Source organism: Pseudomonas putida, from assembly GCF_025905425.1.
GTDB lineage: Bacteria > Pseudomonadota > Gammaproteobacteria > Pseudomonadales > Pseudomonadaceae > Aquipseudomonas > Aquipseudomonas putida_AF.
Genome location: NZ_CP109603.1, coordinates 4837461 through 4895131, shown reverse-complemented (window position 1 = coordinate 4895131; position 57671 = coordinate 4837461). Strand labels below are relative to the sequence as shown.

The 57671-nt window shown below is 62.1% G+C and carries 46 protein-coding genes (2 of these 46 cut by a window edge); 23 read left to right on the top strand and 23 right to left on the bottom strand.

Features of this window, described 5'->3' with window-relative positions; genetic code table 11:
* Window positions 1-1120, top strand: the 3' portion of a protein-coding gene (gene fdhA, locus OGV19_RS22085; protein WP_027594311.1) for a formaldehyde dehydrogenase, glutathione-independent. It extends 80 nt beyond the left edge of the window; the window shows 1120 of its 1200 coding nt (coding positions 81-1200); its start codon lies off the left edge, out of view; the stop codon is at window positions 1118-1120.
* Between the two features lie 156 nt (window positions 1121-1276).
* Here the strand turns inward: fdhA and OGV19_RS27895 are convergent, their stop codons facing one another.
* The gene (locus OGV19_RS27895) at window positions 1277-2017 is read right to left on the bottom strand and encodes an RHS repeat-associated core domain-containing protein (protein WP_413470147.1); all 741 of its coding nucleotides are present in this window, start codon (window positions 2015-2017) and stop codon (window positions 1277-1279) included.
* A gap of 402 nt (window positions 2018-2419) precedes the next feature.
* On the opposite strand from OGV19_RS27895, the gene OGV19_RS22080 reads away from it, so the two are divergent.
* The gene (locus OGV19_RS22080) at window positions 2420-2995 is read left to right on the top strand and encodes a DUF2780 domain-containing protein (protein WP_264310638.1); all 576 of its coding nucleotides are present in this window, start codon (window positions 2420-2422) and stop codon (window positions 2993-2995) included.
* A 213-nt stretch (window positions 2996-3208) separates the two neighbouring features.
* Here the strand turns inward: OGV19_RS22080 and OGV19_RS22075 are convergent, their stop codons facing one another.
* The 3 genes from OGV19_RS22075 to OGV19_RS22065 all read right to left on the bottom strand — a co-directional run bounded on the left by OGV19_RS22075 (window position 3209) and on the right by OGV19_RS22065 (window position 6443).
* A complete protein-coding gene (locus OGV19_RS22075; protein WP_264310637.1) occupies window positions 3209-3868 on the bottom strand; it encodes an RHS repeat-associated core domain-containing protein in 660 nt (219 codons plus the stop codon).
* A gap of 93 nt (window positions 3869-3961) precedes the next feature.
* Window positions 3962-5311, bottom strand: coding sequence for an APC family permease (locus OGV19_RS22070; RefSeq protein WP_264310636.1), 1350 nt, complete (start codon window positions 5309-5311; stop codon window positions 3962-3964).
* Between the two features lie 244 nt (window positions 5312-5555).
* On the bottom strand, window positions 5556-6443 hold the full coding sequence (locus OGV19_RS22065; RefSeq protein ID WP_264310635.1) for a 1-acylglycerol-3-phosphate O-acyltransferase, YihG family: 888 nt from the start codon (window positions 6441-6443) through the stop codon (window positions 5556-5558).
* A 182-nt stretch (window positions 6444-6625) separates the two neighbouring features.
* On the opposite strand from OGV19_RS22065, the gene OGV19_RS22060 reads away from it, so the two are divergent.
* The 4 genes from OGV19_RS22060 (at window position 6626) to creD (ending at window position 10842) form a co-directional block, all read left to right on the top strand.
* On the top strand, window positions 6626-7126 hold the full coding sequence (locus tag OGV19_RS22060; RefSeq protein ID WP_264310634.1) for a retropepsin-like aspartic peptidase RloA2: 501 nt from the start codon (window positions 6626-6628) through the stop codon (window positions 7124-7126).
* Window positions 7127-7319: 193 nt separating this feature from the next.
* A complete protein-coding gene (gene creB / locus OGV19_RS22055) occupies window positions 7320-8000 on the top strand; it encodes a two-component system response regulator CreB (protein ID WP_264310633.1) in 681 nt (226 codons plus the stop codon).
* Window positions 8000-9433: a two-component system sensor histidine kinase CreC gene (gene creC, locus OGV19_RS22050; RefSeq protein ID WP_264310632.1), complete on the top strand. Its 1434-nt coding sequence runs from the start codon at window positions 8000-8002 to the stop codon at window positions 9431-9433. The genes creB and creC overlap by 1 nt, the downstream gene beginning before the upstream one ends.
* An 80-nt stretch (window positions 9434-9513) precedes the next feature.
* On the top strand, window positions 9514-10842 hold the full coding sequence (gene creD, locus OGV19_RS22045; RefSeq protein WP_264310631.1) for a cell envelope integrity protein CreD: 1329 nt from the start codon (window positions 9514-9516) through the stop codon (window positions 10840-10842).
* A 175-nt stretch (window positions 10843-11017) separates the two neighbouring features.
* Here creD and OGV19_RS22040 read toward each other — a convergent pair whose 3' ends face one another.
* The 5 genes from OGV19_RS22040 to aceE form a co-directional block, all read right to left on the bottom strand.
* The gene (locus OGV19_RS22040) at window positions 11018-11641 is read right to left on the bottom strand and encodes a glutathione S-transferase (RefSeq protein ID WP_264310630.1); all 624 of its coding nucleotides are present in this window, start codon (window positions 11639-11641) and stop codon (window positions 11018-11020) included.
* A 3-nt stretch (window positions 11642-11644) separates the two neighbouring features.
* Window positions 11645-12313 carry a peptide-methionine (S)-S-oxide reductase MsrA gene (gene msrA, locus OGV19_RS22035; protein ID WP_264310629.1) on the bottom strand — a complete coding sequence of 223 codons (669 nt, stop codon included), beginning with the start codon at window positions 12311-12313 and terminating at the stop codon, window positions 11645-11647.
* Window positions 12314-12479: 166 nt separating this feature from the next.
* Window positions 12480-15170, bottom strand: a complete 2691-nt coding sequence (locus OGV19_RS22030) for a putative bifunctional diguanylate cyclase/phosphodiesterase (protein ID WP_264310628.1) — start codon at window positions 15168-15170, stop codon at window positions 12480-12482.
* A gap of 284 nt (window positions 15171-15454) precedes the next feature.
* The gene (gene aceF / locus OGV19_RS22025) at window positions 15455-17080 is read right to left on the bottom strand and encodes a dihydrolipoyllysine-residue acetyltransferase (RefSeq protein ID WP_264310627.1); all 1626 of its coding nucleotides are present in this window, start codon (window positions 17078-17080) and stop codon (window positions 15455-15457) included.
* A 13-nt stretch (window positions 17081-17093) separates the two neighbouring features.
* Window positions 17094-19739, bottom strand: coding sequence for a pyruvate dehydrogenase (acetyl-transferring), homodimeric type (gene aceE, locus OGV19_RS22020; protein ID WP_033703119.1), 2646 nt, complete (start codon window positions 19737-19739; stop codon window positions 17094-17096).
* A gap of 384 nt (window positions 19740-20123) precedes the next feature.
* Between aceE and glnE the strand changes: the two genes are divergently transcribed.
* From glnE to OGV19_RS21980, 8 genes are all read left to right on the top strand, one after another.
* Window positions 20124-23057, top strand: a complete 2934-nt coding sequence (glnE, locus tag OGV19_RS22015; RefSeq protein WP_264310626.1) for a bifunctional [glutamate--ammonia ligase]-adenylyl-L-tyrosine phosphorylase/[glutamate--ammonia-ligase] adenylyltransferase — start codon at window positions 20124-20126, stop codon at window positions 23055-23057.
* 162 nt (window positions 23058-23219) lie between these two features.
* On the top strand, window positions 23220-24269 hold the full coding sequence (gene waaF / locus OGV19_RS22010) for a lipopolysaccharide heptosyltransferase II (protein WP_264310625.1): 1050 nt from the start codon (window positions 23220-23222) through the stop codon (window positions 24267-24269).
* The gene (waaC, locus tag OGV19_RS22005) at window positions 24270-25328 is read left to right on the top strand and encodes a lipopolysaccharide heptosyltransferase I (protein ID WP_264310624.1); all 1059 of its coding nucleotides are present in this window, start codon (window positions 24270-24272) and stop codon (window positions 25326-25328) included.
* A complete protein-coding gene (locus tag OGV19_RS22000) occupies window positions 25328-26452 on the top strand; it encodes a glycosyltransferase family 4 protein (RefSeq protein ID WP_264310623.1) in 1125 nt (374 codons plus the stop codon). The genes waaC and OGV19_RS22000 overlap by 1 nt, the downstream gene beginning before the upstream one ends.
* Entirely contained in the window at window positions 26449-27255 is an 807-nt protein-coding gene (gene rfaP, locus OGV19_RS21995) for a lipopolysaccharide core heptose(I) kinase RfaP (RefSeq protein WP_264310622.1), read from the top strand. Before OGV19_RS22000 ends, rfaP begins: the two co-directional genes overlap by 4 nt.
* A complete protein-coding gene (locus tag OGV19_RS21990; RefSeq protein WP_264310621.1) occupies window positions 27255-27989 on the top strand; it encodes a lipopolysaccharide kinase InaA family protein in 735 nt (244 codons plus the stop codon). The genes rfaP and OGV19_RS21990 overlap by 1 nt, the downstream gene beginning before the upstream one ends.
* Window positions 27986-28738, top strand: coding sequence for a lipopolysaccharide kinase InaA family protein (locus tag OGV19_RS21985; protein ID WP_264310620.1), 753 nt, complete (start codon window positions 27986-27988; stop codon window positions 28736-28738). The genes OGV19_RS21990 and OGV19_RS21985 overlap by 4 nt, the downstream gene beginning before the upstream one ends.
* Window positions 28738-30180: a lipopolysaccharide kinase InaA family protein gene (locus OGV19_RS21980; protein ID WP_264310619.1), complete on the top strand. Its 1443-nt coding sequence runs from the start codon at window positions 28738-28740 to the stop codon at window positions 30178-30180. The genes OGV19_RS21985 and OGV19_RS21980 overlap by 1 nt, the downstream gene beginning before the upstream one ends.
* On the opposite strand, the gene OGV19_RS21975 is transcribed toward OGV19_RS21980, so the two are convergent.
* The 8 genes from OGV19_RS21975 to OGV19_RS21940 all read right to left on the bottom strand — a co-directional run bounded on the left by OGV19_RS21975 (window position 30141) and on the right by OGV19_RS21940 (window position 41481).
* A complete protein-coding gene (locus OGV19_RS21975; protein ID WP_264310618.1) occupies window positions 30141-33158 on the bottom strand; it encodes a dermonecrotic toxin domain-containing protein in 3018 nt (1005 codons plus the stop codon). The two genes, OGV19_RS21980 and OGV19_RS21975, sit on opposite strands and share 40 nt — an antisense overlap.
* A gap of 70 nt (window positions 33159-33228) precedes the next feature.
* A complete protein-coding gene (locus OGV19_RS21970) occupies window positions 33229-33405 on the bottom strand; it encodes a DUF4175 domain-containing protein (protein WP_264310617.1) in 177 nt (58 codons plus the stop codon).
* On the bottom strand, window positions 33402-34514 hold the full coding sequence (locus OGV19_RS21965; protein WP_264310616.1) for a PepSY-associated TM helix domain-containing protein: 1113 nt from the start codon (window positions 34512-34514) through the stop codon (window positions 33402-33404). Before OGV19_RS21965 ends, OGV19_RS21970 begins: the two co-directional genes overlap by 4 nt.
* Window positions 34515-34572: 58 nt before the next feature.
* Window positions 34573-37008: a TonB-dependent siderophore receptor gene (locus OGV19_RS21960; RefSeq protein ID WP_264310615.1), complete on the bottom strand. Its 2436-nt coding sequence runs from the start codon at window positions 37006-37008 to the stop codon at window positions 34573-34575.
* 121 nt (window positions 37009-37129) lie between these two features.
* Window positions 37130-38086: a FecR domain-containing protein gene (locus OGV19_RS21955; RefSeq protein ID WP_264310614.1), complete on the bottom strand. Its 957-nt coding sequence runs from the start codon at window positions 38084-38086 to the stop codon at window positions 37130-37132.
* Complete coding sequence (locus tag OGV19_RS21950; RefSeq protein ID WP_264310613.1) at window positions 38083-38601, bottom strand: RNA polymerase sigma factor; 519 nt, start codon at window positions 38599-38601, stop codon at window positions 38083-38085. The genes OGV19_RS21955 and OGV19_RS21950 overlap by 4 nt, the downstream gene beginning before the upstream one ends.
* A gap of 235 nt (window positions 38602-38836) precedes the next feature.
* The gene (locus OGV19_RS21945) at window positions 38837-39547 is read right to left on the bottom strand and encodes a 3'-5' exonuclease (RefSeq protein ID WP_264310612.1); all 711 of its coding nucleotides are present in this window, start codon (window positions 39545-39547) and stop codon (window positions 38837-38839) included.
* The gene (locus OGV19_RS21940) at window positions 39544-41481 is read right to left on the bottom strand and encodes a putative nucleotidyltransferase substrate binding domain-containing protein (RefSeq protein ID WP_264310611.1); all 1938 of its coding nucleotides are present in this window, start codon (window positions 41479-41481) and stop codon (window positions 39544-39546) included. The genes OGV19_RS21945 and OGV19_RS21940 overlap by 4 nt, the downstream gene beginning before the upstream one ends.
* 179 nt (window positions 41482-41660) lie before the next feature.
* On the opposite strand from OGV19_RS21940, the gene OGV19_RS21935 reads away from it, so the two are divergent.
* Window positions 41661-42110, top strand: a complete 450-nt coding sequence (locus tag OGV19_RS21935; RefSeq protein WP_264310610.1) for a response regulator — start codon at window positions 41661-41663, stop codon at window positions 42108-42110.
* A gap of 130 nt (window positions 42111-42240) precedes the next feature.
* Here the strand turns inward: OGV19_RS21935 and OGV19_RS21930 are convergent, their stop codons facing one another.
* Window positions 42241-44418, bottom strand: coding sequence for a malate synthase G (locus OGV19_RS21930; protein ID WP_264310609.1), 2178 nt, complete (start codon window positions 44416-44418; stop codon window positions 42241-42243).
* 452 nt (window positions 44419-44870) lie between these two features.
* Between OGV19_RS21930 and OGV19_RS21925 the strand changes: the two genes are divergently transcribed.
* Complete coding sequence (locus tag OGV19_RS21925) at window positions 44871-45389, top strand: glycine cleavage system transcriptional repressor (protein WP_264310608.1); 519 nt, start codon at window positions 44871-44873, stop codon at window positions 45387-45389.
* A gap of 333 nt (window positions 45390-45722) precedes the next feature.
* Here OGV19_RS21925 and rarD read toward each other — a convergent pair whose 3' ends face one another.
* The 5 genes from rarD to OGV19_RS21900 form a co-directional block, all read right to left on the bottom strand.
* A complete protein-coding gene (gene rarD / locus OGV19_RS21920) occupies window positions 45723-46610 on the bottom strand; it encodes an EamA family transporter RarD (RefSeq protein ID WP_264310607.1) in 888 nt (295 codons plus the stop codon).
* A gap of 242 nt (window positions 46611-46852) precedes the next feature.
* On the bottom strand, window positions 46853-49303 hold the full coding sequence (locus tag OGV19_RS21915; protein WP_264310606.1) for a hypothetical protein: 2451 nt from the start codon (window positions 49301-49303) through the stop codon (window positions 46853-46855).
* 300 nt (window positions 49304-49603) lie between these two features.
* On the bottom strand, window positions 49604-50578 hold the full coding sequence (locus OGV19_RS21910; RefSeq protein WP_264310605.1) for an SrkA family protein kinase: 975 nt from the start codon (window positions 50576-50578) through the stop codon (window positions 49604-49606).
* A 62-nt stretch (window positions 50579-50640) separates the two neighbouring features.
* Complete coding sequence (locus tag OGV19_RS21905) at window positions 50641-51405, bottom strand: molybdenum-dependent transcriptional regulator ModE (protein ID WP_264313987.1); 765 nt, start codon at window positions 51403-51405, stop codon at window positions 50641-50643.
* A 78-nt stretch (window positions 51406-51483) separates the two neighbouring features.
* Window positions 51484-52221 (bottom strand): ComF family protein, encoded by a 738-nt coding sequence (locus OGV19_RS21900; protein WP_264310604.1) that lies wholly within the window; start codon window positions 52219-52221, stop codon window positions 51484-51486.
* Between the two features lie 89 nt (window positions 52222-52310).
* Between OGV19_RS21900 and bioB the strand changes: the two genes are divergently transcribed.
* The 7 genes from bioB to OGV19_RS21865 all read left to right on the top strand — a co-directional run.
* Window positions 52311-53369, top strand: a complete 1059-nt coding sequence (gene bioB, locus OGV19_RS21895; RefSeq protein WP_264310603.1) for a biotin synthase BioB — start codon at window positions 52311-52313, stop codon at window positions 53367-53369.
* A 1-nt stretch (window position 53370) separates the two neighbouring features.
* The gene (bioF, locus tag OGV19_RS21890; protein ID WP_264310602.1) at window positions 53371-54543 is read left to right on the top strand and encodes an 8-amino-7-oxononanoate synthase; all 1173 of its coding nucleotides are present in this window, start codon (window positions 53371-53373) and stop codon (window positions 54541-54543) included.
* Window positions 54536-55267, top strand: coding sequence for an alpha/beta fold hydrolase (locus OGV19_RS21885; RefSeq protein ID WP_264310601.1), 732 nt, complete (start codon window positions 54536-54538; stop codon window positions 55265-55267). The genes bioF and OGV19_RS21885 overlap by 8 nt, the downstream gene beginning before the upstream one ends.
* Window positions 55260-56078 carry a malonyl-ACP O-methyltransferase BioC gene (bioC, locus tag OGV19_RS21880; RefSeq protein ID WP_264310600.1) on the top strand — a complete coding sequence of 273 codons (819 nt, stop codon included), beginning with the start codon at window positions 55260-55262 and terminating at the stop codon, window positions 56076-56078. The genes OGV19_RS21885 and bioC overlap by 8 nt, the downstream gene beginning before the upstream one ends.
* Before the next feature lie 10 nt (window positions 56079-56088).
* Complete coding sequence (bioD, locus tag OGV19_RS21875; RefSeq protein ID WP_264310599.1) at window positions 56089-56769, top strand: dethiobiotin synthase; 681 nt, start codon at window positions 56089-56091, stop codon at window positions 56767-56769.
* A gap of 112 nt (window positions 56770-56881) precedes the next feature.
* Window positions 56882-57178: a pyrroloquinoline quinone biosynthesis protein PqqE gene (locus OGV19_RS21870; RefSeq protein ID WP_264310598.1), complete on the top strand. Its 297-nt coding sequence runs from the start codon at window positions 56882-56884 to the stop codon at window positions 57176-57178.
* A 311-nt stretch (window positions 57179-57489) separates the two neighbouring features.
* Window positions 57490-57671 carry the start of a phenylacyl-CoA dehydrogenase gene (locus tag OGV19_RS21865; protein WP_264310597.1) on the top strand. It continues 1624 nt past the right edge of the window, so 182 of the gene's 1806 nt are visible here — the first part of the coding sequence; the start codon lies at window positions 57490-57492; its stop codon lies off the right edge, out of view.

Here is a 57671-nt window from a genome sequence, read left to right as displayed (position 1 = left end):
CCCGCGCGGCAAGAAGATCGAACACGGCGTCATTCTCAAGGTGGTCTCCACCAACATCTGCGGCTCCGACCAGCACATGGTCCGCGGTCGCACCACTGCCCAGGTCGGCCTGGTTCTGGGCCACGAAATCACCGGTGAAATCGTCGAGTTGGGGCGTGATGTCGAACGCCTGAAAAAAGGCGACCTGGTGTCGGTACCGTTCAACGTGGCGTGCGGCCGATGCCGCTCGTGCAAAGAGATGCACACCGGTGTCTGCCTCACCGTCAACCCGGCCCGCGCTGGCGGCGCCTACGGCTACGTCGACATGGGCGACTGGACCGGTGGCCAGGCTGAATACGTGCTGGTGCCGTACGCTGACTTCAACCTGCTGAAACTGCCGGATCGCGACAAGGCCATGGAGAAGATCCGTGACCTGACCTGCCTGTCCGACATTCTGCCGACTGGCTACCACGGCGCCGTGACTGCGGGCGTTGGCCCAGGCAGCACCGTTTACGTCGCGGGTGCTGGCCCGGTTGGTCTGGCCGCTGCTGCCTCGGCGCGTCTGCTGGGCGCCGCCTGCGTGATCGTGGGTGACCTCAACCAGGCCCGCCTGGCCCACGCCAAGTCCCAGGGCTTTGAAGTGGTCGACCTGTCCAAGGACACCCCGCTGCACGAGCAGATCATCGACATCCTCGGTGAGCCAGAAGTGGATTGCGCGGTGGATGCTGTCGGTTTCGAGGCCCGCGGCCACGGCCACGAAGGCGCCAAGCATGAAGCCCCGGCCACCGTGCTGAACTCGCTGATGCAGGTTACCCGCGTCGCCGGCAGTATCGGTATCCCGGGCCTGTACGTGACTGAAGACCCGGGCGCCTCCGACGCCGCCGCCAAGATCGGCGCACTGAGCATCCGCTTTGGCCTGGGCTGGGCGAAGTCGCACAGCTTCCACACCGGCCAGACCCCGACCATGAAATACAACCGCCAGCTGATGCAGGCGATCATGTGGGACCGGATCAACATTGCAGAAGTGGTAGGCGTGCAGGTGATCAACCTGGATCAGGCGCCGGAAGGGTATGGCGAGTTTGATGCGGGTGTGCCGAAGAAATTTGTGATCGACCCGCATAAGATGTGGGGTGCTGCGTAAATAACGTCGAATTAGAAGAGCCCCTCTGTTCGAGGGGCTTTTTCATAAAGGTTCCGGCCCAATAGCAGCCTCGAGCCAGAGTCATGCCCGCGAAAATATTGGCTCTAGTAGCTCAGGAAATCGATCCGCTCAACCCTTTGCCGTGCTTTTTATATGTTAGATTTGTCCAGATCTTAGTCTCGTAATTCGGTCGTTCATTTGATTGTATTCATTGGTCTTAGAATGAATTTCTCTATCGACTTGTGAGAGTAATCTTTTTTCACCTGCAGGCTTATTGCCGATTCTAGTTTGCCTGCTTATTGCCGCTTTAAGCCTGGATCTTTCCCCACCTAAAGCCAATAGATTACTTTCAATGTCGTTCAATTTGGAATTTAGATAACTCGCTTGATCTGCGTCGTTTGGAGAGGAGTATCCAATGCCTGATTGGTTGTTGCTGCGCGATTCTGCTATCCGCCCTCCCACGGGGGGCTCTGGCAGTGGTCTACCCTCATTGGGTCGGCGTACGGGACCTGATGAATAGTCGTTGTTTGCCGTTCTTGCGGGGCGGTTGGGCATATTAGGACGATTGCGAGATGGGGTTCTGAAACCCAGCGCGTTTCCCAGTCCCTTCAGACCACTGATAAGCCACATTGACGCTTGCCCAGATGAGTCTGTTTTGTTAATTGGATCATTTTCGCAGTAAGCGTATGAGTTTGCTCCACCATCGCCAAATGGGCTCTGAAGTACGTCTGGAGCGCAAAAGCGTCTGATTGCAGTATTAAATGGACGGTATCCATTACCCAGAATGTCCATTTGGCTTAAAGGGTCGCGCCATTGTCCGTTGAATATGATTAATGTCCTGATGTCTTGGGGCGGGAGATATCCATAAGGTGGTAGTGAGACAGCCTCAAACGGCATTCCGAGAATTGAGTTGGCACGGTCGACCGGCAGCAAGCTTATTTGTTTGGACTGTCCGAGCTGTGCAATAGGTGTTTCTTGCGCCCATAGTATCTGTCGATTGCCCTGAATTGATATTTCGGTTGCTATGTGCCCGTTCTGGTAAAAGTGAATTATATCTGAGGCTGCCAATTTCTCGGGCGCCCGCGTTGCCATCTCAGTGTTCCGCAGAACCCGAGATACTGGACTTTTGGTCATGGATTGCTGCCTTTGAAAAGGTATCGAGAGTGCTTACTTTGCATGCCCCAATTTGCCAGTACAACTAGCAGATTTATCAGGTGCTGAGGCATTTGGAACAAACCCCCAAACCTAGAGTCAAATCCTCGTTTCCCCCTGCCATCCCGGCCCACGAGGTCCCTCCCGATGAAAGCCTTCACCCTTGCAACCCTGATGACCCTGGCCGCAAGCCCGGTGTTCGCCTTCAACCTTAGCGATGCCGCCAACGCCGTATCCGCCATGCAGAACCAGAAACAGCAGGGCCAGGTGCAGGCGCCCGAGGCGCAGGCCAATTTGCTCAATACCCTGGGCAGTGAACTGAAGATCACCCCGGAACAGGCCGTGGGCGGGGCAGGGGCGATGTTGGGGTTGGCGCGCAATAACCTGAGCTCTGACGATTATGGTCAGCTGACCAAAGCCGTGCCTGGGCTGGACCTGCTGTCGGGTGCCAATGCGCTCGGCGGGTTGAGCGGGCTGGGCGATTTGCTGGGCAAGAACAGCGAAAGCCAGTCGGCGCTGAGCAATGCCCTGGGCAACAACGTCGAGAACCGCAACGACCTGGACACTGCGTTCAAGGCGCTGGGGATGGACACCGGGATGATCGGCCAGTTTGCCCCTCTGATTCTGCAGTACCTGGGCCAGCAGGGCATCGCCGGGTCGTTGCTGCAGAACCTGGGGAGCCTGTGGACCACGCCGGCGCCAGTGAATACGCCATCGGTTTGATTGGGCTGGACATGGGGTTGGTCAGGAGTGGAACCACCTGACCATCGCCACGTTCAATCAATCTTGCTGTTTTGGCACTTCACTACGGATGCTGGCGAGTTTCGCAAGGTAATTGGCACGCATTTTCGGGTCATGCACGTATGTCAGAAACTCTGGAGCATCTGCAAGGGACCGCTTCGCCCCCGCCAATCAGATATTCCTCATGCTTGACCATTAGACTGGATAGCTTCTGAGTGTGGAGTTAAGGTTTTTCAACCGATCTTGCGCGTCGTCAAGCCATGTGGCGAGTGCCTCCAGCGAAGTCTGGTATCTTTTCTCACTGATGCCAAAACTTTTCGCGAGGTCAGGCGTCGACGGCTCCATGAGAAAATTGAAGTCTTCTGTTTTTCGTTTTACGCGCTGAGTGAGCTTGTGAATGTAAACTTGTAATGACTGTTTTTCTTCAATAAGCCTGCCTGTCTGTACGTCGTGTTCGCCCGGATAGATACGGCCAGTTATCTTTCTGTTAAATCTCACTTTCTTTGTTGGCGCTCGTTTTAAAGGGGTAGTTGAGGATTGGGCCGACTGGATAAGATCAACCCAGAACTGCCGTCGCTGAGCAATTGTTCGCGCATGACCTGTATCATCCCGGAAATTGATCGGATCACAGTTGCAGTATGCGTAAGTGTTATATCCGCCCTGCCCAAAGGGGCTCAGGTTATCGGGCTTATGGAAGCGCATCAGGGTTGGACTGTAGCTACGGTAACCTTGTCCTAATGGGTAGATGCTGGTGAGGGGGTCGTTCTTTTCGCCATTGAAGCCAAGCAGGGTGGCCAACCAAGCTTGACTGTCGATGTATCCGTATGGGGTGTAGGCCAGGGCGGCTGTTCTCAATGGCGGGTACCTCGCAAAAGACGGTGTTACGTAAGTCTTTGTCTTCGCGAGGCCACGCACAACTGGCAGAATTGTCAGTACTTGCGGCGGACCTCAGCCCGCCTCGGAGAAGTCCGTCAGTAGAACCGGACGACGGAAGCCGGCAGTCAGAACGGCAAGATACGCCAGCCCCAGCGCAAACCAGCACAACCCAATCACCAACGTCAGCGCCGACAGGCTGGTCCACAGCCACAGTGTCAGCCCCAACCCCACCAGCGGCACCACGCCATAACTCAACAGCCCCTTGGCATTGCGCTGGCTGGCATCGTCCATCAGGTGGGTCTTCACCACTGCTAGGTTCACCGCCGAGAACGCCACCAGCGCGCCAAAGCTGATCAGCGAAGCGAGGGTGGACAGGTCGATCACCAACGCCAGCAGCGAGAACGCCGACACCAGCAAAATGGCGAACACCGGCGTACCAAAGCGCGGCGACAGGTAAGCGAAGCTACGGCGTGGCAGCACCTTGTCCCGGCCCATGGTGAACAGAATGCGCGACACTGCCGCCTGCGAGGCCAGTGCTGAACCCAGGCTGCCGGCAACGAACGCTGCGGTGAAGAAGTTGGCCAGGAATTGCCCGCCTGCCTTGAACATCACCTCGTTGGCTGCCGCATCGGCATTGGCAAAGGTGCTGCCTGGCAGCACCAGTTGGCTGACGTAGGCCAGCGCGGTGAACAGCACTCCGGCAAACAGCGTGGTGAGGATGATTGCCCGTGGCACATCGCGGCGGGCATCGCGGCATTCCTCGGCCAGGGTCGAGACGGCATCGAAGCCAAGGAAGGACAGGCACAGCACTGCAGCACCGGCCATCAGCGGGCCGAAGCCAGGTTGTGTGCCGTCACCCATCAGCGGCGAGAGCAGGTCTACCGGTTGGCCGGCCAGGGTCTGGCAGGACAACGCCACGAACACACCGATGAACACGATTTGCGCGCCGACGATCAGGTTGCTGGTCTTAGCCACCGAGTTGATGCCGACCACGTTGAGCACGGTCACCAGGGCGATGGAGGCGAGCACGAAGGCCCAGGCGGGCACCGCTGGGAAGGCGATGTTGAGAAACAGGCCGATCAGCAGGTAGTTGATCATTGGCAGGAACAAGTAATCGAGCAGCAGCGACCAGCCCGCCAGGAAACCAACGTTCTGGCCAAAGGCCATGTTGGTATAGGAATACGCCGAACCCGCGACCGGGAAGCGTTTGACCATGACGCTGTAGGACGCGGCGGTGAACAACATGGCCACCAGGGTGACCAGGTAGGCGCCTGCGGTGCGGCCACCGGTGAGTTCGGTGACGATGCCGTAAGTGGTGAAGATGGTCAGCGGGACCATGTACACCAGGCCGAAGAACACCAGGGCGGGCAGGCCCAGGACGCGACGAAGTTGGGCGGGGTTGGAGCTGGTTTGGTTGGCCATCGATCGATCCAGGCAATTTTTTGTAATTGTGCTTTGGTCGATTTTTATCCACTTAGGTGGAAGGTGACAAAGAAGTAATCCTTATGCTGATTATTAGCCAGGGTTTTAATCGGGCTTTGGCAGGGGATTAATTGGCCTCTTCGCGGGGCAAGCCCGCTCCCACAGGTTCACTACAGGTCTTAGAGCGGTGGTAGAACTGTGGGAGCGGGCTTGCCCCGCGAAGAGGCCGGACCAGGCAAATGACCTAGCGCAATTCTTCGCGCAACTGCTCAATCCGCTGATCCTTCTCCAACCACAGCTGGTTCACCCAAGCCTGCACGGTCTGCCGGAAGGCCGGGTCATTCTCGTAATCCCCCTCCCACAATGCCGGGTCCAGCTCACGCACCTGAATGTCGATAATCACCCGACTGATGCTGCCATTGAGCAAGTCCCAGAACCCAGGCGCTTGGTTGCCGGGGTAGACGATGGTCACGTCCAACAGCGCATCCAGCTGCTCACCCAACGCCGCCAGCACAAAGGCGACGCCGCCGGCTTTGGGCTTCAGCAGGTAGCGGTAAGGCGACTGCTGCTCCTGGCGCTTGGCCTCGGTGAAGCGTGTACCTTCAAGGTAATTGACCACAGTCACCGGCTGGCGCTTGAACAGCTCACAGGCGGCCTTGGTGATTTCCAGGTCCTTGCCCTTGAGCTCGGGGTGCTTGTCCAGAAACGCCTTGCTGTAGCGCTTCATGAACGGGTAATCCAGCCCCCACCAGGCCAGGCCCAGCAGCGGCACCCAGATCAGCTCCTTCTTGAGGAAGAACTTGAAGAACGGCGTGCGGCGGTTGAGGCTTTCGATCAGCGCGGGGATGTCGACCCAGGTCTGGTGGTTGCTCACGGCCAGGTACGAGGTGTCCTTGCGCAGGCGCTCGACGCCGCGGATGTCCCACTGGGTGGGGATGCACAGGGCGAAGATCGCCTTGTCGATCTCCGACCAGGTTTCGGCAAACCACATCACCGCAGCGGAGGCGTAGTCACGGCCACGGCCTGGCAGCACCAGTTTGAGCAGGGCGAAGACCATCAGCGGGCAGATCATCACCACAGTGTTGAGCAGCAGCAGCAGGGTTGTGAGAATGCCGGTCAGCAGGCGACGCATAAAAAAACTCTTGTTGTCAGATAAAAACGGCCGGCAATGATAAGCAGCGATGCGGCCCACGCCAAATGTCCAATGCCCAGCGGCGAGGACAAATGTTTCACATTGTGTTGATTACCGTGTGACGACGAACCTATTCAACTCGTGCAGTCTAAGCACTGTCTGCAATCAAGGAAGCGTAACCCGTGAAATCACTGCTTGCCCTGTTGTCGCTGTTCGCCTTGCCGGTCATGGCCGCCGAGCCGACGATTTATGGCCGTTACGAAAACATTAGCCTGCCGGAAATTGGCGAGACCCTGAAGGCCAAGATGGACACCGGCGCCTTCACCGCATCGCTGTCGGCCAAGGACATCGAGCTGTTCACCCGCGATGGCGATGAGTGGGTGCGCTTCCGCCTGGCGACCAAAGAGTCCGACGGCAAGGTCTACGAGCACAAGGTGTCGCGCATCAGCAAAATCAAAGGCCGTGCCGACGAAGAGGAAGAGGGCGATGCGCCGGAAATCTCCAAGCGCCCGGTGGTGGACCTTGAGCTGTGCCTGGGTGACGTGAAGCGCACTGTAGAAGTGAACCTGGTGGACCGCAGCAGCTTCAACTACCCGCTGTTGATCGGCTCCAAGGCGCTGCGTGAATTCAAGGCGGCGGTCAACCCGGCCAAGAAGTTCACCGCTGGTAAGCCAGACTGCTGACCTGGAACCTGACTGGCCCCTTGTAGGAGCGGCCTTGCCGGGGCGCCGGACCGGTCGGAAAGGGCCGCAAAGCGGCCCCACGATTTCAGCGTTGCTGCAGATTTTGCCGGGGCCGCTCTGCGGCCCTTTCGCGACACAAGGCCGCTCCTACACAATAGTGCGTCGCCATTGATCTCTGCACAGGCCGCGCACCATGCCCCATATCCTCATCGTCGAAGACGAAGCCGCCATCGCCGACACCTTGGTCTACGCCCTGCAGGCCGATGGCCACAGCACCGAATGGGTGACCCTGGGCAGCGCCGCCCTCGACCAGCAGCGCCAGCGCCCGGCCGACCTGATCATCCTCGACATCGGCCTGCCCGATATCAGTGGTTTCGAAACCTGCCGCCAACTGCGCCGCTTCAGCGAAGTGCCGGTGATGTTCCTCAGCGCTCGTGATGGCGAAATTGACCGGGTGGTGGGCCTGGAGATCGGTGCCGACGACTACGTGGTCAAACCCTTCAGCCCGCGCGAGGTGGCTGCACGGGTGCGGGCGATCCTCAAACGCATGGCGCCACGTGTTGAGCCCGCCGCAGCGGCAATGCTGTTCCAACTCGACACCCTGCGCATGCAGATCAGCTACCGTAACCAGCCGCTGAGCCTGACCCGCCATGAATTTCGCCTGCTGCAATGCCTGCTGGAACAGCCCCAGCGGGTCTTCAGCCGCGAGCAGCTGCTTGATGCCTTAGGCGTGGCCTCGGACGTGGGCTACGAGCGCACCATCGACAGCCACATCAAGAGCCTGCGCGCCAAGTTGCGCCTGATCGCCAGCGAGGCAGAGCCGATCCAGACCCACCGCGGCCTCGGCTACAGCTACAGCCCGGATCACGCCTGATGCGCCTGGGCATCCGCATCTTCCTGGTGTACTTCCTGTTCGTCGGGCTGGCGGGGTATTTTCTGCTCAACACGGTGCGCGAACAGATCCGCCCGGTGGTGCGCCAATCGTCCGAAGAAACCCTGGTAGACACCGCCAACCTGCTGGCAGAAATCCTGCACGATGACGTCAAGGCCGGCACCCTCGGGCAAAGCCGTTTGCCTGAAGTGCTCAAGGCTTATGGCTCGCGTAGCCCGGGCGCGCAGATCTGGGGCTTGGCGAAAAACCAGGTCAGCCACCGCATCTACGTGACCGACGCCAAAGGCATAGTCCTGCTCGACTCCAGCGGTGAGGGCCTGGGCAAGGATTACTCGAAGTGGAATGACGTTTACCTCACCCTGCGCGGCGAGTACGGCGCCCGCTCCACGCGCAGTGTCGCCGATGACGAAAGCACCTCGGTGATGCACGTGGCCGCGCCGATCATCGATGACGGCCAGATCATCGGCGTGGTTACCGTGGCCAAGCCCAACAGTTCGCTGCAACCCTACATCGACCGCTCCGAGCAGCGTTTGCTCACGTTGGGCCTGGGCTTGATTGGCCTGGGCTTGTTGATTGGCGCAGCGCTGTCGTGGTGGCTGGCGCGTTCGCTGCGCAGGCTGGCCCGTTACGCTCAGGCGGTCAGCGAAGGTGAGCGGGCGGCATTGCCGCATTACAAGGGCGGTGAGCTGGCGCACCTGGCCAATGCAGTGGAGCGCATGCGCACGCAACTGGAAGGCAAGGCCTACGTCGAGCGCTACGTGCACACCTTGACCCACGAGCTGAAAAGCCCGCTGGCGGCCATTCGCGGGGCCTCCGAGCTGCTGCAGGGCGACATGCCGGCCGAGCAGCGGGCGCGTTTTACCAGCAACATCGAGCGCGAGAGTGAGCGCTTGCAGCAGATGATTGAGCGCCTGCTCAACCTGGCCCGAGTCGAGCAGATGCAGGCGCTGGAAGATGAGCAGCAAGTGGCGTTGGCGGCGCTGGTCGACGAGTTGTTGCTGGCCCATGCGGCACGCATCGAAGGGGCGGGCCTGCAAGTGCGACAGCGGGTGCCGGCAGGGCTGCGGTTGTTGTGCGACCCGTTCCTGATGCGCCAGGCATTGGCCAACCTGCTCGACAATGCGCTGGACTTTACTCCGGCCGGTGGCGCGCTGTTGTTCGAGCTGGAGCGCGATGGTGGGCGGGTGGCCTTGAGCCTGTTCAACCAGGGGCAGGCGATACCGGCGTATGCCATCGGGCGGGTGAGTGAGCGGTTTTACTCGCTGCCGCGGCCGGGGAGTGGGCGCAAGAGTACTGGGCTGGGGCTGAATTTTGTGGCCGAGGTGATGCAACTGCATGGCGGTTCGCTGGCAGTGGATAACGTCGATGGCGGGGTGCGGGTACGGTTGTGGCTGCCGGTGCGGCGTATCAGCTGAAAAACACTCAATCTCCACACAGTCTCCCCAAGGCCTCCACGCAAGGCGCAGACACTGCGCCCACTGCCAAAGGAGGCCCCATGAACAAGACCCTTGGATTCAAGCTCGGCATGATTGCCTTGCTGATGTTGTTGTTGCTGATCCCCCTGCTGCTGATCAATGGGCTCATCGACGAGCGCCAGAACCTGCGTGACAGCGTGGTGCGGGACATCGCCCAGAGCGCCAGTTTCGAGCAGCAGCTCAGTGGGCCATTGCTGGTGGTGCCCTATCGCAAGTACCAGCGCCGCTGGATCGACAAGGACGGCGAGCGTACCCAGGAGACCAGCACCATTGCCGGCCATCTGTACTTCCTGCCGGAAACCTTCGACGCCGACCTGGGTGTCGATACCGAGCTACGATCTCGCGGCATCTACCAGGCCAGGCTGTTTCACGCCAAAGGCCGTATCAGTGGCCGTTTCAAACTCCCTGAGCGTTGGGGTATCGACAAGGATTACGAAGACTACCGGTTCGACACGCCCTTTCTGGTGGTGGGTATCAGCGACATTCGCGGCATCGAGAATGGCCTGGAGCTGACGCTTGACGAACGTAAGTTGCCGTTCGAAGCCGGGACCGGGCTCGACTGGATGCGCGGTGGCGTGCATGCCAGCCTGCCAGGGCTGGATGGTTTGCAGGCGCGTGCGTTCAGCTACGGCTTCGACCTGGCGCTGCAAGGCACTGGCCAGCTGCATGTATTGCCGGTTGGCCGTACCAGCAGTGTCGATCTGCGCGCCAACTGGCCGCACCCAAGCTTTATCGGCAGCTATCTGCCCAGCCGCCGCGACATCGATGCCCAAGGCTTCACTGCGCACTGGCAGACGTCGTTCTTCGCCACCAACCTTGAAGATGCCCTGCGCCAGTGCGCCACTGCCGGGCAATGCGAGGACTTCAGCGGTCGCACCTTCGGCGTCAGTTTTGTCGATCCGGTGGACCAGTACCTGAAGAGCGAACGGGCGATCAAGTATGCCTTGCTGTTCATTGCCCTGACCTTTGCCGGGTTCTTCCTGTTCGAGGTGCTGAAGAACCTGAGTGTGCACCCGGTGCAGTACATCCTGGTCGGTGTGGCGCTGGCGTTTTTCTACCTACTGTTGCTGTCGTTGTCCGAGCACATTGGCTTCGGCCCGGCATACGGGCTATCGGCTTCGGCGTGTGTGCTGCTGATCGGCTTCTACCTCAGCCATGTGTTGCACAGCCTGGGGCGTGGGGTTGGGTTTGCGGCGGGGCTGGCAGCGTTGTACGCGATGCTTTATGGGCTGCTCAGTGCAGAAGACTATGCGCTGTTGATGGGGTCGTTGCTGTGCTTTGGTTTGCTGGGTGTATTCATGGTGCTGACCCGGCGGCTGGATTGGGCGCGGGTGGGGAGGGCGGCATGAGGGAGGACAGAGAGATCGGGCGGTGGTTGGCCCGCAGGATTGGGCAGTTGTTTCCTGTGATACCGAGGTGGGGCCTGGGGCTGCTGTGCAGCCCATTCGCGGGGCAAGCCCGCTCCCACAGTGCCGGCGGCGCTGCATGGTTTGTGGGAGCGGGCTTGCCCCGCGAAGAGGCCGGTCAGGCCACTGGAGCTGTAGCCACCATCGACGGCCGCTTGATCACCTCGGCATACCAGGCCGCCAACCCAGGCTGGCGCTCACGCCAGCCAAACTCAGGCTGACGCAAATCCAGGTACCCCAGCGCGCACGCCACGCCAATCGCCGCCAGATCAAAGCCCGAGATCAGCTCCGCCAGGTGCTCCTGCTCCAGGTTGGCCAGGCTGCGGCGGATCTTGTCACCTTGCGCCTCAAGCCAACCTTGCCAGCGCTTGTCTTCAGGCCGCAGGAAGCTCTCATAGCGGCTCAACACTGCCGCATCCATGATCGCATCGGCCTGCGACGCCAAGGTCATGCGCCGCCAGCGCGCCGAGCCTTCACGCGGCAGCAATGGCAGGCCGACGTGTTGCAGGTCGAGGTATTCGCAGATCACCCGGCTGTCGTGCAGCACCGTGCCGTCGTCCAGGCGCAGGGCCGGGATCTTGCCGATCGGGTTGTCCTGGTTGAGCTGCTCATCGCCGCTCACCGGGCTGATGTTCACCGGCTGCAGGGTGACGCGGTCAAGCTGGCCGGTCTCGTGCAGCACCACCATGACCTTGCGCACGAAGGGCGACAGCGGCGAGTGGAACAGGGTCATCGTGGCCATGGTTCAGTTGCCCTGCAGGCTGGGTGGCAGGCATACACCGGTACCGCCGATACCGCAGTAGCCGTCCGGGTTCTTGGCCAGGTACTGCTGGTGGTAGGCCTCGGCGAAGTAAACGGTTGGTGCCTGGTCGATCTCGGTGGTAATCGCGCCGAAACCGGCCTTGTTCAGTTCGGCCTGGAAGGCATCGCGGCTGGTCTTGGCTTGTTCAAGCTGCTCGGGGCTGGTGCAGTAGATGGCCGAGCGGTACTGGGTGCCGACGTCGTTGCCCTGGCGCATGCCCTGGGTCGGGTTGTGCAGTTCCCAGAACATCGCCAGCAGCTCGCGGTAGCTGACCTTGTCTTTGTCGAACACCACCAGCACCACTTCGGTGTGGCCGGTCAGGCCCGAGCAGACTTCTTCGTAAGTGGGGTTGGGGGTGGAGCCGCCGGCATAGCCGACCACGGTGCTGACCACGCCCTCACGCTGCCAGAAACGGCGCTCGGCGCCCCAGAAGCAGCCCAGGCCGAAGATGGCGAAGTCGATGGCACCTTCGAAGAACGGGCCGAGCAGGGGCGTGTCTTTGAAGACGTAGTGAAATTCAGGCAGAGACATTGGCGTTTCGCGGCCAGGCAGGGCCTGTTCCGCGGTTGGCAGGACGTTTTTGTTCACCAGGATTTCCGAACGCAGGACCATGGCCGTTCCTCTGTATGTCAGGTAGATAGGTGCTGGGGCATTCGCGGGCAAGCCCGCTCCCACAGGTACAGCACAGGTTTCAAAGGCTGTGATGACCCTGTGGGAGCGGGCTTGCCCGCGAAGAGGCCCTTATGGGCTCTTATAGTGCCCGAGGTTAACGCTGCTGTCAGGCCATTGGACCGCGCGGATAACGCTTCAATCGTTCGGCCAGCTCACGCCCGGGAATCGGCCGATCAAACAGATACCCCTGGCCCACATCGCACCGGTGCCTGCGCAGAAACGCCAGCTGCGCCGGGGTCTCGATCCCTTCAGCCACAACCTTGAGCTTGAGGTTGTGGGCCATGGCCACCACCGCCGAGGTGATTTCCATGTCGTCCTGGTTGTCCGGGATTTCGTTGATGAAGCTGCGGTCGATCTTGATGATGTCGATCGGAAACTTCTTCAGGTAGCTCAACGACGAATAGCCCGTGCCGAAATCGTCCATCGCCAGGGTCAGGCCCAGGGCCTTGAGTTCGTCGAGTTGGCGGTGGGTGTCTTCGGTCGCTTCCAGCAGCAGGCCTTCGGTCAGCTCCAGTTCCAGCAGGTGCGGCGGCAGCGCCTCTTCCTTGAGGATCGAGCTGATCGAGGCCACAAGGTCTGGGTCGGAAAACTGCTTGGGCGACAGGTTGATGGCCACGTGCAGGTTGCCCATGCCGGCCTCGCGCAACTGCTGGCTCATGCGGCACGACTGGCGCACCACCCACTTGCCGATGGGGATGATCAGGCCGGTTTCCTCGGCCACGCTGATGAACTGGTCCGGGCGGATCATGCCGCGCTCGGGGTGGTTCCAGCGCAGCAGCGCTTCCAGCCCCAGCAGGCGGCCGCTGCGCAGGCACAGCTTGGGCTGGTAGAACACCTCCAACTCGTTCTGGGTCAGGGCGCGGCGCAGGTTGTTTTCAACGAACAGCTTGTAACTGGCTTCGGCATTGAGCACTTCGGTAAACACCTGCACCTGGTGCTTGCCGTTGGCCTTGGCCTTGTGCAGGGCAAGGCCTGCGTTTTTCATCAGGCTCGCCGGGTCGATGCCGTGCAGCGGCGCGCAGGCAAGGCCCACCGAGGCGGTGACGTTGATCAGCTGGTTGTCGACGAACATCGGTTTGTCGAGGGTGCGCAGCAATTGCAAGGCGACGCCCTGGCCGTCTTCCAGGCGGGTATCGTCGAGCAGCACGGCAAACTCGTTGCTGGCAAAACGCGCCAGGATGCCACCGGCGCTCAGGCTGTTGCGCAGGCGGCGGGCCAGGCTCACCAGCAGCTTGTCGCCGGTCTGGTGGCCGAGGCTGTCGTTGATGCGTTTGAAATTGTCGATGTCCACCAGCAGCAGGCACATCGAGTTTTCGTCGTTGCGGGCAAAGCGTTCGTCGAGGCTGCGGATGAACGCCGGGCGGTTGCCCAGGTTGGTCAGGTTGTCGGTGTAGGCCAGGCGCTCGATGCGCTGCTGGGCCAGCTTGGTCTGGGTGACATCCTCGTAGATACCGATGTAGTGGGTCAGCTCACGGTTATCGCCGTACACCTTGGAAATCGACAGCTGGCCCCAGTAAGGCTCGAGGTTTTTGCGTCGGCTCTTGAATTCGCCCTGCCAGCTGTTGCCCATGGCCAGGCTCGAAGGCGAATCGAACAGCAGCTCGCTGAGGTTTTCCAGCGCCGGCAGTTCGGCCAGTTGGCGGCCTTGGACTTCGTCGGTGCTGTACTGGGTGATCGCCGTAAAGCTTGGGTTGACGTATTCCACCACGCCATCGCGGTTGACCAGCAGGAAGGCACTGGCACTCTGTTCTACCGCGCGCTGGAACAGGTGCAGGGCGCTGGCCGCGGTGCGCCGGTTGTGGTTGGTGATGACCTGGGCGAACTGGTCGGCCAGCTCACCGGCAAACGCGATTTCGTCGGACTGCCAGGCCCGCGGCTGGCCGCTCTGTTCCAGGCACAACACGCCGATGACCTGGCCATCGACACGCACGCTGGCATCGAGCATGGCTTTGTTGTCGGGGCGCAGGCTTTGGGTCAGGGCGCGGGTGCGCGGGTCGTGGCTGGCGTTATGCGCGTCGATGGCGCGGCTGGCGTGCAGGGCGTCGAGGTAATCGGGAAAGCGGCTGGCATCGATGGCTTCGGGCAGGCGGTGTTCCTGTTCGTGCCGGTACCAGGCGCTGATCGGCTCCAGGCGCTGGTCTTCCAGGTGCCAGATGCTGGCGCTGTCGACCTTGTAGATTTCGCAGGCGCTCTGGGTAATCAGTTCGGCGGCTTCGAGCAGCGAGTTCTCCGCGCTGTAGCGCTGGCGGGCCAGGCGCAGGATCAGGTCTTGCTGGCCACGCACCCGCTCCAGGTGTTCAAGTTGTTCTTGCTGGGCACGCTGGTTGAGCTTCAGAGCCAGTTGCAGGCGGCTGTTGCGTGATTCCAGGTCGCTGGCATCTGCGTCGCTAGCGTCTTCGGGCGGGTCGTCGAGCACGCTCAGGTAGCCGCGCAGCAGTTGGCGATTGTGTTGCCTGTAGGCTTCCCCGGCCTCCAGCAGGCGTAGCGAAGCGCCAGGGGCATGCAAGGTGTAGCGCACCCGGTAATAGCCGCGCCGGGCCAGCTGCGACTGGATTTCATCGTGCAGCCTGTAACGGGCTTCGGGCTCCATCAGGCTGGCATAGGGTGAATCGATCAGCGCGCAGAGTTCGCCTGCCTGCAGGCCGAACTGGCGCTCGCAGGCAGGGTCCAGGTAGAGCATTGCCCACGTGGCTTCGTTGAGCCTTTCGAAACGCAGCATGCCGAGCCGCGAGGGCACGGGTAGCTGCGTGACGACCTCGGCCGCCACACGGCTGGCGGCATCGGGTTGGCTTTTCATCGAAGACTCGCTTGAAGAGGGTGACACGGCCTGGTCGGCGGTGTATCTGGCAAGGTTGCATCATGTCCCGAGGGCTGGCAAGCGGCCATGTGTGATGCTGTGTACGGGTTATCGGCGGGTGGGCGGGAAATCTTAGATCGCCTTGATATTTTCGGCGCTCGATCTCACAGGCGCCAGAACCGTATCGGCGAACAAAAAAAAGCCCCGCCAAATGGCGGGGTTGAGGTACGAGCGTGGCAGCTCGAAAAGGGTACTGCCCCTCTTGCGAGGGGCAGCGTGCCGCCTTACAGCAGCAGGGTGCGGATATCCGCCAGCACGTCGCCCAGGCGCTTGGTGAAGCGCGCGGCGGCAGCGCCGTTGATCACACGGTGATCGTAGGACAGCGACAGCGGCAGCATCAGCTTCGGCTGGAAGGCCTTGCCATCCCAGACCGGCTGCATGGTTGCCTTCGAAACGCCGAGGATCGCCACTTCAGGCGCGTTGACGATCGGCGTGAAGCCGGTGCCGCCAATGTGACCGAGGCTGGAGATGGTGAAGCAGGCGCCTTGCATGTCGTCGGCCGACAGCTTTTTGGTGCGCGCCTTCTCGGCCAGTGCAGCGGCTTCGGCAGCCAGTTGCAGCAGGCTCTTCTGGTCGACGTTCTTGATCACAGGGACCAGCAGGCCATCCGGGGTGTCCACGGCAAAGCCGATGTTCACGTACTTCTTGCGGATGATGGCCTTGCCGCTTGGCGCCAGCGAGCTGTTGAAGTCAGGCATTTCCTTGAGCAGGAAGGCGCTGGCCTTGAGCAGCAGCGGCAGCACGGTCAGCTTGACCCCAGCCTTCTCGGCCACGGCTTTCTGCGCTACGCGGAAGGCCTCCAGCTCGGTGATGTCGGCGTTGTCGAACTGGGTTACGTGCGGCACGTTCAGCCAGCTGCGGTGCAGGTTGGCGGCACCAACCTGCATCAGGCGGGTCAGGGCCACTTCTTCCACTTCACCGAACTTGCTGAAGTCCACGGCAGGGATTGGCGGAATGCCAGCGCCGCCGGTTGCGCCAGCGGCTGCTGGCGCGCCCGATGCCTTCTGCATCATGGCCTTGACGTAAACCTGCACGTCTTCTTTCAGGATGCGGCCGTGCGGGCCGGTGGCCGCGACAGCGCCCAGCTCGACACCGAATTCACGGGCCAGCTGACGAACGGCTGGGCCTGCGTGAACCTTGGCGTTGTTGCCGGCAGCCGGTGCGGTAGCGACCGGAGCAGGGGCAGCGGCTGGGGCGGCAGCGGCAGGCGCGGCAGCTTCAGCCTTGGCCGGTGCAGCAGCGGCAGGAGCCGGAGCGGCAGCCGGAGCGGCGCCAGCCACTTTCAGCTTGAAGATCAGGTCGCCAGTGCCGACTTCATCTTCCAGCTTGCACAGGACTTCTTCGACCACGCCAGCAGCAGGCGATGGAATCTCCATGGAGGCCTTGTCGGACTCCAGGGTGATCAGCGACTGGTCGGCTTCGACGGTGTCGCCGACCTTGACCAGCACTTCGATGATCTTGGCCTTGCCCGACGAGCCGATGTCCGGCACGTGGATGTCCTGCACGCTGGCGGCAGCAGGGGCTGCAGCCGGCGCAGGGGCCGCTTCGGCAGCCGGCTTTTCAGCGGCAGCCGGAGCAGCGGCAGGGGCGGCCGGAGCCTCAGGCGCCGCAGCGGCGCCCTCGACTTCCAGCACCAGCAGCTCGTCGCCTTCTTTCAGGCGATCGCCCAGCTTGACCTTCAGTTCCTTGACGATGCCGGCCTTGGGGGCCGGGATCTCCATGGAGGCCTTGTCGGACTCCAGGGTCAGCAGGCTCTGGTCAGCCTCGATACGGTCACCGACCTTGACGAACAGCTCGATGATTTCACCTTCACCGCTGCCGATGTCAGGTACGCGAATGAGTTCGCTCACTTAAAAATACTCCTCAGCAGTCCAGTGGGTTGCGCTTGTCCGGATCGATGCCGAACTTGACGATAGCGTCAGCCACCACTTTCGGTTCGATCTCGCCACGGTCAGCCAAGGCTTCCAGGGCAGCCAGCACCACGAAGTGACGGTCGACTTCGAAGAAGTGACGCAGCTTCTTGCGGCTGTCGCTGCGACCGTAACCATCGGTACCCAGGACTTTGAACTCTTTGCTCGGTACCCACTGGCGAATCTGTTCGGCGAACAGCTTCATGTAGTCGGTGGAAGCGATTACCGGGCCTTTGCGACCGTTCAGGCACTCTTCGACGTAAGTCAGCTGAGGCTTCTGGCCAGGCTTGAGGCGGTTGGCGCGTTCCACGGCCAGGCCGTCGCGGCGCAGTTCGTTGAAGCTGGTGACGCTCCACACGTCGGCACCGACGTTGAACTCTTCACGCAGGATCTTCGCCGCTTCGCGGACTTCGCGCAGGATGGTGCCGGAGCCCATCAGCTGAACGTGGTGCGCGGCTTCGCGGGTGTCTTCTTCGAGCAGGTACATGCCCTTGATGATGCCTTCCTCGACACCGGCCGGCATGGCTGGCTGCTGGTAGGATTCGTTCATCACGGTGATGTAGTAGAAGATGTCCTGTTGCTCTTCGGTCATCTTCTTCATGCCGTCCTGGATGATCACCGCCAGCTCGTAGCCGTAGGTTGGATCATAGGTACGGCAGTTCGGGATGGTGCCCGCCATCATGTGGCTGTGACCGTCTTCGTGCTGCAGGCCTTCACCGTTGAGGGTGGTACGGCCGGCGGTACCGCCGATCAGGAAGCCACGGGTGCGGCTGTCGCCAGCGGCCCAGGCCAGGTCGCCGATACGCTGGAAGCCGAACATCGAGTAGAAGATGTAGAACGGCAGCATCGGCTGGTTGTGGCAGCTGTACGAGGTACCGGCAGCGATGAACGACGACATGGCGCCGGCTTCGTTGATGCCTTCCTCGAGGATCTGGCCCTTCTTGTCTTCGCGGTAGAACATCACCTGGTCTTTATCGACTGGCTCGTAGAGCTGGCCGACCGACGAGTAGATGCCCAACTGGCGGAACATGCCTTCCATACCGAAGGTACGGGCTTCGTCCGGGATGATCGGGACGATGCGCTGGCCGATTTCCTTGTCCTTGACCAGCTGCGCCAGGATGCGCACGAAGGCCATGGTGGTGGAGATTTCGCGGTCGCCCGAGCCGTCCAGGATCGCTTTCAGCGTTTCCAGGGATGGAGTCGGTACGCTGAAGCTCTTGGCACGGCGCTGCGGCACGAAGCCACCCAGGGCTGCGCGGCGCTCGGCCAGGTACTTGGCTTCGGCAGAACCTTCTTCTGGCTTGAAGAACGGCAGGTTCTCGAGGTCGGCATCCTTGACCGGGATGTCGAAGCGGTCACGGAAGTGACGCAGGCTGTCGACGTCGACCTTCTTGGTGTTGTGCGCGGTGTTCTTGGCTTCGCCTGCACCGGTGCCGTAACCCTTGATGGTCTTGGCCAGGATGACAGTCGGCTGCTCTTTGTGGTTCACCGCCTGGTGATAAGCCGCGTAGACCTTGTACGGGTCGTGGCCGCCACGGTTGAGCTTCCAGATCTCTTCGTCGGACAGGTCTTCGACCATGGCCTTGAGCTCTGGGGTGTTGAAGAAGTTCTCACGCACGTACGCGCCGTCTTTGGCTTTGTAGTTCTGGTACTCGCCGTCGATGACTTCGTCCATGCGGCGCTGCAGGGCACCGTTGGTGTCCTTGGCCAGCAGTGGGTCCCAGAAACGGCCCCAGACGACTTTGTTGACGTTCCAGCCACCGCCACGGAACACGCCTTCGAGTTCCTGGATGATCTTGCCGTTGCCGCGAACCGGGCCGTCGAGGCGCTGCAGGTTGCAGTTGATGACGAAGATCAGGTTGTCCAGCTTCTCGCGGCCGGCCAGGGCGATTGCACCCAGGGATTCCGGCTCGTCGCACTCGCCGTCGCCCATGAAGCACCAGACCTTCTGCTTGCCGGCCGGGATGAAGCCACGGGCTTCGAGGTACTTCATGAAGCGCGCCTGGTAGATCGCCTGGATCGGGCCCAGACCCATCGAAACGGTCGGGAACTGCCAGAAGTCAGGCATCAGCCATGGGTGTGGGTACGAAGACAGGCCTTTGCCGTCGACTTCCTGACGGAAGTTGTTCATCTGGTCTTCGCTGATGCGGCCTTCCATGAAGGCACGGGCGTAGACGCCTGGCGAAGCGTGGCCCTGGAAGAACACCAGGTCGCCGCCGTGTTCTTCGGTCGGGGCCTGGAAGAAGTAGTTGAAGCCGATGTCGTACAGGGTGGCGCTGGAGGCGAAGCTGGAGATGTGGCCGCCCAGGTCCGAATCCTTCAGGTTGGTGCGCATGACCATGGCCAGGGCGTTCCAACGCACCAACGAGCGAATGCGGCGTTCCATGAACAGGTCGCCAGGCATGCGTGCTTCGTGGGTGACAGGGATGGTGTTGCGGTATGGCGTGGTGATCGCATACGGCAGCTGGGAGCCACTACGGGTGGCCAGCTCGCCCATACGGGTCATCAGGTAATGAGCGCGGTCTTCGCCTTCTTTGTCGAGGACCGACTCCAGGGCATCCAGCCATTCCTGGGTTTCGATTGGATCGAGGTCTTGCATGGCTTGCTCCAGGGCGGAAAGGCAACCAGAATCGATTTGCCTGAGTTTGCGACTGGCCTTATGGGCAGACGTCGTGAATTCTTGGATTACCGGAGTGTGATCCGGCGCCGTGTAGTTTTACTACAAATGCATTCGTATTTCATGCTTTTAGACAGCCGGGGTAGTAGTAAAACTACACAAATGCGGCTTTTGGTCGCACCCCGGCTTGTGGGGAAAAACGTTCATGTTGGTTGGCGGTGTGTCGCGAACGGGTGATTCTTGATGTTTTTTGCCAGTGATTCGTTTTTTTTAGCTATTTCCAACTTTTGTATGACAGTCCAACCGTGGTCCGCCTTCCATTTGGCCGCCTCTACCCCTCTCTTTCACGCCGATCAAGGATAGTCCATGCGCCTGCCTTTGCCGCTCGATCTGCCCGCCACCCTGCAACCGCTGGTCGCTCGTAATCAGCAGTGCCTCAGCGATGCCGTGGCTGGCCACCCCGAACTTGACCTGAACGCCTGGAGCCCGGCCCATCGGCAACAGTTCGATCAGGTTGCCGCCGCCAGCGACTTCGTCCTCGGCCAGGCCCAGCGCGAACCGGCCATGCTGTTCGCGCTGATGGCCAGTGGTGAGCTGGAGCGCCGCTATGCACCCGGTGAGTTGCGCGGGCAGATCGCCGCCGTGGCCCAGGCAGCGCAGAGCGAGGACGAGTTGGCGCGTAACCTGCGCCGCGAGCGCAATCGCCAGCAGGTGCGCATCATCTGGCGCGACATCACCCGCCAGGCCGAACTGGGCGAAACCTGCCGCGACCTGTCCGACCTTGCCGACGCCGCCATAGATGAAGCCTACCAATGGCTGTACCCGCGTCATTGCCAGCAATTCGGCACGCCCGTCGGCCACCGCAGCGGCCAGCCGCAGCACATGGTGGTGCTGGGCATGGGCAAGCTGGGCGCCGTGGAGCTGAACCTGTCGTCGGACATCGACCTGATCTTCGCCTTCCCCGAGGGCGGCGAGACCGAAGGGGTCAAGCGCTCGCTGGACAACCAGGAATTCTTCACCCGCCTGGGCCAGCGCCTGATCAAGGCCCTGGACCCGGTCACCGTCGACGGTTTCGTGTTCCGCGTCGACATGCGCTTGCGCCCCTACGGTTCGGCAGGTTCCCTCGTGCTGAGCTTCAATGCCCTGGAGCAGTACTACCAGGACCAGGGCCGCGATTGGGAGCGCTACGCCATGATCAAGGCCCGGGTGGTGGCCGGTGACCAGGCGGCAGGGGCCCAGTTGCAACAGATGCTGCGTCCGTTCGTGTATCGCCGTTACCTGGACTTCTCGGCCATCGAAGCCCTGCGCACCATGAAGCAGCTGATTCAGCAGGAAGTGCGGCGCAAGGGCATGTCCGAAAACATCAAGCTGGGCGTCGGCGGCATCCGCGAGGTGGAGTTCATTGCCCAGGCCTTCCAGCTGATCCACGGCGGACGTGACCTGAGCCTGCAGCAACGGCCCTTGCTCAAGGTGCTGGCGACCCTCGAAGGCCAAGGTTACCTGCCGCCCGCGGTGGTGGCCGAGCTGCGTGAAGGCTACGAGTTTCTGCGGTACACCGAGCACGCCATCCAGGCCATCGCCGACCGCCAGACCCAGATGCTGCCGGACAACGAAACCGACCAGGCGCGTGTGGCCTACATCCTGGGCTTTGCCGACTGGCAGGGCTTCCATGACCAGTTGATGTACTGGCGTGGTCGGGTCGACTGGCACTTCCGCCAAGTCATCGCCGACCCAGATGAAGAAGACGGCGAGGGCGAATTGGTGGTCGGTGGCGAATGGTCGCCGCTGTGGGAACAGGCGCAGGATGAAGACGCCGCCTGCAGGCAGCTTGAAGAAGCCGGTTTCAAACAACCCGCCGATGCCCTGCGTCGCCTTGCCGGGTTGCGTGGCAGCCCGCAGTTGCGCTCGATGCAGCGCATTGGCCGCGAGCGCCTGGATGCCTTCATCCCTCGGTTGCTGGCCCAGGCCGTGGAACATGAAAACCCTGACTTGGTGCTTGAACGTGTGCTGCCACTGGTCGAGGCCGTTGCTCGGCGTTCGGCCTACCTGGTGCTGCTCACCGAAAACCCAGGCGCCTTGCGCCGCCTGCTGACGTTGTGCGCGGCCAGCCCCTGGATTGCCGAGCAGATTGCCCGCTACCCGTTGCTGCTCGACGAACTGCTCAACGAAGGCCGGCTGTTCAGCCCGCCACTGGCGCCGGAGCTGGCCAGCGAGTTGCGTGAGCGTTTGACGCGCATCCCCGAGGACGACCTTGAGCAACAGATGGAGGCGCTGCGCCACTTCAAGCTGGCCCACAGCCTGCGCGTGGCCGCCTCGGAAATCAGCGGCAACCTGCCATTGATGAAAGTCAGCGATTACCTGACCTGGCTGGCCGAAGCCATCCTCGACCAGGTGCTGGCGCTGGCCTGGCGCCAGACCGTGGCTCGCCATGGCCAGCCCAAGCGCAGTGACGGCAGCCTGTGCGACCCGGGCTTCATCATCATTGGCTACGGCAAGGTCGGTGGTCTGGAGCTGGGCCATGGCTCGGACCTGGACCTGGTGTTCATCCATGACGGTGACCCGCAGGCCGAAACCGATGGCGACAAGCCCATCGACAGCGCGCAGTTCTTCACTCGCCTGGGCCAGCGCATCATCCACCTGCTGACCACCCAGACCAACTCCGGGCAGCTGTATGACGTGGACATGCGCTTGCGCCCGTCTGGCGCTTCGGGCCTGCTGGTGAGCTCGCTCGGTGCCTTCGAGCGCTATCAGCAGAATGAGGCCTGGACCTGGGAGCACCAAGCCCTGGTGCGGGCCCGCGTGCTGGTCGGCTGCAAGCAGGTGGGCGCGGCGTTCGAAGGTGTGCGCGCCAAGGTCCTGGGCCAGGCCCGTGACCTTGAGAAGTTGCGCACCGAAGTCAGTGAGATGCGCGCCAAGATGCGTGGCAATCTCGGCACCAAGGCCACTGCCGCCGGCACTGCGGCCAATGCGTTCGAAGCGGGTGTACCGTTCGATATCAAGCAGGATGCCGGCGGTATCGTCGATATCGAATTTATGGTGCAATACGCGGCTTTGGCCTGGTCCCACGACCATCCGGCCATACTCCGATGGACCGATAACATCCGCATTCTGGAAGAGCTGGAGCAGGCGGGTTTGATGCCGGCCAGTGACGCGGTGCTGTTGCGTGAAGTGTACAAGGCGTTCCGCTCTGCCTCGCACCGCCAGGCCCTGCAGAAGCAGGCCGGGGTGATCGATGCGGCGCAGTTTGCCGATGAACGCCGTGAGGTGCGGCGGATCTGGGGTGAGCTCGGTTTGACTTGAGAGGGCTGGGGCCGCGTGGCGGCCCTTCGCGGCACAGGGCCGCTCCCACAGGTACCGCGCTGGCTCCCGGTGTTACACTGTCCGCCACATAGCCTGAATATAAAGAGGGGAGGCCAGGCTGTACTGCAGTCTGCAGCCTCCCCGAGCGTTTCTGGACTAAGCATGAGAATACTGATCATTGGCCCCAGCTGGGTCGGCGACATGGTGATGGCGCAGACCCTGTTCCAGAGCCTGAAACAGCAGCACCCCGACTGCGTGATCGACGTGTTGGCGCCCGAGTGGAGCCGGCCGATCCTCGAGCGCATGCCCGAAGTGCGTCAAGCCTTGAGCTTCCCGCTCGGCCACGGCGCGCTGGAGCTGGCCACGCGTCGGCGCATCGGCAAGTCCCTGGCCGGCCAGTACGACCAGGCGATCCTGCTGCCCAACTCGCTGAAATCGGCGTTGGTGCCGTTCTTTGCCGGTATTCCCAAACGCACCGGCTGGCGCGGCGAGCTGCGTTTCGGCCTGCTCAACGACGTGCGCAAGCTGGACAAGGCCCGCTACCCGCTGATGATCGAGCGCTTCATGGCCCTGGCCTATGCGCCGGGCACCGAGCTGCCACAACCTTACCCACGCCCCAGCCTGCAGATCGAAACGCAAAGCCGTGACACCGCCCTGGCCAAATTCGGCCTGGCGCTGGACCGCCCCGTGCTGGCGCTGTGCCCCGGTGCCGAGTTTGGCGAGGCCAAACGCTGGCCGGCCGAGCACTACGCTGCCGTAGCGGAGGCGATGATTCGCCAGGGCTGGCAGGTGTGGTTGTTCGGCTCGAAGAGCGATCATCCGGTCGGTGAGCAGATCCGCGACCGGCTGATCCCCGGCTTGCGTGAAGAATCGTACAACCTGGCGGGGGAAACCTCGTTGGCCGAGGCCATCGACCTGATGTCCTGCGCCGATGCGGTGGTGTCCAACGACTCTGGCCTGATGCACGTGGCCGCCGCGCTGAATCGCCCGCTGGTCGCCGTCTATGGCTCGACCTCGCCGGGCTTCACGCCGCCGCTGGCCGAGCAGGTGGAAGTGGTACGCACCGGCATCGAATGCAGCCCCTGCTTCGACCGCACCTGCCGCTTCGGCCACTACAACTGCCTGCGCCTGCTCGACCCGCAAAAAGTCATCGCCGCCTTGCACAGCCTGGGTGGCCCGAACCTGATCGATACCGTGGCTGAGGTCGACTAAGTGCGGGTACTGATCATCAAGACCTCGTCGCTGGGTGATGTGATTCACACCTTGCCGGCGCTTACCGATGCGGCCCACGCGATCCCGGGCATCCGCTTCGACTGGGTGGTGGAAGAAGGCTTCGCCGAAATCCCCAGCTGGCACCCAGCGGTCGACCAGGTGATCCCGGTGGCCATCCGGCGCTGGCGCAAGAATATCTGGCAGACCCTCAAGAGCGGCGAGTGGAAGGCGTTCAAGCAGCGCGTTCGCGCGCGCAAATATGACCTGGTGATCGATGCCCAGGGCCTGGTCAAGTCGGCCTGGCTGACCCGCTACGTCAAGGCACCGGTGGCCGGGTTGGACCGTTACTCGGCGCGCGAAGGGTTGGCCAGCCGCTTCTATGACCGCCCGCTGTCGGTCGCTGTTGGCCAGCACGCCGTTGAGCGCGTGCGGCAACTGTTCGCCATGGCCTTGGCCTACGACCTGCCGGAAGGCATCGGCAACTACGGCCTGGACCTGGACCGCCTGCAACTGCCGCCGGCCGCACCTTACGTGGTGTTCCTGCACGGCACCACCTGGGCCACCAAACACTGGCCCGAAGCCTACTGGCGCGAGCTGGCCGAGCGCATGGGCCGGCGCAAACTTGAGGTGCGCCTGCCGTGGGGCAACCCGGCCGAGAAGGCACGCGCCGAGCGCATCGCCCAGGGCTTGAACAATTGCCAGGTGCTCCCCAAATTGAACCTTGTCGGTGTCGCCCGTGTGCTGGCGGCGGCCAAGGCCTGCGTGGCAGTCGATACTGGCCTGGGCCACCTGGCCGCAGCCCTGGACGTGCCGACCATTTCACTGTTTGGCCCGACCAACCCTGGCCTGACCGGCGCCTATGGCCGCGCCCAGGTTCACCAGGCCAGCGATTTCCCCTGCGCACCCTGCTTGCAGAAAAAGTGCACCTACAAACCGAGCGCCGATGACCTGCGCCGGTTCGATCTCAAACGCGAGTGGCCGCTGTGCTTCACTCGCCTGAATCCCGAGCATGTGGCGAGCCGCTTGAGCGCGTTGCTGCTGGCTGAGGATGTTCGTTGATGCAACTGGCTTTCGTGCTTTACAAATATTTCCCCTTCGGCGGGCTGCAGCGCGACTTTATGCGCATTGCCCTGGAATGCCAGAAGCGGGGCCACCAGATCCGTGTGTACACGCTGATCTGGGAAGGTGACATTCCGCCTGGCTTCGAAGTGCTGGTGGCGCCGGTCAAGGCGCTGTTCAACCACCGCCGCAACGAGAAACTCAGCGCCTGGATGGAAGCCGACCTGGCCAAGCGCCCGGTTGACCGCCTGATCGGCTTCAACAAGATGCCGGGGCTGGACGTGTACTACGCCGCCGACGGCTGCTTCGAGGACAAGGCCCAGACCCTGCGTGGCGGCCTCTACAAACGCTGGGGCCGCTACCGGCACTTTGCCGAGTACGAGCGGGCGGTGTTCGCCAAGGACTCGAAAACCGAGGTGCTAATGATCTCGGAGGTGCAGCAACCGCTGTTCGTCAAACACTACGGCACCCCGGCAGAACGCTTCCACCTGCTGCCGCCGGGCATCTCCCAGGACCGCCGGGCCCCGGCCAATGCTGCCGAGATCCGCGCCGAGTTCCGCAAGGAATTCAACCTGGGCGGCGATGACCTGCTGCTGGTGCAGATCGGTTCGGGCTTCAAGACCAAGGGTGTCGACCGTAGCCTCAAGGCGCTGGCCGCGCTGCCATCGGCCCTGCGCAAGCGTACCCGGTTGATGGTCATCGGCCAGGACGACCCCAAGGTGTTCCAGCTGCAAAGCGCCACCCTCGGTCTGGGCGACCAGGTGCAGTTCCTCAAGGGGCGTAGCGATATCCCGCGCTTCCTGCTGGGCGCCGATCTGCTGATCCACCCGGCTTACAACGAGAACACAGGTACCGTGCTGCTCGAAGCCCTGGTGGCAGGCTTGCCGGTGCTGGTTTCCAAGGTGTGTGGCTATGCCCACTACATCGCCGAAGCCGACAGTGGCCTGGTGCTGGACGAGCCGTTCGAGCAGGAACAGCTCAACGGCTACCTGCAACGCATGCTCGAAGACCCGCAGGCCCGTGCCGACTGGTCGCGCAATGGCCTGGCCTTTGCCGATACGGCCGACCTGTACAGCATGCCGCAGCATGCTGCCGACGTGATCCTGGGGCAGGAGACCGCATGAAGCTGATATTGGCCGAACCCTTCAAGCGCCTGTGGGCCGGGCGCGATGCCTTCGAGGCCGTGGAGGCGCTGCAAGGCGAGGTGTACCGCGAGCTGGAAGGGCGCCGCACGTTGCGCACCGAAGTCGAGGGCGAGGGCTTTTTCGTCAAGATCCACCGCGGCATCGGCTGGGGCGAGATCTTCAAGAACCTGTTCAGCGCCAAGCTGCCGGTGCTGGGTGCCGGCCAGGAATGGCAGGCCATCCAGCGCCTGCACGAAGTCGGCGTGCCGACCATGACCGCAGTCGCCTATGGTGAGCGCGGCAGCAACCCGGCCACCCAGCATTCGTTCATCGTCACCCAAGAGCTGGCGCCGACCGTCAGCCTGGAAGACTTCAGCATCAACTGGCTCAAGCAGCCGCCCGCGCCACGCCTCAAGCGCGCGCTGATCGCCGAAGTGGCGAAGATGACCGGCGGCATGCACCGCGCCGGGGTCAACCACCGCGACTGCTACATCTGCCACTTCCTGCTGCACACCGACCGGCCGGTGACGCCCGATGACTTCAGGCTGTCGGTCATTGACCTGCACCGCGCCCAGACCCGGGCGAAAATCAGCCGCCGCTGGCGTGACAAGGACCTGGCCGCGCTGTACTTCTCGGCGCTGGACATTGGCCTGACCCGGCGTGACAAACTGCGCTTCTTGCGTGGCTACTTCCAGCGCCCGTTGCGCCAGGTGCTTGCCGACGAAGCTGCGCTGCTCGCTTGGCTCGAACGCAAGGCGCAGAAACTGTATGACCGCAAACAACGCTATGGGGATGCACTCTGATGGCGGGTTGGACACTGGCGCCGGGCTATGAACACCTGGCGGCGGATTTCGGCAGCCTTGACGCAGTCTTTGCCCTTGAGGGCGAACGCCTGACCCGCGACCCGCTCAGCGAGGTCGTGCGTATCGAGCGTGCGGGTGTCAATTACTACGTCAAGCGTTACACCGGCGCCGGCAAACACATGCGCCGTTACCTCGGCCGCCCGCGCATCAAGGCCGAATGGCAAAACCTCAAGCAGTTCGACAAGTGGGGCATCCCCACTGCTGAAGTGGTCGCCTGGGGCCTGGAGCGCAATGGCCTGGCGTTCGGCCGCGGGGCGATGATCACCCGTGAGCTGCCGCGCACCGAAGACCTCTCGGCCTTGGCCGAACGCAAAGACCCTCGCCTGGCTGACCGGGCATGGGTCGACCATGTCAGCCGCCAACTGGCGCGTCACACCCGGGTCATGCACGAGCACCGTTTTGCCCACAACGACCTGAAGTGGCGCAACCTGCTGGTCGATGACCAGGGCACGCTATTCTTCATCGATTGCCCAACCGGCGACTTCTGGCGCGGCTTCATGTGGCGGCACCGGATGATCAAGGACTTGGCGTGCCTGGACAAGGTCGCCAAATACCACCTGTCGGCGACCCAGCGCCTGCGTTTTTACCTGCAATACCGCGGTCGCGACAGGCTCAATGCCCGCGACAAGAAGCGGATTCGCCAGGTGCTGAGCTTTTTCGAGGGAAGGGAATGACCGATTACCTGGCCGGCGCGGACCTCGCGCTGCTCAAACGCCATGGCTTGAACGACTTCGAGGCGCTGTGGGCACTTCAGCTCGATGCCGTGGACGAGCCCAACACGGGGCGTGGTGGCTGGAGCAGCGTGTTCCGCCTGGAGCTCGAAGGCAAAGGCTATTACCTCAAGCGCCAGAGCGACTACCTCACCCGTACCTTGCACAGGCCCTTTGGCGAGCCCACCTTTGCCCGCGAATTCCGCAATATCAGCCGTTACCAGAAGCTGCATATTCCGGCCTTGCAGGCGGTGTTCTATGGCGAACGCAAGCAGGCCGGCCAGCACCGGGCGATCCTGATGACCCGCGCCCTGGACGCGTGGGCCGACCTGGACAGCCTGCTGGCCCAGTGGCCACAGCTGGGCGATGGCGAACGCCAAGGTATCCTTGATGCCTGCGGCCAACTGGCGCGCACGCTGCACAGCGCCGGCCAGGTACATGGCTGCTTTTACCCCAAGCATATTTTCTTGCGCCAACGCCGCGAGGGTTGGGACGCGCAACTGATCGACCTGGAAAAGACCCGGCCGTTGCTGTTTGGCATGCGTGACCGCCTCAAGGACCTGGAGCCGTTGTTGCGGCGTGCCGGTGCCTGGAGCGAGGCGGATGTGCGTCACCTGCTGGCGGCCTATTTGGCGCAGCCGGCGGACAGCGCACTGGTTGACACCTGGCTGCAACGCCTGACGCAACGCCGTCGTGAAAAAGAGGCCCGCTGATGCGTTTGTCTGAATTGAAAGATGCCGGGCGCCACCCGTCATTACCCTTGAGCGTCACCCTGGCCGATGCCGCGGGTAGCGCCGATCTGCAAGTGCTCAGCCTGCTGCGCGTATTGCCCGGCCAGCGCTATGTTGGTGCCGGTGTCTGGCGGGGGACGCCGGTGCTGGCCAAGCTGCTGGTGGGTGGCAACGCTGCACGGCATTTTCAGCGTGAGCTGCAAGGCGTCAAGCTGTTGGCCGAGCAGGGCCTGACCACGCCGAAGCTGCTGGCCGATGGCCTGAAGGAAGGCGAGGGTGGCTGGTTGTTGTTCGCGTTTCTCGATGGCGCCGAAAGCCTGGCCGATGCCTGGGCCGAAGTGGAACACCTGCCGGTACTGGCTGACGAGCAGCATCTGGTGCTGGGCGAGGCGCTCACCGCAGTGGCGCAGATGCACGCCAAGGGCCTGTGGCAGGAAGACCTGCACCTGGACAACCTGCTGCGCCATAACGGCAAGCTGTACCTGATCGATGGCGCCGGCATCAAGGCCGAGACACCGGGCCAGCAGTTGTCGCGCCCGCGTGTGCTGGAAAACCTCGGGGTGTTCTTCGCCCAGTTGCCCAAGCGTCTGGAACCGTTCATCGAAGAGCTGCTGGTGCATTATTTGCTGGCCAATGGCGAGCACGCGTTGCCACTGGAAGCGCTGCAGAAGCAGGTGGACAAGGTGCGCAGCTGGCGCCAGAAGGACTACCTGGAAAAGGCCGGACGCGAGTGCACGCTGTTCAGCGTCGAGCGCAGCCTCTCGGGCCTGCGGGCGATTCGTCGCGGTGAGGTCCAGGCCATGCTGCCGGTGCTGGAGCACGCTGACGAGCTGATCGACAAAGGCCACCTGTACAAGACCGGTGGTGCCGCCAGCGTGGCCCGCATCGACGTCGATGGCCGCCCGCTGGTGCTCAAGCGCTACAACATCAAAAACACCGCCCATTGGTTCAAACGCTTCTGGCGCCCGAGCCGTGCCTGGCACTCGTGGATCGAAGGCCACCGCCTGGAGTTCCTCGACATCGCCACGCCCAAACCCTTGGCAGTGCTGGAGCAGCGCGTCATGGGCCTGCGCAGCCGTGCGTATCTGGTCACCGAATACGTCGATGGCCCGGACCTGACCGCATGCTTTGCGCCCTATGTGGAAAACGGCGATGCGCCCGAGGAGCAGGTCGATGCGTTGGTGCATGTGATGCAGCAACTGATCCGCGAGCGTATCAGCCATGGCGACTTCAAAGGCCACAACCTGTTCTGGCACAACGGCCAATGGTCACTGATCGACCTGGATGCGATGTGCCAGCATGCCACCCAGCTCAGCTTCGCCCCGGCCTACGCCCGAGACCGTGCGCGGTTGCTGCGCAACTGGCCGCGTGACAGTGCCCTGCATCAACGGCTGGACCGACTGCTGCCGAGGCTGTCCGAGTAATCTGCCGGCAGCGCCAGCCAGTCGCTGCTGCGGCCGGTCTGGCGCACGCGGATGCGCCAGCCATCGTTCTGTTTGCGCAGCACTGCCCAGGCGGGCACCGCGCCGCGCAGGGCCTCAGGCAATATGAGGTGGTAGTGGCCTGCGAGCAGGTGACGGCGCACTGGGAGTTGATGCAGGCCCAGTTGCAGGTACAGCAGGGTGTTGTCGTCGTACAGGTTGCCATCGCCTTCGACAACGTCACCTTGCAGTCGTGCATCCAGGCGGCAGTCGTCCAGCAGCTGCTTGATGTCGGGCATCCCGTCATACCAGAGCGTCGGTGAGTCAACCACCCAGCTGCCATCCACGCGGCGTTTGATGGGCAGTTTCAGGTAGGCATTGGGCAGCTTCGGATCAATGGCGCGCCAGCGCGTACCGTCAAAGGTGACATTGAAATAACGGCCCAGATTGTCCTTCACGTAGTACTGGGACAGGCCGGCATTTGCCGTTTGCAGTTCGTAGACGGCCTCTTCGTGTGAAGCATCGATCCGGTAGCGCAGCTTGGCAACTTCGGGCCTGGCCTCATAATGCTTGGGCACGGGCACGGGCGGTGGTTTGGGCAGCCCCAGCATGACGCGCCGCATCAGCCCTGAACCCGCCATGTCGTTGAGGCCCGCAGTGGCATGCCCGAGCGCGGCGATGGCGTGATGCAGTGCGCGGCCGTGGTCGTCCTGATCGTAGGCTTCCAGGCCATCCCAGATCGAAATGCCCATGCGTCCGAACGCCAGAGCAATCGCGCCAGTCTGCGGCAGTACCAGTGTCACCATGTCCAGCAACAGCCTCAGTGCATTGACCGAATACTCACCGAGTAACTCCTCGTTGCTGCGGGTGACTGCATCGGTTTGCGCTATCAGGGAGTTGACCTCGGCCAGGTAAGCCGCTTCATACAGGTTGCCTGTAATGGTCTGCAGTTTGATGTGCGAGCCCAGGCGGCCTTTGAGCAGGAGTTTTTCGATGTCTTTCGGATTGCTCAGCGGTAACCGCTGAAGCACATAGCTGCGCAGATCCGCATCGGTGCGCACGGCGCGGATAAGCGCCCTTGCGTTCGTGTATTCACGCCAAGGGCGGCGGTCTGGCGCGTCGGGGCAGTAGGCCACAATGCGGTTCGAGTTTTCCGGTGAAACAAGTAGAAAAACACCGTGCAGGGTCTCTCCCTGGACCAGCAGTTGACGTGCAATCACCTGTTGCTCGTTGTAATGCGGGTGCGCATGGCTGTCGGGCGAGTGGATCACCGTGCTGGCCCAGCCATACCCTTGCTCGAACGTGTCCTTTTGAAAATGCCCGGCATAGCGTGCCTTGACCGCTTCGGCGTTCATGCGGGTGCGGTTGAGTTGGGTGTGCGCCCGTTTGCGCCACTCGCCGTGTGGTGAATCGAGCAGGTGCGTGCGCAGATAAGCCTGGTAGCCATTGCCGGCATTCAGGCGGCGAATGATCTGTTTGACGCGCAGCGGGGTGAGGGCGGGAAGCGGTTGGTTGTCGTCAAGGTGCACGCGTGCGGTTACCCAGTAATCGACATCGAACCAGGCGATGTTGAGCAGCGCCAGTTCGTCCAGCCGGTAGGTCTGCTTGACCAATTCGACAGTGCCGCCCACTTGGGGGCGACTGGCCACGGGGATATAGGCGCTGGTGTCGAGCGGGTTGAGGGAGGGGCCGATCTGGCGGGCCAGGGTCACGCTGACGTAGATGGCTTGGGGATCAGTGTCGATGCCTGGGTCGCGCTGCAGGAATTCGCTCAAACGTGCGCGCACCCAGGCCAGTAACGAATGCCGCTGGTTGAATTGCTCAAGGGTCAGAATGCCAGGCGCTGCCGCAGCTTCAATGGCAGCCACCTGCTCTTGCATGGCCTGCATGATATGCGCGACGCCTTGCAGTGAGGTTGAACGCAACCAGTTCGGCAGATGTTTTTCGAGCAACAGGCCGTAGCGGGTTGCCAGCAGGCCCTGGCTTGCGATGTCGGCGCGAAAGTCCCAGATGCTGGCCAGCGCCGCGTCGAGCTGTTCGACATTGCGTTGCAGGCCGCGCTTCCATGCCGCCAGCCAGGTGAGGGACAGGCGCTTGGTGTGAGCATCGCGAATGGCCATTGCCTGGGTCTGCACGATGTCTTCGGTGAACCAGTTATAGCGCAGCTGTTCGGCTCGGCAAGCGCGCAGTTGTTCATCAGGGTCGATCAACAGGCGGGTCAGTGGTTCGCGCTGGTGTGGGTCTTCAAGGCGCTCGCAAAGCTCCTCATGCAGTGCTGCGAGGCTGTCGAACGCTTCGACGCCACGTACAACGCTGTACAAGACCACTCGCCCGACTGGCGCTTGCGGCTCAAGCGGATGCCCCTCCGGGCCTTGCTCGGTCAAAATCAGTACACCTGGCAAGTAACTACGCCAATTGGGTGCCGTGCCGCTAAGCAGTGGGCGATACACCTGGGGGCGATGGGTTGTGGGCAAGTGACGGCGCTGCGAGGGGTGCGGGAATTCAAGGCAGGTGGTCAGCAGTAGGGCATGCTCTGCAGAGAGCGTCTCGTCGTGCCGGCGTAAGCGTATTTCGGTGAACAACTGATCGCGGCGCAAGGACGCCAGGCGCACCAGGCGGCTCAACCCCTTGCTGTCGCGCTCCAGCCAGTAGGCGGCCAGGTCGGCATGCAAGGCTTGGCGAACACTGGCGCAAAAGCGGCCGATACGAACACTGAAATCGCTCGGCAGGATGAGCTGCGGATAAGCATCGTGCCGGGGTTCGGCAGCGGGGGGGAGTTTGAAGGTACCGCCGTCAAACAGGTGAAAACCGATCAGGTCCAACAGGCGAAAGCGGCCAAAGTACAGGGTGCGAGCGGTAACAGCCTGGCCGGGGAAGAGCCCTGCCAGGCACCGGTCGAGGCTATGTTCCACACCCTGCAAGGGGGGCAGCAGTGCTTTAAGTTGGCTGTCCAGTGACTGCAGTTGCAGCAGCGGTGTCATGGTTCATCTCCGGTTAAGGGGCGGACCATGCTGTACCGCTGCTGCCAGCTGCCTGTGTTAGCCGGCTACCTCAGCGCCGCCATAAGCCGCGCATTGCCAGCCATGCCGGAACGCCCAGCCCGACCCAGGACAACCCGTCCCACCCACCGTCGCCAAGCAATGCCGCGAACAGGCCGAGTGCGCTCAGTACGGCGATCAGTACTGGCCAGGCAAAAATGCGCCGCGTCGATCGCGAGGTGTGGCTCATGCCTTGGCCTCCCGTGGTTTGCGCTGCTTGCTCCACCACAGGTACAGGCCGCTGCCGAGCACGATGAGGGTGAGCACATCCAGCACCGCCCAGAGTATCTGCATGGGGCGCCCGCCGTAGTCGCCGAAGTGCAGCGGCTGCGACAGGCCCATGGCGTCCATGTACCACGGCCGCTCGCCGACAGCGGTCACCTGCAGGGTCTGGGCATCGATCAGCACCGGGGTGAGCAGGTGCGAGGTCAGGTGCGTGGCGCCTTTCATGAACACGGCGTAGTGGTGCTCGCTGGAGAAGCGCGTGCCGGGGAAGGCGATGAAGTCCGGGCGCATGCCGGGCGCGGCCTGCTCGGCGATGGCCAGCAGGCGGCTGGCCGGGGCGCGTTCGGTGAGCGGTGGGGCGTGACGGTAGGGGGCGACCATGGCGGCCAGGCTGTCGTTGCGCCAGGCGGCGATGACCAGGTCGGACAGCGCACTGATCACCCCGGTGACACCGACAGTCAGCGCCCAGGCCAGGGTCACCACGCCGATCAGGTTGTGCAGGTCGAGCCAGCGCAGGCGGCGGGACTTGTCGTGGCGCACGGTGGCGAACTTCAGGCGGCGCATGAACGGCGCATAGAGCACGGTGCCGGAGATGATCGCCACGACAAACAGCACGCCCATGAAGGCCAGCAGCAGCTTGCCAGGCAGCCCGGCGAACATGTCCACATGCAGGCGCAGCATGACCATCATGAAACCGCCGTTTGCAGCCGGCATGGCGACGGCTTCGCCGGTGCGGGCATCGAGCATGAAGGTGTGCGACGCATTGGGTTCGGTGCCGGCGGTCGCGGCTGTGATTGCCACCACGCCGTTGCGTTCGTCCTCGTCATAGCCAAAGTACTGCATCACCTCGCCGGGGCGGTGTTGTTCGGCCTTGAGCACCAGCTGCTGCAGGTCGAGGTGCGGGGTGCCTGCGGGCATCTCGCGCAGTTCGGGAGCGTCACCGAGCAGGTGTTCCAGCTCGTGGTGGAAGATCAGCGGCAGGCCGGTGAGGGCCAGCAACAGCAGGAACAGAGTACAGACCAGGCTGCTCCAGGTGTGGACCACGGACCAGCGGCGGATGGTTGAGCTTTTCATCACGGAATCGTTTTTATGTTTGAGAAGCATTGGGGCCGCACGGCGGCACCCGCTTCACTCAGAACTTGTAATTGACGCTGGCCACCACGTTGCGTTCGTCGCCGTAGTAGCAGTAGTAACCGTCACAGGTCGACAGGTAGTCTTTGTTGAACAGGTTCTTGGCATCCACCGCTACGGTCACGCCCTTGAGGGTGCCGTTGAGACGCCCCAGGTCGTAGTGCACCGACGCATCGTAGACGGTGTACGAACCGACATGACCCCAATCGGTATTGGTGGTGTTGCCATAGGTGTCACCCACATAGCGCACGCCGACGCCCACACCGAAGCCATCGAGCGGGCCTTCATGCCAGGTGTAATCGGCCCATGCTGTCGCCTGGTTTCGCGGTACTTGTGCCATCCGCTTGCCTTTCTCGCCATCGTTGCCTTTGGTGATCTCGCTGTCGTTGTAGGTGTAGGAGCCAATCAATTTGAGATTCTGGGTCACATCCGAAGTGGCTTCCAGCTCCAGGCCTTTGACCCGGACCTCACCGACCTGGCGGGTTACGCTGGCTTCGGTCACCGACATATTTTCCTGGGTCAGGTCGAACACGGCCGCGCTGAGCAGGGTTCTGCTACCCGGCGGCTGGTACTTGATGCCCAGCTCGTACTGCTTGCCTTCAGTGGGTTTGAACGCATCGGTGCTGTTCACCGAAGCGCCAGTCGCCGCCTGGAACGACTCGGCATACGAGAAGTACGGGGTAATGCCATTGTCGAATACATAGCTCAGCGCTGCGTTGCCACTGAATTGCTTATCACGCTGGGTGTTGGTCGCATCGCCCTGATTGTGGAAGGTGGTGCCGGTGTGGACCCAATCTTCGCGCCCCCCCAGGGTCAGACGCCAATTGTCCAGGGCCATCTGGTCCTGGATGTACAGGCCGGTCTGCTGGGTTTTCTGATCGTAGTCGTACATCTCGAAGTACTGGACGTTCGAGAAATCCTGGCCGTAGATCGGGTTGTGGATGTTGCTTGACGGCACGCCGGCCGAGCCCCAGCGCCAGCGGGCATTGCTGTCCGAGCGCTGGTGATCGAGGCCCAACAGCACGGTGTGGGCGACCTTGCCGGTCTGGATGTCGGCCTGGAAGTTGTTGTCCACGGCGAACTGCGAGATGTCTTCCTCGACGATACCGGCGGTGCGCTGCACGGTGCCATCGGCGCTGACCGCTTCGTCCGGGCCCGCCGGCCAGATCGAGCCCCCGGCGGTAATGCCCTTGAAGTCCAGTTCGTTGCGCGCGTAGCGCAGGTTCTGGCGGAACTGCCAGGTTTCGTTCAGGCGGGTCTCGAACGCGTAGCCTAGGTGGTAGTAGGTGCGATCGTAGGATTCCCAGTCCGGGTCCCCGAGATTTTTATGGTGGGAGATCTTGCCTGCCGGGCTATCCAGCTTGGTGCCCTGCAGTGGCAGAAACTGGCCGGTGATACCGGTGTCGTCGCGGGTGTATTGGGAAATGAACGTCAGCTTAGTGTCGTCGTTAATGTTCCAGGTCAGGCTGGGGGCGATGTTGTAGCGTTTGTCCGGAATATGGTCGATCGGTGTGCCACTGTCACGTACGGTGCCGCTCACGCGGTACTGGAACAGCCCCGCGTCATCGACCTTGCCGGTGCTGTCGAAGTTGATCTGCCGATGGTTGTTGCTGCCTACCTGCGCTTCGACTTCGTGGCTGCTTTCAAGCTCCGGGCGGCGGCTGGTCATGTCCAGCAGGCCGCCTGGTGGGGTCTGGCCGTAGACGGATGACGCCGGACCACGCAGCACGGCGATTCGCTCCAGGTTCCACGGTTCGATCTTCGGCGAAGCGTAGTTGCCTTTGGGCAATGGCAGGCCATCGAGGAACTGGGTGGGAACAAAGCCACGCACCAACAGCCAGTCGCTGCGCGAGTCCGAGCCGTAACCGCTGCTCTGTACGCCAGCGGTGTAGCGCAGTGCGTCGTTGAGGTTGAGAACGGGGCGGTCTTCCATCTGCTGGCGGGTGATAACGGTCACCGAGCGTGGCAGCTCGGCAATGGCTGTATCGGTCTTGGTGCCTGCGGCAGTGCGGGTGGCGGTATAGCCTTCAACCGGGCCCCATGCGCTTTCGTACGAAGCATTGGCGTTGATTGCTGTTTCCGGCAGGGCCAGTGCACCTTCCTGTGCAGCTATCAGGCTGTAGCTGCCGACGATGCTCTGCTGCAACTGCAAGCCGGTGCCGCGCAGGGCGGCCTGCAAGGCGCCGATGCCATCGTACTGGCCGTTGACCGGTGCCGAGGTGCGGCCGCTGACCAGTGCCGGGTCGATGGCCAGGGCGATGCCCGACTGGCTGGCGATCTGGTTGAGGGTGCTGGCCAGGGGGGCGCTGGGCAAGTCGTAGGCGCGTGGGGCGGATTGCTCGGCGGCGAACAGGGCAGGGCTGGCCAACGGCGCCGCCAGGCCAATGGCGAGGGCCATCAGGCTGGGGCGCAGGATACGATCGACAGTACGGGACATGCAGCGGCTCCTCGACGGATAAGTGCTTACTGCTTCCTTGCCGAGCGAGATTTCAGAAGTGACAGGGGCTGTCAGAAAAAAAGTGAAAAGAATCGAGAGCCGGCGATAGGCCCAAAGAGATCTATCTAGCTTTGATGGTCACCCACCATGGGGTATGCCGCTCGATCTTCACCGGCAGTGCCGGCACCAGCGATTCCAAGGCCAGGTCGGTGTTGGTCAGCGGGAAGCTGCCGGTAACACGCAGGTCGGCCACGTCGTCGGCCACCCCGAGATGGCCGCTGCGGTAGTGGCCGAGGGCGGCCAGCAAATCTGCCAGGCGTACGTTGTCCACCACCAGCATGCCGCGGGTCCAGGCATCGATGCCAGCCGCGACCTGGCCAACCTGGCCGAGGCCGTTGGCATCCATCAGCACTTGCTGGCCTTCGTGCAGTACCTGTTCGTCGCCACTGTTCAGCGGCATGGCGGCGACAGAGGCCTGCAGTACTTCCAGGCGTGTGCCGTGTGCCTCACGGCGTACCAGGAAGCGCGTGCCAAGCGGGCGCAGACGGCCGTCGTCGGTGCGTACCAGCAAAGGGCGGGGGTCTTGGTGACCGGTTTCGACCGAGATTTCGCCTTGGTGCAGCACGATTATCCGTTGCTCGCCTTCGTAGTCGATATCCACCGCGGTATGGGTGTTCAGGCTCAGCAGGGTGCCGTCTTCCAGGCGCAGGGTGCGCAACTCGCCGGTGGCGGTGCGCTGATCGGCCAGCCAGTATCCCGGTGACAGCGAAGGGGCGCCGACCCAGGCCAACAAGGAACCCAGCAGGAACATTCCGGCCAGGCCACCGCCCAGCTTGCCGATCCGCCGCCGCATCCCGGCCCGCGACTGCAGCAGCGCCTGGCGCGCGGGCCCGGCAGCAGCGCTCACGCGCTGGTCGAGGCTGCCCAATTGACGCCAGGCGCGGGCATGTTCTTCGCTGGCGGCGTGCCAGCGCATGAATTCGCTGCGCTCGTCGGCTGTGCTGCTGCCTTCATCGATGCTCAGTTTCCAGGCGATGGCTGCTTCCAGCACGCGGGACGATACCGGTGAGCTGTTCACGTCGGCTCCCCGTACAAGGCCACATAGCACTGGCGCATGCCCTGGGCGATGTACTGGCGTACCCGAGAGACCGAAACACCCAGCCGCTCGGCGATTTCGGCGTGGCCCATGCCGTCCAGGCGGTTGTACAGAAAGGCTGCACGGGCTTTGCTCGACAACTTGCTCAGCAAGCGGTCGATGGCCTTTAGGTCTTCGAGAATCAGGTGCTGGGTTTCCGGGGAGGGTTGTTCGGCTGCCGGCAGTTGGGCGAGTTCGGCCAGGTAGGCTTGTTCCAGCGCGGTGCGGCGGAAATGGTCGAACATCAGCCCTTTGGCCACGGCTGCCAGAAAGGCGCGGGACTCGCGGGGGGTGTCCAGCCGATCGCGGCCGAGCAGGCGCACGAAGGTATCCTGGCTCAGGTCTTCGGCACGCTGACGGCAGGCCATGCTGCGTTGCAGCCAGGCGAGCAGCCAGCCGCGATGGTCGCGGTACAGTGCACCGACCAGCTCGGCGTGTGGGCTCTGTGCAGAAGACAAGCAGCGTCCCCCCGGAACGAATGCATTAACTAACGATAATTATTCGCGATTGTTGCAGAGGCGGGGGGCGGGGCGCAATGGACGCTTATCGGATTGCCACCAGGGAGATGTGTTGCCTGTGCCGGCCTCTTCGCGGGCAAGCCCGCTCCCACAGGATCTCACTGGCTTCAGAGGGCGCGCATTCCCTGCGGGAGCGGGCGTGCCCGCGAAAGGGCCAGTGGGGCCATCATGAAAATCACAGGCCGTGATTGTGCAGCTTGCGCCGCCGCCAACCCCGCAACCGTTGCTCCAGCTGCAATGGGCTGTCCAGCTGCTGGCGGCGGGCCTGGCTGAACAGGATCAAGGCCAACTCAGCGGTGACCTGGGCATCGGCACTGGCATGGTGGCGCTCTTCCACTTGCAGGCCAAAACGCGCCACCCAGTCATCCAGCCCCGCCTCGCGCAGCACTGTGTCGGGGTTGAGCATCGGTGCCAGTTCGGCAACATCGAGAAACGGCAACTGCAGGCGATAGCCCAGGCTTTCTTTCAGGGCGCGCGCGAGCATGCGCTGATCGAAAGGGGCGTGGAACGCCAGCACCGGGCTGTCGCCAATGAAGTCGAGCAGGTCGATCAACGCCTCGACCGGGTCGCAGCCGGCCGCCAGGGCACTGGGCCCCAACCCGTGAATCAGCACGCTGGCGTTGGTCTTCTGGGTCGGGCGGTACAGGGTGCGTTCGAACTGCTGGGCAAAGTCGATGGCGCCGTCTTCGATGGCCACGGCGCCAATCGACAATACCTGGTCACGGTTAGGGTTAAGGCCGCTGGTTTCCAGGTCCAGCACCACCCAGCGTTGCTCGCGCAACGTGCACACCCCAAGCGGCGCGGGCTTGGGCAATTGCGCCAGGCGCTGGCGCGAGGCCTCGTCCAGGTCGGGCATGCTGGGGCGTAGCCAGGCGAACAGGCTCATAGCTGGTACCGCAGGGCCAGGCTGCTTTGCAGGCGCTGCGCCTGGCGCAGCGATTCACGCAGGATGCGCCGGTCCAGGTGGTTGAGGCTGTCTGGGTCGACACGGTTGGAGTAGGGCAGGTTATCGCGGGTCTGGCGCTGGTGCTGCTGCATGCGGGTTTGCTGGATGAAGTGGTAAGCCTCTTCATACGCCGCACCGTCGAGTGGTTCGATGACGCCCTTGGTCACCAGCTGACGCAGGCGTTCGAGGGTGTTGCAGGCATCGATGCCATTGGCCAGGGCTAGCAAGCGCGCGCCATCGACGAAGGGCGTCAGGCCCTGCACCTTGAGGTCGAGGGTGGCGGCCTTGTCGTTGCCTTGGCGGGTCAGCACGAACTCGCGCAGGCGGCCAACCGGTGGGCGCTGGCGTAGCGCGTTGTCGGCCATCATGCGCTGGAAAATACGGTTATCGGCAACCTGATCCAGCAGGCTTTGGCGCAGTTGCTCACACCCTTGCTCGTCGCCCCAGACCACACGCAGGTCGAAATAGATGCTCGAACCCAGCAGGTTTTCAGGGCTGGCCTCGCGGACGAAGCCGGCAAAGCGCCGCGCCCATTCGCCGCGTGACAGGCACAACTCGGGGTTGCCGGCCATGACATTGCCTTTGCACAGGGTAAAGCCGCACTGAGCCAGGCACTGGTTGATGTATTGCGCCAGTGGCAGCAAGCGGGCTCGGACCGCATCGGCTTCGGCGCTGTCGCGGGCTTCGAACAGAATGCCGTTGTCCTGGTCGGTGTGCAGGGTCTGCTCGCGCCGCCCTTCGCTACCGAAGCACAGCCAGCTGAACGGCACGCCCGGGTCACCACGCTCGGCCAGGGCCAGCTCGATCACCCGGCAGACCGTATGATCGTTAAGCAACGTGATGATCTGGGTGATCTGCGTCGACGAGGCGCCGTGAGCAAGCATGCGCTCGACCAGTTGGCTGATTTCACCCCGCAGGGAAACCAGGGTTTCCAGGCGTGGCGCATGACGAATGGTACGCGCCAGGTGCACCAGATCGACCCGTTGCAGGGAGAACAGGTCCCGTTCGGACACCACCCCACACAGGCGCTGGTTGTCTACCAGGCAAACATGGGCGATGTGCCGCTCGGTCATGGCCATGGCGGCGTCGAAGGCGCTGGCTTGCGGGCTGAGGTAGAACGGCTTGGCGGTCATGTGCCGCTCGATCGGCGCACCCAGGTCGGCATCGGCGGCCGCCACCACCTGGCGCAGGTCGCGCAGGGTGAAGATGCCGATCGGGTAGCGCGTGGGGTCGACCACGACAATGCTGCCAACCTGTTGCTCGTGCATCAGCCGCACAGCATCACGCAGCGGCATGTCGGGGCAGCAGACCACCGGGTGACGCATGGCCAGTTCGCCCAGGGGGGTATTGAGCGAATACTGGGTGCCGAGGGTTTCCACGGCGCGTTGGCGCACCTGCTGATTGACCTGGTCGAGCAAGCTGCTGACCCCGCGCAGGGCGAAGTCGCGGAAGGCTTCCGACAGGGAGAACACGCGGATGAACGCGGCCTTGTTCAGCTGCAGGCAGAAGGTGTCCTCGCCGGCCAGGTGCTCGGTGCGCGTGGCGCGCTCGCCCAGCAGGGCGGCCAGGGGGAAACATTCGCCGCTGGTGATCTCGAAGGTGGTTTCCACACCGGGTTTGACCAGGTGCTGGCGCTCGCCGACGACTCGCCCCTGTTTGACGATGTAGAAGTGCTCGACCGGGCCATCGGCGGGTTTGACGATGCTTTCGCCGCTGGCATAGAAACGCAGCTGGCACTGCTCGACCAGATACGCCAGGTGGCCGTGCTCCATCTGGTTGAACGGTGGGAAGCGCTGCAGAAACTGCAACGTACCTTGTATGTTCTGCAGCACTGCCGTCCTGCCCGCCTGGCTGTAGGCGTCCTTTTTGCTCATGAAACTGACCGTATCGCTACGCCGAACTATATATATCTATATATAGATACCGGCCTTGTTGTTCTCGGTCCCCATGGTCGGCTGGCTGCGCTGTGGTGCCCATTGGACGTAAGTCTATGAGTGGCGTGTGATCAATATCGCAAGGTGGGGCCTTACCGTGAGCAAGACTTTTTGACGAGATGACCATGGGTGAGCATGACGACCTCCTGAGTGACGCCGAACGCGAGGCACTGGCTGTGGTGAGTGCGCCTATTGCGCCCCGACCGGTGGTGTTGGTGGTCGATGACAATGCCGTGAACAGCAAGGCGCTGAGCTACTACCTGAAAAGCAGAGGCATCGATTGCATGACGGCCGACGGTGCTCTGGAAGCGCTGTGGAAACTGCACTGGGAGCCCAGAATTGCCCTGATGATTACTGATCTGCGCATGGAACCCAAGGATGGAATGGAGCTGATCCGGCAGATTCGAGAGTCGAGGTGGGCGGCGTTGTCGATCATAGTGGTGTCGGGCGACACCGATGTGAAAGAGGCCGTTGACGTGATGCACTTGGGGGTGGTGGATTTTTTGCTCAAACCTGTGGATTTGGAGAAACTGCTGGGGTTGGTGAAGAAAGAGTTAGGGCTCAAGTAGGGCGGCTGCTTGTGCCATAGCATTCGCGGGCAAGCCCGCTCCCACAGGTACCCCACTAAGCTCGAATGCAGTGGGGTACCTGTGGGAGCGGGCTTGCCCGCGAATGGGCCGCACAGCGGCCCCTTGCGTTTTACAGCCCGTTACGCGCCTTGAACTCGCGACGACGACGGTGCAGTACCGGTTCGGTATAACCGTTCGGCTGCTTGCCACCTTCGATCACCAGCTCCACAGCCGCCTGGAACGCGACGTTGTCGTCGAAGTTCGGCGCCATCGGGCGGTACAGGGCGTCGCTGGCGTTCTGCTGATCAACCACCACCGCCATGCGCTTCAGGCTTTCCAGCACCTGCGCCTCGCTGACCACGCCATGGCGCAGCCAGTTGGCCAGCAACTGGGCCGAGATGCGCAGGGTGGCGCGGTCTTCCATCAGGCCGACGTTGTTGATGTCTGGCACTTTCGAGCAACCCACGCCCTGATCGATCCAGCGCACCACGTAGCCAAGGATGCCCTGGGCGTTGTTGTCCAGCTCGTTGCGGATCTCTTCGTCCGACCAGTTGGTGTCGGCGGCCAGCGGGATGGCCAGGATGTCGTCGACCGAAGCCGGGGTGCGCGTAGCCAGCTCGCGTTGACGTGCCTGCACATCGACCTTGTGGTAGTGCAGGGCATGCAGGGTCGCGGCAGTCGGCGAAGGTACCCAGGCAGTGTTGGCGCCGGCCAGCGGGTGAGCGATCTTCTGCTCGAGCATGGCCGCCATCAGGTCGGGCATGGCCCACATGCCTTTGCCGATCTGCGCGCGGCCTTGCAGGCCGGTGGCCAGGCCCACGTCGACGTTGTTGTTCTCGTAAGCGCCGATCCACTTCTCGTTCTTCATGGCGCCTTTGCGCACCACGGCGCCGGCTTCCATCGAGGTGTGGATTTCGTCGCCGGTGCGGTCGAGGAAGCCGGTGTTGATGAACGCAACGCGCTCGGCGGCTGCCTTGATGCAGGACTTGAGGTTGACCGTGGTGCGGCGTTCCTCGTCCATGATGCCGACCTTGACGGTGTTGCGCGGCATGCCCAGCAGGTCTTCGACCTGGCTGAAAATTTCGGCGGCAAAGGCCACTTCTTCAGGGCCGTGCATCTTCGGCTTGACGATGTAGACGCTGCCGGTGCGGGTGTTTTTGCGGCTGGTGTTGCCGTTGAGGTTGTGCAAGGCGATCAGGTTGGTGAACAGGCCGTCCTGGATACCTTCCGGGATTTCGTTGCCCTGGGCATCGAGGACCGCCGGGTTGGTCATCAGGTGACCCACGTTGCGCACGAACAACAGCGAACGCCCGTGCAGGGTGACGCTGCCACCGTTAGGCACGGCGTACTCGCGGTCTGGGTTCATGGTACGGGTGAAGGTCTTGCCACCTTTGTTCACGCTTTCGGCCAGGTCGCCTTTCATCAGGCCCAGCCAATTGCGGTAGACGATGACCTTGTCATCGGCGTCTACGGCCGCGACCGAGTCTTCGCAGTCCATGATGGTGGTCAGTGCCGATTCCATCAGGATGTCTTTGACGCCGGCGGCATCGGTGCTACCCACCGGGGTGCTGGCATCGACCTGGATTTCGAAGTGCAGGCCGTTGTGCTTGAGCAGCACGGCGGTCGGCGCGGCGGCGTCGCCGACGAAGCCGATCAGTTGTGCGTCGTCACGCAGGCCGCTGTTGCTGCCGCCCTTGAGGGCGACGACCAGCTTGCCGTCCTGGATGCTGTAGGCGGTGGAATCGACATGCGAGCCGGCAGCCAGTGGCGCGGCTTCGTCGAGGAAGGCACGGGCAAAGGCAATAACCTTGTCGCCACGCGCTTTGTTGTAGCCCTGGCCTTTTTCGGCGCCGCCTTCATCGCTGATGACATCGGTGCCATACAGCGCGTCGTACAGCGAACCCCAGCGGGCGTTGGCGGCGTTCAGGGCGAAGCGGGCGTTCATCACCGGCACGACCAACTGCGGGCCGGCCATGCGGGCGATTTCTTCGTCCACGTTCTGCGTGGTGGCCTGGAAATCGTCGGCTTGTGGCAGCAGATAGCCGATTTCCTGGAGGAAGCTTTTGTAGGCTACGGCGTCATGGGCCTGGCCTTTGCGTGCCTGGTGCCAGGCGTCGATCTTGGCTTGCAGCTCGTCGCGCTTGGCGAGCAGGGCTTTGTTCTTTGGAGCGAGGTCATTGATGATCTTCTCTGCACCTGCCCAGAACTGCTCGGCGACGATGCCGGTCCCGGGGATGGCTTCGTTGTTCACGAAGTCGTACAGGACCTTGGCGACCTGAAGGCCACCGACTTGAACGTATCCAGTCATTGCTTGCCTCACTCTGCTCAGCTATTTCGCTCATCGTATTAAGCCTGTAGCGCTTCTCTAAACACGGCACCAGTGCGTGCCCTGGGTGAATGAACCCAAGGGCGGCTGGGTGCGGCCTGCCAGACAGGCTGGCGGGCAGTGTGCGTATTTTCACAGGCGCCTTGGCAGACATCCAAACGACGTTTTGTAGTCCGCGCCACGGGATACTACATGAAGCAGTAGGCGGGGCAAAATCAGACTAAAAGCGTCGTTGTGCGACCCGTTGGTCGCGTATGGTCACGCTGGGAGTGGGTATGTTCGCAAAAAACAGGTGGATTGTTCCAGATAAATCTTGAAACAGTACACGATTCGTTATGTCGATTGCCCTGCGGCAGGTTGCCGCGCCTTGCCTATACTGAGTCGATCCCCCGGTTTATTGCCGCCCAGCGCGGTTCGACACAGAGGAAGGGCTTGTGGATCATCTTGTACTCACTGTGATTGCCCCTGACAAGGCCGGCCAGGTCGAGCGCATTGCCCAGTGCATCGCCGACCACAGCGGTAACTGGCTGGAGAGCCGCATGTCACGCATGGCCGGGCAGTTCGCCGGCATCTTGAGGGTGGCTGTGCCGGCGGAAAACTACGCGGAACTGGTCGCGTCGCTGCAGGGCTTGGCGCGGTATGACATTCGTGTGTTGATTGCCGAGAGTGGCATCGAGCCTTCGTGCACCTGGAAGCCGATCGCCATGGAGCTGGTGGGCAATGACCGGCCAGGGATCGTGCGTGATATCACCAGGCTGCTGGCCGAACTTGGAGTGAACCTGGAGCGTTTTACCACCGAAGTGCGGCCTGCACCGATGAGCAGCGAGCCGTTGTTCCATGCCAATGCGTTGCTGGCGCTGCCGTTGACGTTGTCGCTTGAAGAATTGCGGCAGCGGCTGGAGAGCTTGGCGGATGATTTGATGGTGGAGTTGGAGTTGCGGGCGGAGGAGTGATCCTAGATTGCTGGGGCCGCTGTGCGGCCCTTTCGCGACGCAAGGCCGCTCCCACAGGAAAACCGTGATCCCTTGTGGGAGCGGCCTTGTGTCGCGAAAGGGGCGCGCAGCGGCCCCGGGGTTATCCCCTGTTTCACAGGGACGGCCCTGTGGATAACCTGGGGGCGTACCTCTCCAGCCCAGGCGCATCAAGGCTTCCCCAGGTTTGATCAAAAAACATCCAATAATCAGCAGCTTGTGCACAAAGCACGGGGACGAGGGTGTGGATAACCTCTGGAGATGTCTCTGCAGGCCACGAAAGGCGTGCCCTGCAGAGATTTGATCATTATTTGATCAGCGCCGCTTGCGCAAATTCAGCCAGGCATCGACGCTATAGATCGCCAAACCCGCCCAGATGAACATGAACGCCACCAGCGTGCTCGACGACAAATGCTCGTCAAACAGCAACACCGCCTGCAGCAACACCAGGGTCGGCGCCAGGTACTGCAAGAAGCCCAGCGTGGTGTACGGCAGATGGCGCGCGGCGGCGTTGAAACACACCAGCGGCACCAGGGTCACCGGCCCTGCCGCCATCAACCACAGCGCTTCGCTGCTGGTATAGAACGCGCCCTGCGCGCTCATCGCGGCGGGGTGCAGTAACAGCCAGCCAAGGGCCAGTGGCACCAACATCCAGGTTTCCACCACCAGACCCGGCAGCGCCGCCACCGGTGCCTGTTTGCGGATCAACCCATAGAAGCCGAAGCTCAGCGCCAGTACCAGCGAGACCCACGGCAGACTGCCCACCTGCCACACCTGCTGGGCCACCCCCACCGTTGCCATGGCCACCGCCAGCCATTGCAGGCGGCGCAGGCGCTCGCCGAGGATGAGCATGCCCAGCAGCACGTTGATCAACGGGTTGATGTAGTAGCCCAGGCTGGCTTCGAGCATGCGGCCATTGTTTACTGACCATACGTACGTCAGCCAGTTACCGGCGATCAGCGCCCCGCTCAATGCCAGGATAGCCAGCCTGCGCGGGTTGTCGCGCAGTTCGCGCCACCAGCCGGGGTGCTTCCATACCAGTAGCAGGAGCGATCCGAACAGGGCCGACCAGAGTACCCGGTGGACGATGATCTCCACCGCTGGCACGCTCTGGATCGCTTTGAAGTACAGGGGGAACAGGCCCCAGATGATGTAGGCACTGAGGCCCAGGATGTACCCGCGTTGCGGGTTTGCGGCGTGCATGCAGAATCCTTGCTTAGGTAGCTAAATAAAGCGCCGAGCTATTTCAGCACAGGTTGGTGCGTTGTGCTGACTTGTTCGGGTATTTCCTGCGCGCTTGTGGAGCGTTCTCTCGTGCGGCCGATGCTGCTGAGGTAAAGGAAGGCGGCCCAACTGTGTAGCCAGAAAATGCGATAACCAGGGCTGGGCCCTGGTTCTCGGTGTGGACGGCATTGCAAAATAGGGCCGTCAATACGCTCGACTGGTCATTTCTGGTTTAGGCGCAACCTACGTGCCTTGTCACTGGCTTCTACAGATTCGTAAAGCGACACGAACTGTTCAGCGTCGATAAAGGGAATGGGCACAATAATACTGGCGTATTGAATCGTCATTTGCGATTCGTCTATCGCGACGATGACAATGCAGTCCTCGTCGGGCTTTGACGCATGTGGCGTGTATACACCGTCTTCTATGGTGCCGTTACCGATGCGTACATACCATGAAGTATCGTCCGCCGCCACTTGCTGTTCCGGTTTGCCCCTGGGCTTGAACCAGAACTCGAGCTTTACGCTGGCGCCGGCCGTGACGGGCTTCAGCCAATAAGCCGCTTGGGTTTCAACAGGCAGGAGTATGTGGACGGTTTTGCTGGAAGCCCCGTTGCTGACCACGACTTGGTCAAGGCGCATGACCTCATCAACTGCGGGCATGCTTGCTTCAAAATCTGGAACTTCTTTGGGGGAATAGTACCGTTTAGAGGCTTGTGCCAGAGGGTCGGGCGTCGGGTTATCTTCAATGCGGCCTAGCCCTTTGACTTGCCAGTTGACTGTTTGGCCATTCATCTCACCGCCTATGATATCGCCATAGGAGTCTAAGTTAACTGTCATGACCGTGGGGTAAGCGTTGACGGTGGTCCGCAATACGCTTACCAAGACATGCGAAACGGCAGTGCCTTTTTTAGCGGTAACAATGACCTTGATATGACTGCCTTCGAATTTGTCGGCAGCGGGCGCGCTGTAAGCCCCGGTAGCCGGGTCGATCGTACCAGTGGGGTTCTCACCTTCGTAATCAGGGATGTGACGTACGCTCCATGTTACGCCTTCAGTAGCAGGGGTGGTCTTGAAGGTCAGAGCAGTACCGGACAGTATACTGGTTTCACCGTTATCGATTGGTGTGTTGTCGCTCCTGGTAATGGTGAGCTTGTTGCGGTCAGGAGCCAGTTGACCCAGTGCCATTACATCATTTGGCCAGTGTGCGTATTCAAGGTTGATCTTAGAGTTCCGGAAAAGCAGGGAAGACAAAATGAAGGTGTCAATATTCGCGCCGACACTACGCAGTGTCTCATTCGCACTACTTGTAACGTTGGCCAGAAACTTCTCTGCCTCGGCGTACATGGCTTCCTTTTTAAGAATGTGACTTATGTAGTCATCCCAGTAGCGATCAAGGTTGCCGCTCAGTCTCACAGAAGAGTTTTCGTGGCCTCCCACCCGAGAGAGTACGATGTGATCTGAATCACCAGAGCTATCAACGGAAAATGCATACTCGTGACGAACATCCCATTCAACGTGGAGTGCTCCTCGCTCTCGGTCGTTCCCATTAAGTATCTCTGCGGGCGTATTGAAATTCCCAACCCAGGTAATCACGAGCTTGTCATCTTTAAATGCTATCCGTAACCGTTGAGTAGCATTATAGTCAGTGGGAGCATAATAATTATGTGCCGCCGCCACGAAGCGCCACGGACCTGCAGCCATGACCACCGAGTCCACCCAGCCATTACCCACAGCCATATATTCGAAATCTTTCGCTGCTGCCGCGCTCATGAGTTTCCATTCCATATGTTTGAGCAATGAATTGCTTGACTTAAGCGCGGGAAAGATGAAATTGTCCATCACTAGAGTTCGATTGATCATCACCGACGCACTTAGGTCGTCAGGCAAAAGATATGTAAGTTTGCTGTTCTCATCAGGTGGTACAGCGTCTTTACTATCGAATCCTTCTATTTCTACAAATAATACGACTGCCCCGTCACCAAAACTCTCTTCATTTCTAAGCGTTGATCCGGGACCTCCGTGGGTACGAATTGCAAACTTTTCTGGCTTTATGGTTGAGTTTTCTAAATTGGAAAGCTTGCCCAATGTATATTGAATTTTTCTAGGTCTCAGTGATGCGAAGTAAATGCTGAAGTGCTCGCCCAGTTTATCCTTTTTAAATTCCGTCACGCCACCGTGGAATGTATAGTTTTTGCCGGTGGCAATGTTGAAGTAGACCTCGCCTTCCTCAGATATCTGCGCATTACTTCCTTTTAATTCAACATCAAACACAAGCGTTGGACCATTGATAGGGGTCGCCTCTGCCAACTTCGACACCCGTCTGCGTGTGCTGCCGGATGCTTGGCTCAACTGAATTTGCTTTCCCCTGACCGTTCGCATCAACAGTTTTGCTCTAGAATCGCTGAGGTCTGCGTTTTCAAAGGATAGCCTGGGTTCATCCAGGCAAAAATCCAGTAGCTTGTGATAGGAGATGCCTGGGTCGAGATCAATTTCGCTAGTCAGAGGGGGGATAAATTCTCCCTCCGTATAATGTTCAATGAACTCCTGTTTCAATACATGGTTTGCGGTGGTTCTATCGAACGCCACGATCACCGGGTACTTCCAGTTTTGTCGTTTCTTACCCAGCTCTTTCAGGAAGTCTTCAAGCGATTGCTTTGTCGAGTTACTCATGAGCGTATCATCTCCGGGCATATGTTTAGATTTACACTGCGCTTGCGATCGAATGTGTCGCATGCCTACTATTGAAGGGTTTTGAGCACGCGCTAACTGTTTGCGAATGCAAAAAGAGGGAAACTCAGGGCGGCAGACGCCGACACCCGCGCGCGCTCGGTGCCGGGGTAAGTTGTGTTTTCATGACTAAAACTCCCACGCTGACTTGGGAGTTTTTTACACCCAGCCCTCGCCCTTGCCTACTGGCAAAAATACTAGGTCGAGCCGGTGAGAAAGTTCTGTTATTCCAGGCTGAAAGGCTTAGAACAACTTCAGCGGCGGCTCATCCAGTGCAGCCATCTGCTCGCGCAGTGCGAGAATCTGGTCGCCCCAGTAGCGAGGTTGGCCAAACCACGGGAAGCTGCGCGGGAAGGCCGGGTCGTCCCAGCGGCGTGCCAGCCAGGCGCTGTGATGCAACTGGCGCAGGGCTCGCAAAGGCTCGATCAGGGGCAGCTCGCGCGGGTCGAAGTCATGGAATTCGTTGTAACCGTCGATCAGCTCTGCCAACTGGCCGAGGCGTTCCTCGCGGCTGCCGGCAAGCATCATCCACAGGTCTTGCACCGCCGGGCCCATGCGGCAGTCGTCGAGGTCAACGACGTGATAGACCTCGTCGCGATGCATCAGGTTGCCCGGGTGCAGGTCGCCGTGCAGGCGGATTGCCTTGTGTGGGGTACGGGCGTAGATATCCTCGACCCGTTTCAGTACGTCGCGGGCAACAGACTCGAAAGCGGGTAGCAATTCTCGCGGTACGAAGTTGCCCTCCAGCAGGGTTTTCAGTGACGCGTGGCCGAAGTTGTCTACAGCCAGCGCTTCGCGATGCTCGAACGGGCGTGTCGCTGCAACGGCGTGCAGGCGGCCGAGCAACTGGCCGAGGCGATACAGCTGGTCGAGGTTGCCGGGCTCCGGCGCATGGCCGCCGCGGCGGGGGAACAGGGTGAAGCGGAAACCCTGGTGTTCGAACAGCGTTCGGCCATCGTGCTGCAGAGGTGCGACCACGGGCACTTCACAATCGGCAAGCTCGGCGGTGAAGCGGTGTTCTTCGAGGATGGCCTCGTCGCTCCAGCGGCCTGGGCGGTAGAACTTGGCGATCAACGGCTGTGAGTCTTCGATGCCCACCTGGTAGACGCGGTTCTCGTAGCTGTTCAGGGCCAGGATGCGGGCATCGCTAAGAAAGCCAATGCTTTCCACGGCGTCCAGGACCAGGTCGGGGGTGAGGGTGTCGAAGGGGTGGGACATGGTGACTCCGGGGATGGGCGGCGTGGGGCCATGGTAGCGCATTCCAACCCGCCCAACCGGTCCTACACCGGCACCCCCAGCAGTACATAAGAAGGATGGAACTGCACCCGCACCGTGCTGGCGGTATCAACGCGATTGCGTGCCAACCAGTCCTGCTCGGCAAACGCGCACAACGTTTGCCCGTTACCCAACGCCAACCGCACCTCGCTGGGCCCGTCGGTTTCGGCCAGCACCTGCTCGACCGTTGCCTTCAGGCCGTTGCTGCCAGCGTCGGCTTCATCGCCATCCCCCAGCAGTTGCACCCATCCTGCCTTGAGCAGCGCCACGACCATTGTCCCCAATGTCAGCTCCAATCGCGCGGTGCTGTCGTGGGTAATCAGCGCCTCGATTTCCAGGCCGCCGCCCAGTGCCAGGCTTACCCGATCATGCCGGCCTTCCCGGCGCAGGCCGCTGACCTTGCCCTGCAGCTGATTGCGCGCACTGGTGCGCAGCATCAGGCGCCCGAGCAGGTCGAGGTCGCTGGAGTGTTCGGCCGCCTCCAGTACCTGCGCCTGCAATGCCTGCAAGCGCTGATACAGCCGCAGCACGCGCTCGCCTTCGGCCGAAAGCCGCGCCCCGCCGCCGCCCCGCCCGCCGGTGCTGCGCTCGACCAAGGGCTGGCTGGCCAGGTTGTTGAGCTCGTCGATGGCGTCCCAGGCAGCTTTGTAGCTGATGCCTGCGGCCTTGGCGGCGCGGGTGATCGAGCCTTGCTCGGCAATGTGCTGCAGCAGCGCGATGCGATGCGGGCGGCGGGCGATGTGTTGGGTAAGGAGGCTGGGCAGGGGCATGGGCAGGTTAGTCAGCAGTTGATCAAGGGACGGTGCCTTCATGGCAACGCATCGTCAAGCCATACCGCCCCACGCAGATTACATCTGCCCAGGCTTGGGCGTGCGCGCCAGGCAATACACATCCACCCTGCGTGCCCCGGCCCTGGATAGCACCTCGGCAATCGCCTGCGCCGTGGCACCGGTGGTCAGCACGTCGTCAACGACTGCTACATGCCTGCCCTCCAACGCGCCATGGCCGGTGACACAGAATGCCTGGCGCAGGTTGCGCCGCCTGGCCTTGGCATCCAGATGCTGCTGCGCCGGGGTCTCGCGTTTACGCAGCAGCACCCGCTCGTCGCACGCAATGCCCAACTGCGACGACAGCCAGCGCGTCAGCATGCCCGCCTGGTTGAAGCCGCGCTCACGCAGTCGACGCTTGGCCAACGGAACAGGCAACAGCAGGTCAGGTGCTTGCAAGCCTTCTGCATAGCGGTGTTGCAGACCATGGCCGAGCAATTCGGCCATCAACCGCCCCAAAGGCCACTGGCGGTTGTGCTTGAAACGGCTGATCAGGGTGTCTACCGGAAACCCGTAGTGCCATAGCGCGATGACTTGGTGGAACACCGGCACCCGGCGACAACACTGGGCGCAGGTCAGGTTGGCCATTGGCAAAGGCAGGGCGCAACGCAGGCAATAGTCTGTCAGCCAGGGCAGCTCCTGCTCGCAGGCGATACACAACGGATACGCCTGTTCGGCAGCCGCGTCGCATAGCAAACAGCGTTGGTTGATATTTGTACACTTGTAAACCAGTGATTTCAGGTTGGGTTGACAGTTCATAGGCCTTCCATGACTATGCGAGCTATCCGTGATGCGCTGGCGGGCATTCCTGTCCCGGCGCCAGTTACAGCCTAAACAAGGAAACGCCGATGAGCGCCAGCACAACTGCAACAACACGTCACGACTGGTCCCTGGCCGAGGTCAAGGCGCTGTTCCAGCTACCGTTCAATGACCTGCTGTTCCAGGCGCAGACTGTGCACCGCGCGCATTTCGACCCAAACCGTGTGCAGGTTTCGACCCTGCTGTCGATCAAGACCGGCGCCTGCCCGGAAGATTGCAAATATTGTCCGCAGTCCGGCCACTACAACACCGGGCTTGAAAAACAGAAGCTGATGGAAGTGCAGAAGGTGCTGGAAGAAGCCGCCCGCGCCAAAGCCATTGGTTCAACCCGCTTCTGCATGGGCGCGGCGTGGAAACACCCGTCGGCCAAAGACATGCCCTACGTGCTGGAAATGGTCAAAGGTGTCAAAGCCATGGGCCTGGAAACCTGCATGACCCTCGGCAAGCTCGATCAGGACCAGACCCTGGCCCTGGCCCAGGCCGGCCTCGATTACTACAACCACAACCTCGACACCTCGCCGGAGTTCTACACCAGCATCATCACTACCCGTACCTACAGCGAGCGTCTGCAGACCCTGGCCTATGTGCGCGATGCGGGGATGAAGATCTGCTCGGGTGGCATCCTCGGCATGGGCGAGTCGCTGGACGACCGCGCCGGCCTGCTGATCCAGCTGGCCAACCTGCCCGAGCACCCAGAATCGGTACCGATCAACATGCTGGTCAAGGTGGCTGGCACGCCCCTGGCCGAAGAAGAAGATGTCGACCCGTTCGACTTCATCCGCATGCTGGCAGTGGCCCGCCTGCTGATGCCCAAGTCGCATGTGCGCCTGTCCGCCGGCCGCGAGCAGATGAACGAGCAGATGCAGGCCCTGGCCTTCATGGCAGGCGCCAACTCGATCTTCTACGGCGAGAAGCTGCTGACCACCGCCAACCCGCAAGCCGACAAGGACATGCAGCTGTTCGCCCGCCTCGGCATCAAGCCTGAGGCCCGCGAAGAGCATGCCGATGAAGTGCACCAGGCCGCCATCGAACAGGCGCTGGTCGAACAGCGCAGCAGCGAGATGTTCTACAACGCAGCCTCGGCCTGAGATGGCCTTTGACCTGGCAGCGCGCCTGGCCGAACGGCGCGCTGCAGACCTGTATCGGCAACGGCCATTGCTGGAAAGCCCCCAGGGGCCGGAAGTGGTGGTCGATGGCCGGCCGCTGTTGGCGTTCTGCAGCAATGATTACCTTGGCCTTGCCAATCATCCCGACGTGATCGCGGCCTGGCAGGCTGGCGCCGAGCGCTGGGGTGTCGGCGGTGGCGCATCGCACCTGGTGGTCGGCCACAGCACGCCGCACCATCAGGTCGAGGAGGCGTTGGCGGAACTCACCGGGCGCCCGCGTGCATTGCTGTTCTCCACCGGCTACATGGCCAACCTGGGCGCCATCACCGCGCTGGTGGGGCAGGGCGACACGGTGTTGCAGGATCGCCTTAACCACGCCTCCCTGCTCGATGGCGGGCTGCTCAGTGGCGCCCGTTTCAACCGCTACCTGCACAACGACCCGGTCAGCCTGGGCAGCCGCCTGGACAAGGCCGTCGGCAATACCCTGGTGGTGACTGACGGCGTGTTCAGCATGGATGGCGACCTTGCCGATTTGCCGGCCCTGGCCAAGGTCGCCCGTGCCCGCGGCGCCTGGTTGATGGTCGATGATGCCCATGGGCTGGGCACCTTGGGCGCCCAAGGTGGCGGCATCGTCGAGCACTTTGGCCTGGGCGTCGATGACGTGCCGGTGCTGATCGGCACCCTGGGTAAAGCCTGCGGCACCGCAGGCGCCTTCGTTGCCGGCAGCGAGGAACTGATCGAGGCGCTGGTGCAGTTCGCACGCCCTTACATCTACACCACCAGCCAGCCGCCGGCGTTGGCCTGTGCCACGCTCAAGAGCCTGGAGCTGTTGCGCCGCGAAACCTGGCGCCGCGAGCACCTGGCCGCGTTGATCCGCCAGTTCCGCCAGGGCGCGCAGCAGATCGGCCTTGAGTTGATGGACAGCCCGACGCCGATCCAGCCGATCATGATCGGTGACAGCGCGCAGGCACTGCGCCTGTCGCAGATGCTGCGCGAGCGTGGCTTGCTGGTGACGGCGATTCGCCCGCCCACCGTGCCCGCCGGCAGCGCCCGTCTGCGGGTGACGCTGAGCGCCGCGCACAGTGAAGCGCAGGTGCAGCTATTGTTGAATGCATTGGCCGAGTGTTATCCACAACTGGAGGCCGCCGATGCGTAACAGACTGATCCTTCTGCCCGGATGGGGGCTGGGTACTGCGGCGCTGGAGCCGTTGGCGGCCAGCCTGCGCGCTCAGGATGCCCGCCTGCAGGTCGAACTGATGCCTCTGCCGGAGCTGGCCGATGCTGATGTTCAAGCCTGGGTCGATCACCTCGATCGCAAGCTGCCCACCGACACCTGGTTGGGCGGTTGGTCGCTCGGCGGGATGCTGGCCAGCGCGTTGGCAAGCCAGCGCGGCGATCACTGCTGTGGCTTGCTGACCCTGGCCAGCAACCCCAGCTTCGTGGCGCGACCGGACTGGCCCCACGGCATGGCCGAAGACACCTTTGGCACGTTTCTGGACGGTTGCCGCAGCCACACCCAGGTGACGCTCAAGCGCTTTCGCACCCTGTGCAGCGACGGCGCGCTGCAGCCGCGTACATTGCTGCGTCAGCTTGGCGTCGGGGTGCCAGACACCGACCCGCTGTACCTTGCCAGTGGATTGCAGGTGCTGGCGCAACTGGACACCCGCGCTGCGCTGCAACACTACGCTGGGCCGCAATTGCACCTGTTCGCCGGCAGTGATGCGCTGGTACCGGCGGAGGCCGCCAAGGCCCTGAGCGAACTGTTGCCGGACGTGGAAGTCGGCCTGGTCGAAGAGAGTTCCCACGCATTCCTGCTGGAGTACCCACAGGAGCTGGCGGCGGGCATCAAGAGTTTCCTGCATGAGAGTGGCGATGACTGACCTTTCCCGTCCGACCCTGCCCGGCGCGCTGCCGGACAAGCGCCAGGTAGCGGCCTCGTTTTCCCGCGCGGCGGCCAGTTACGACAGTGTCGCGGCCTTGCAGCGTGATGTCGGCATGAGCCTGCTGGGCCAGCTGCCGGAGGGCCTGGCACCGTCGCGCTGGCTGGACCTGGGCAGCGGCACCGGGCACTTCAGCCGGGTGTTGGCCGAGCGCTTCGCGCAGGCCAGTGGCGTGGCAGTGGACATCGCCGAAGGCATGCTGCGCCATGCCCGCACTGAACAGCGCGGCGCGCAGTACCACGTGGCCGGCGATGCCGAACGCTTGCCGCTGCGCGACGCCTGCGTCGATCTGGTGTTCTCCAGCCTTGCGGTGCAGTGGTGCGGGCAGTTCGCCAGCGTCCTGGACGAGGCGCGCCGGGTGTTGCGCCCGGGCGGTGTGCTGGCCTTCAGCAGCCTGTGCGTCGGCACTCTCGATGAGCTGCGTGCCAGTTGGCAGGCCGTGGATGGCCTGGTGCATGTCAACCGCTTCCGCCGTTTCGACGATTACCAACGCCTGTGCGCGGGCAGTGGCTTGGAGCAGGTGACGCTGCAGCAGCGCGCGCACGTGCTGCACTACCCCGATGTGCGCAGCCTGACCCACGAGTTGAAGGCCCTGGGCGCGCACAATATCAACCCGGGCCGCCCCTCGGGGCTCACCGGCCGTGCCCGCATGCAGGGTTTGTTGCAGGCATATGAGGCATTTCGCCAGCCCCAGGGGCTGCCCGCCACTTACCAAGTGGTCTATGGTGTGTTGCGCAAGCCACAGGCGTAAGGGGAGTCAGATGAGCCAGGCCTACTTCATTGCCGGTACCGATACCGACGTCGGCAAGACCACCATTGCCGCCGGCCTGCTGCATGCGGCGCGATTGCAGGGCATGAGCACATTGGGCGCCAAGCCGGTGGCGTCAGGTTGCACGGTAACGCCAAAGGGGCTGCGCAACAGCGATGCGCAGGCGCTGATCGATGAAAGCACCATCAAATTGCCGTACGAACAGGTCAACCCGTTCGCCTTCGAGCCTGCGATTGCGCCGCATGTCGCCGCACGCGAGGCGGGCGTCACGCTGGGTGTGCCCGAGCTGCTGGCGGCGATGCGTAACGTACTGCAGCAAAACGCCGACTTCACGTTGATCGAAGGCGCCGGTGGCTGGCGTGTGCCGCTGTCGGGCCAGGCCAACCTGTCCGACCTGGCCATTGCCCTGCAACTGCCGGTAATCCTGGTGGTTGGGGTGCGCCTGGGCTGTATCAGCCATGCCTTGCTCAGCGCCGAAGCGATTGCCCGCGATGGGCTGCAACTGGCGGGCTGGGTGGCGAACATTATCGAGCCGCGCACGTCGCGCCTCGAAGAGAACCTGGCCAGCCTCGCTGAGCGGTTGCCGGCGCCTTGCCTGGGGCGGGTACCGAAGTTGAAGTTGGCGAGTGCCGATATGGTGGCTGAGCATTTGCAGCTGGATTTGCTGGACTAACCGGCGCTGTCTATTGACTGGCACTGTGCTATTAACGATTTTTACGGGCCTTTTCTGCCGTCGGCTGCTTTAATTAGGCCTGTTCGTCATCCAGCGTCAATGGAGTCCTGACATGGAAATCACCGGTAGCTCCGCCTACTACGCGGGCCTGAGCGCAATCCACACCGGCCAGAACCGCGTCGATCAAGCCGCCAGCCAGATCGCCAACAACACCGCCGAGCGCACCGCCACCAGCCAGTCGAGCGACTTTCAGGCAGAACGCCTGCGCGCTGTCGATCGCAGCCAGCAGATGGACCTGGCGACCAGTACCGTGCAATTGGCACTGGGCAAACATGAAGTCGAGCTTGGTGCGAAGGTGGTCAAGGCATCCGACGAAATGCTCGGCCGGTTCATCGACACCTACGCCTGATTCCAGGCTTCTCGCCTAACGCACCCGTCCAACCTTATGGGAGCGGGCTTGCCCGCGAATGCGTCTGCCCAGACACTTCTGTTATTTGGGCAGGCCTATTCGCGGGCGAGCCCGCTCCCACAGGTGTTTTTGTCGACTTGAAAAGCAGGGTGGCGTAAACGCCATTTTTCGTGGCGCAAATGGCACTATCGTCCCTCCTTGACATCCGGCCGTGCTAAACGTAAGTTTCAAACAACTGTTTGATCGAAGGCCGCCAAGCGCTTCTCGGTAGTACCGATCACCCCCCGAACTCATCACAGAGGTTCATCGCAATGCCTGACTACAAAGCCCCCTTGCGTGATATCCGTTTCGTTCGCGACGAACTGCTCGGCTACGAAGCGCATTATCAGAGCCTGCCGGGTTGCCAGGACGCCACGCCCGACATGGTCGACGCGATCCTCGAAGAAGGCGCGAAATTCTGTGAGCAGGTATTGGCCCCGCTGAACCGTGTTGG

What these genes read in the sequence shown, in the direction of transcription:
- OGV19_RS21965 (WP_264310616.1), bottom strand. Translation starts at nt 34,514, where the DNA reads ATGAAAAGCTCAACCATCCGCCGCTGGTCCGTGGTCCACACCTGGAGC.
- OGV19_RS21960 (WP_264310615.1), bottom strand. Translation starts at nt 37,008, where the DNA reads ATGTCCCGTACTGTCGATCGTATCCTGCGCCCCAGCCTGATGGCCCTC.
- OGV19_RS21905 (WP_264313987.1), bottom strand. Translation starts at nt 51,405, where the DNA reads ATGCCCCTGCCCAGCCTCCTTACCCAACACATCGCCCGCCGCCCGCAT.
- OGV19_RS21975 (WP_264310618.1), bottom strand. Translation starts at nt 33,158, where the DNA reads ATGACACCGCTGCTGCAACTGCAGTCACTGGACAGCCAACTTAAAGCA.
- OGV19_RS22065 (WP_264310635.1), bottom strand. Translation starts at nt 6,443, where the DNA reads ATGCGTCGCCTGCTGACCGGCATTCTCACAACCCTGCTGCTGCTGCTC.
- OGV19_RS21885 (WP_264310601.1), top strand. Translation starts at nt 54,536, where the DNA reads ATGCGTAACAGACTGATCCTTCTGCCCGGATGGGGGCTGGGTACTGCG.
- OGV19_RS21945 (WP_264310612.1), bottom strand. Translation starts at nt 39,547, where the DNA reads ATGAGCCTGTTCGCCTGGCTACGCCCCAGCATGCCCGACCTGGACGAG.
- OGV19_RS27895 (WP_413470147.1), bottom strand. Translation starts at nt 2,017, where the DNA reads ATGCCGTTTGAGGCTGTCTCACTACCACCTTATGGATATCTCCCGCCC.
- rfaP (WP_264310622.1), top strand. Translation starts at nt 26,449, where the DNA reads ATGAAGCTGATATTGGCCGAACCCTTCAAGCGCCTGTGGGCCGGGCGC.
- OGV19_RS21990 (WP_264310621.1), top strand. Translation starts at nt 27,255, where the DNA reads ATGGCGGGTTGGACACTGGCGCCGGGCTATGAACACCTGGCGGCGGAT.
- creC (WP_264310632.1), top strand. Translation starts at nt 8,000, where the DNA reads ATGCGCCTGGGCATCCGCATCTTCCTGGTGTACTTCCTGTTCGTCGGG.
- OGV19_RS21930 (WP_264310609.1), bottom strand. Translation starts at nt 44,418, where the DNA reads ATGACTGGATACGTTCAAGTCGGTGGCCTTCAGGTCGCCAAGGTCCTG.
- waaF (WP_264310625.1), top strand. Translation starts at nt 23,220, where the DNA reads ATGAGAATACTGATCATTGGCCCCAGCTGGGTCGGCGACATGGTGATG.
- bioD (WP_264310599.1), top strand. Translation starts at nt 56,089, where the DNA reads ATGAGCCAGGCCTACTTCATTGCCGGTACCGATACCGACGTCGGCAAG.
- aceE (WP_033703119.1), bottom strand. Translation starts at nt 19,739, where the DNA reads ATGCAAGACCTCGATCCAATCGAAACCCAGGAATGGCTGGATGCCCTG.
- OGV19_RS22080 (WP_264310638.1), top strand. Translation starts at nt 2,420, where the DNA reads ATGAAAGCCTTCACCCTTGCAACCCTGATGACCCTGGCCGCAAGCCCG.
- glnE (WP_264310626.1), top strand. Translation starts at nt 20,124, where the DNA reads ATGCGCCTGCCTTTGCCGCTCGATCTGCCCGCCACCCTGCAACCGCTG.
- bioF (WP_264310602.1), top strand. Translation starts at nt 53,371, where the DNA reads ATGGCCTTTGACCTGGCAGCGCGCCTGGCCGAACGGCGCGCTGCAGAC.
- OGV19_RS21910 (WP_264310605.1), bottom strand. Translation starts at nt 50,578, where the DNA reads ATGTCCCACCCCTTCGACACCCTCACCCCCGACCTGGTCCTGGACGCC.
- OGV19_RS21940 (WP_264310611.1), bottom strand. Translation starts at nt 41,481, where the DNA reads ATGAGCAAAAAGGACGCCTACAGCCAGGCGGGCAGGACGGCAGTGCTG.
- OGV19_RS21935 (WP_264310610.1), top strand. Translation starts at nt 41,661, where the DNA reads ATGACCATGGGTGAGCATGACGACCTCCTGAGTGACGCCGAACGCGAG.
- msrA (WP_264310629.1), bottom strand. Translation starts at nt 12,313, where the DNA reads ATGGTCCTGCGTTCGGAAATCCTGGTGAACAAAAACGTCCTGCCAACC.
- bioC (WP_264310600.1), top strand. Translation starts at nt 55,260, where the DNA reads ATGACTGACCTTTCCCGTCCGACCCTGCCCGGCGCGCTGCCGGACAAG.
- OGV19_RS21970 (WP_264310617.1), bottom strand. Translation starts at nt 33,405, where the DNA reads ATGAGCCACACCTCGCGATCGACGCGGCGCATTTTTGCCTGGCCAGTA.
- OGV19_RS22030 (WP_264310628.1), bottom strand. Translation starts at nt 15,170, where the DNA reads ATGAAAAGCCAACCCGATGCCGCCAGCCGTGTGGCGGCCGAGGTCGTC.
- OGV19_RS22040 (WP_264310630.1), bottom strand. Translation starts at nt 11,641, where the DNA reads ATGGCCACGATGACCCTGTTCCACTCGCCGCTGTCGCCCTTCGTGCGC.
- OGV19_RS22070 (WP_264310636.1), bottom strand. Translation starts at nt 5,311, where the DNA reads ATGGCCAACCAAACCAGCTCCAACCCCGCCCAACTTCGTCGCGTCCTG.
- OGV19_RS21915 (WP_264310606.1), bottom strand. Translation starts at nt 49,303, where the DNA reads ATGAGTAACTCGACAAAGCAATCGCTTGAAGACTTCCTGAAAGAGCTG.
- OGV19_RS22000 (WP_264310623.1), top strand. Translation starts at nt 25,328, where the DNA reads ATGCAACTGGCTTTCGTGCTTTACAAATATTTCCCCTTCGGCGGGCTG.
- creD (WP_264310631.1), top strand. Translation starts at nt 9,514, where the DNA reads ATGAACAAGACCCTTGGATTCAAGCTCGGCATGATTGCCTTGCTGATG.
- bioB (WP_264310603.1), top strand. Translation starts at nt 52,311, where the DNA reads ATGAGCGCCAGCACAACTGCAACAACACGTCACGACTGGTCCCTGGCC.
- OGV19_RS21985 (WP_264310620.1), top strand. Translation starts at nt 27,986, where the DNA reads ATGACCGATTACCTGGCCGGCGCGGACCTCGCGCTGCTCAAACGCCAT.
- OGV19_RS21900 (WP_264310604.1), bottom strand. Translation starts at nt 52,221, where the DNA reads ATGAACTGTCAACCCAACCTGAAATCACTGGTTTACAAGTGTACAAAT.
- OGV19_RS21980 (WP_264310619.1), top strand. Translation starts at nt 28,738, where the DNA reads ATGCGTTTGTCTGAATTGAAAGATGCCGGGCGCCACCCGTCATTACCC.
- rarD (WP_264310607.1), bottom strand. Translation starts at nt 46,610, where the DNA reads ATGCACGCCGCAAACCCGCAACGCGGGTACATCCTGGGCCTCAGTGCC.
- OGV19_RS21870 (WP_264310598.1), top strand. Translation starts at nt 56,882, where the DNA reads ATGGAAATCACCGGTAGCTCCGCCTACTACGCGGGCCTGAGCGCAATC.
- creB (WP_264310633.1), top strand. Translation starts at nt 7,320, where the DNA reads ATGCCCCATATCCTCATCGTCGAAGACGAAGCCGCCATCGCCGACACC.